Genomic DNA, 41,079 nt, shown 5'->3' with positions numbered 1-41,079 from the left:
TTGAGTTCTCACTCATTTCTGTCACTGACAGATTTATTGTTTCTTCTTAATGTTTGACGGACTGTCTTCTTAAACAGTCGCCTGCACATTGGTTCGTCTTGTTCAGTTTTCAAAGGTCTTTGTCGCCACTCAAGCGACAACTATCTTAGTATATCATCTCCTTCTCTTCTTGTCAATACCTTTTTTCATCTTTTTTTATTTTCTTAAACTTTTTCTTTCAATTTGATAGTTCTAAAATGAAGTTGGCCACTTCGAGTGTATGAAAAAATATCTCAAAGAGATATACTTGTAGTTCACCACAAACACAAGAAGATTCTTTAAGATGCCTACTCATTATACCCAAAAAGGCAAGCACTTAACAATAGCTAAGCGCCGTTTCATTGAAAAATGGAAGGACGAGGGAAAATCAAATCGTCAAATCGCTCTCTTGCTTGGAAAAGCACCTCAAACTATTCATAATGACATCAAGCGTGAGCTGGTTCGCCAACAAGTACTCAAGGGAAAGTTTGAACTGCTCTATTCTGCAGATACTGCTCAAAGTCGTTACGAATCAGCTAGAGAGAAGTTGTCCGAAAGTGTCGACTTGATAAGGCTACCAAGGAGAAAATCTTGCACTATATCAAGCAGAAATACTCTCCCGAAATGATGATCAATGCAAAGAAAGTCAATGTCCCCATATCTACCATCTACTACTGGATTCATCATGGACAGCTAGGACTGACCTACAAGGACTTGATTTACCCCAGAAAGCCAAAAACTGAAAAGAAGAGAGCTAGTCCACGGTTTAAACCTGCTGGGAAGTCGATTGAGGAACGACCTGAATTCATCAACCAACGTCTTGAAAATGGGCATTATGAGATGGATACCGTCATTCTGACCAAGCAGAAAAATCAGTGCCTTCTCACCCTCACTGACCGCAGAAGTCGGCACCAGATTATCCGACTAATCCCTGACAAAACCGCTCAGTTGGTCAACCAAGCTGTTACTGCACTTATGGAAACGGATACCATCAAATCCATCACGGCTGATAATGGAACGGAGTTTAATAGACTAGCTGAGGTATTTCCACAGGACAACATCTATTACGCGCATCCTTACTCCTCATGGGAAAGAGAAACAAACGAGAATCATAACAGACTTATCAGACGATGGCTTCCTAAGGGAGTTAAGAAAACGACCCACAAACTGGTCGCTTTCATCGAAAATTGGATTAATAACTATCCTAAGAAAGTTTTAAACTACAAGTCATCTCAGATTTTTTTGTTGACTCGCTAACTTCTACTTGAAATTGAGCTTTTTATGACCTTTTAAAAGGGAAAGTCCTGACTTGTCTTAATCGCTATAGTCTTTTAAGTAGGATCTTAATTCTCGAATCATGGCTTGGCGGCCTTTGAACCGTTCGTCAGCTAGTAAGCGCTCGTACTGCTCCTGTTTCTCTGGGCTCAGTTGAGCTTGATAGCTCTTTAGCTGGTCTCGGAGAATCACCAATTCATCCAGATATAGTTCTTTTAGGCTGAGCTTGTGACCAATCTCGCTCACTTCTTCATAAGCTTGACGATCAAGTTTGCGTTTTTGACTTTCCTGTTTACGGAGGATGTCCAGGATATGATTCCGGAACTTGGTCTTATAGTAAACATGGAGCTGACTTTCTTCTTCTACCAGCTGCGGATACTGGCTTACCAACTGATAGAGCACCAACATGCCCTCTTGGTCCCAATCACTTAACTCCCACAGGTGGACATAATATTCCCTCCGACACTTCAGTACAATTCCTCTCACCTTGGCATATAACTCCTTGAACTCCATTTCCTTCTCCTTCCTTTTACTTACCTTTTAAGGATAACAAACTTGAAGCTTTTAGGAGGGCTGGGTAGCTGTTCTACTCTTTTCGCTTTCTATTTCGCACTTCTTAATACACCTATCTATCTCTTCAGGTACTTTTACATTCTTTTCAGCGGATAAAGTTAAAACCCTCTGATTCTAAATCAAAGAGTTTTATCGTTTTAATTTATTCTGGTTTTTGTTCTTCCATTTGAGATTTCACTTCATCATAGCTCAAAGCATGCGAAGAACTTACACTTGGTTCATCAGGCATTTCGCCAGTTTCATACAATGATTTAATTTGATGACTATCAAGTGTTTCGTATTTAAGAAGAGCTTCTGCAATCAATTTATGCTTTTCACGATTGGATTGGATAATTTCTGCTGCTTTGTTACGCGCTTCATTAAGCAAATTACGTACTTCCTCATCAATTTCATATGCAGTTTGCTCTGAAATTGATTTTTGTGGGCTCGCAGCGCCAAACATCGCATGGTTTCCTTCATATTGAACTGGACCGAGTTTTTCACTCATACCATACTCTGTTACCATCGCACGTGCCATTTGTGTGGCTTGTTCAAAGTCATTGGAAGCGCCTGTAGTTTGGACGTTGAAAATAATTTCTTCAGCAACACGTCCCCCCATAAGTCCTGCCAATTGCTCTTTCATATCTTCTTTAGATAAAAGAGTCTGATCTTCTTTCGGGAGAGCAATCATATATCCACCTGCACGACCACGAGGTACAATGGTTACCTTGTGAACGACACGTGCATTTGATAAAACAAGACCAACAATCGTATGTCCTGCTTCATGATAAGCGACAATTTGCCGATCACGTTGTGAAACTGTCTTATCTTTTTTAGACGGTCCTGCAATAACACGATCTTCTGCTTCATCTATATCGGAAGCATCAATAACTTTTTTATTTCGACGCGCTGCGACAAGAGCCGCTTCATTTAAGACATTTTCCAAATCAGCACCAACAAAACCAGGCGTTTGTTGAGCAACTAGTTTTAAGTCAACATCTTCAGCAAGAGGTTTATTTCTAGCATGAACACGAAGGATTGCTTCGCGACCTTTTACATCTGGCTGACCAACAAGAACTTTACGGTCAAAACGACCAGGACGCAAAAGAGCGGGATCTAAAACATCACTTCGGTTAGTAGCAGCAATGACGATAACCCCTTCATTGCCTTCAAAACCATCCATCTCAATCAGAAGTTGATTAAGGGTTTGCTCGCGCTCATCATTTCCTCCACCGAGACCAACACCACGTTGACGACCAACAGCATCAATTTCATCAATAAAGATAATCGCTGGAGCTGCCTTTTTTGCATCTTCAAAAAGAGAGCGAACACGGCTAGCACCGACACCGACAAACATTTCAACGAAATCTGAACCTGAAATACTAAAGAATGGAACTCCTGCTTCACCAGCGACGGCTTTTGCAAGAAGAGTTTTACCAGTTCCTGGAGGGCCTTCAAGAAGAACACCAGCTGGTATGCGAGCCCCTAGTTTTGTATAACGTTTAGGATCTTTTAGAAATTCAACAACTTCAACTAGTTCTTGTTTTTCTTCTTCCGCACCTGCTACATCAGAAAAGCGTACTTTTATATCTTCTTTGTTTGTCGCACGCGCTTTATTACGTCCAAAACTCATAGCTCCACGCGCTCCACCGCCTCCACCTTGATTCATCATAGAGAACAGGAAGAAAGCAAAGATGGCAAATGGCACCAGAGTTGTCAGCACCTGAATCCAAACACCACTTGAACTTTCGCGTTTAATGGTGATTTCAGTTCCCTTATCTGAAGCTAATTTTTGTAATTCAGCTACCGTTAAATCTGAAGGTAGAATAACACTAGTAAAGCGGCTTACAGAGGTAGAAGAAGGAGTAAAAAACTGAATACCACTATTATCCTTTACCTTCTTTTCTTTCTTATAAGTACCTGCAACTTCAATAACACTACCATTTGGCTGATAGCTAATATCCTTTACATTTCCATTTCTAATTTCTTTAACTAACTCAGTATAGTTAATTTGCTGACTGCGACCTACAGAACTTCCAGCTGAAAAATACTGAAAACCTGTAATAACAACAACAATAATTAAAATATATAAGAAAGGATTTTTTATAAAACCATTATTTTGTTTATTTTTCATCTATCTATCAATATACCTTTTTATTTTGTATAAACTTCTTCTTTTAAAACCCCTACATATGGAAGATTCCGATAATTTTCATCAAAATCTAGACCATAACCAACTACAAATTCATTTGGAATTGTAAAACATGTGTAATCTGCTTCAATATCAACTTTTCGTCCTTCGGGCTTGTCCAAAAGTGTAGCAATTTTAACAGACGCAGCTTTTTTCTCCCTAAATAACTCACACAGGCTTTTCAATGTTTTTCCCGTATCAATAATATCTTCGACAAAAAGAATATGACGTCCAGCAATATCTTGATCAATATCTTTAATAATATTGATAACACCACTGCTAGATGTCCCACCATGATAACTTGACACTAACATAAAATCCATTTCAATATGGGTATCAACATGCTTTATCAACTCTGCCATAAAAGGAATGGAACCTTTTAGAATTCCTACAAAAATAGGATTTTTCCCTGCATAATCACTAGTTAATTGAGTTCCTAAATTTTTTGCTGCTGCCACGATCTCATCATGTGAAACCAAAACTTTCTTAATATCTTGTTCTAGCATCTTCTTTACCTATCTAAATTTTGAATATAAAGTTTGTTATACATTATATCATTTTTTTGACTCTTACTCAAATCACATGTTACGATTCCAGCAATTGCTAAGATTTCCCCATTTTGCTCAATAATAATAGCATTTTTTCTTTGATCTATAGGGATTTTTTGATCAATAAAGTAATGACGAAGCTTTTTATGGTGTTGGTTCAAGATAATTTCATCTTGTTCTTTTCTATGTCGAAGTAAAATTTCTGTTTCACGTGAAACAAATACTTCTTGGATGTTTTTTTCATGAAGCTCTTTTCCAAAGGAAAAGCGATAATGACCATATTCCACAATATCGTTATATTTTAACAAAATTGAATCCACTTTTAAATCAGACTGTGGACTGATTTTACGAATCTCAAAGGAATCATAATTTTTATATAACTCATAACCCGCTTTAAGTGGTTGCTGATAATTAGATTGCTTGTTCAAGATTGCTAAAATATCAGAAAACTGTGCTTTACTGAGCTGCAAATCAGGAAATTTCTTTAAATAAGCCTGTAGCAAAAAACTTTGCACAGAGTAAGGTTGAGATTGAAATTCCTGCAGATTCGTCGCTACAATATTTTTAGTTAAATGTGCTAATGCGTCCTGCATTTGAGAAATTTCTGTTCCCAATTCTATTAAATGCTTCCTAAACTGTGGATTTTCTTGTTCTAACAACGGAAAATACTCATTTCGAATTCGATTGCGCAAATAATGGTTCTCTTGGTTTGTCCAATCTTCAAAATGAAAAATAGGAGGGAAATCTGATTTTTGAAAAGAAAGCAACGGTCTTATCAATTCTCCATTTGCAAATTTTTGTTTTTCTTTCATTCCTGAAATATGAACTAAACGACTGCCACGAAGAATTCTCATAAAAATCGTTTCTGCTTGGTCATCAGCATGGTGTGCTGTTACTAATGCTGTGCATTGTTCCTCTTTCATAATTTTTTTGAAAAAAGCATAGCGAAAATCACGCGCTTTTTGTTCTGAGAATGGTCCAGAAAAACTTGATGTAAAAATGCTTACACCAAGTTTCTTTGCTATTTTTTTTAGTTTTTCTTCTTCAAAGTCAGATTCTTCTCTCACTCCATGATTAACATGAGCAAGGTAAATTTCTATTTCTAGTTTTTCGCGATATTTATAAAGCCAATCAAGCAAAGTCATAGAATCTAATCCACCAGAAATAGCAAGTAAAACTTTTCTATGATGTCTGAAATAGCCTTTTTTTTGCACCATTTGAAAAAATTGTTGTTCTATCATTTCAAAACCTCATAAATATCATCTGCAATTTTAGAAATGGTGTCATAATCAGAATGATTTGTAAAAATAGACAGAACAAAAGGAGAATTAGCATAAACAATTGCAACATCATGCTTAAAATCATAAGCATCCCCAATTTTATGAGCCACTTTTACATTTATATTTTTAGAAATACGCTGCTCATCAAAATTTGTTTGTGATAGTGCATTGATAATGTCCCCATTTTGTTCATAGATAGCTTCCATCACATTTCCTGCCATCCTTGCTGAAGCATCGCGTTTTTCCACATCCCATTTTTTCCCAGCGATTTGCTCAATTGTTGCTTGATAAGCGTTGTCTGATTGATTAGTAATATAATATCCTAAAATATTTGTAGCTGCATTATCCGATTCTTTTGCGATATGGTTCATCAATTCCTGAATGCTGTAGGATTTATTATCTGATTTTTTAGAAATGCTTCCACTACCTTCTGTATCATAAGCACCTGAATAGTCATTTACAGCAGGAATATATTTTAAACCAGAAGATGGCTTGTATTTTCCTTCATTTAATTGCTTCTGCGCATAATAAAGAATGGGAAGTTTTGCCACACTAGCAGAATACATTTCCAAATCTGGGTTGATACCAGCAGTTTTCCCAGAATCTAGTTGTTTTACATAGATAGAATAGTCTGCTTTATTGTACTTGCTTGTTAAAATCTCTTGAACTTTATCCATACGATTATCTGTATCAGACAAGTATTTCACATCAATCCAACCTTTGCCCTCAACATAAGCATATTTTCCTGATGTCGTCTCAGCAAGTTGAGTAATTTTCACTGGGTGATAAGGTAATAAATTCGTCTTCACTTCCTTTGTTCCATTTACAAAAGCTTGATTGTAAACTACAAACGACGGTTTGAGCCACATTGTTTGTGAAACATCTTCACTAGATTGGACAATATCATCATAAATCATTCGTTTATCGGCAGGAATGAATTGTCCATTTGCGAGTTTAAAAACTGGGAGTCCTTGTTCATTGACTTGTAAGTCAGAAAGTTTAATTGGTGTATTCGGAGTTAAACTCCCAGCAACTTTTTCTAAATTTAAGGACGTATAAGTTGGAATTTGCTCATAAACATTTGGATTGGTTGGAAGATCCGTGTAGTAGTTACTGTAGGTCGTACTAGTAATTTCATATTGTTGCTTTGCGGTCAATTTTACATCTTGTTCTGTACTTACTACTGTCTTTGCAGTAAAAAATGCTGGCAACAATAATAGAAATAGCAACTTACGCATGCTCTCCCCTTTCCTTTTTAGTCTCTTCTAATTTTAAAGCCTGATTCTTTCTGGATAATTCTTCTAATTTTTCATCAGAAAACTCCAAAAATTGTTCAATCGTTTTTAATAAATTTTCCATTCTTACTGTGGCAACAATCCTGGGATTGTATAGATATATTCCCCTTGTTTAGAATAATAATATTTAGCGCGTGCATATTTAGCAGCATATTCTTCATCTTTTAATTTATTAGCAAAAGCTTTTTGAGATTCTTTTTCGTTGCTTATTTCTTCGTACCTCTTTTGTAAATGCGTCAATTGTGTTCGACGTTCTAATAAATTTCGATAGCTTTGAACCAAATTAAATGTCGGTAAAATGAACAATAAGATGACTAAAATCAATACCCACCCCATAAAGCGATTCTTTTTTCTTCTTTCTTGCTCTAAATAACGGCGATGTTGGTTTTCATCTTGTATATAGCGATTATTTAATTGAACAATATTTCTAGCCATCTACTTCTACCCTTGTTTCTTTTATAATTTCATACATTTTAGTGGCATCTTCTTTTTTAGTACTGTCTTTCATTTCTAGAACACGAACTAATAAAATTTTATTTCCAAAACGAATCTCTATTTCGTCATTGATTTTTAAATCTGTTGAACTTTTAGCTAAAATTCCATTTACTTTAATTCTTCCCTTATCGGCCACCTCTTTAGCGATAGGACGACGTTTTATAATACGGGATACTTTTAAATATTTATCTAACCTCATAAAGTTACCTCAATTTATTATTTTACCATTTTTTAAGAAAATATTATAGACGAAAATGAAACTTTACAAAATTGTAAAGTTAGCAATCTTTCTTTTGATTTTTAATTTCTACTAACTTTTCTGAAAACTGCAGAAGTCCTTCTAAAATTTCATAATCTTTTTTATTTTTTACATCAAATATAACTTCAATCAATCCCTTATTTTCTGAAATTCTTGCTTTTAAATTTGTTACAGAAAGAGCTTCAAAGTAATCTTGAGTTAAGAAAAACTGTTGAGAAACTTTTTCAAATCGGACAATCACAGATTGTTGCTTTTTTTCAACAAGCTGAACAAAAGCTTGATCTAAATAAGACTTTACAAGGCCAATTTCTAATAAAAAGGCAACAACATCTGGATATTCTCCAAAACGATCTATCAATTCATTCTGTAATTCTTCATAATTTACACGACTGTCAATTTCGCGAATACGTTTGTAAATTTCAATTTTCTGCCTTTCATCAGCAATATAATCGCTAGGAAGATAGGCATCAATCTGCAAATTAATTTCAGCATTTCCTTTTTGCCTTCTTTTTTCTGTACCTTGTTTTTTAGCAATAGCCTCTTCTAATAATTGAGAATACATCTCAAATCCAACAGAATCAATAAAGCCAGATTGTGGACTTCCTAAAATATTTCCAGCACCGCGAATAGATAAATCTCGCATAGCAATTTTAAAACCAGAGCCTAATTCTGTAAATCCTTTTATAGTTTCCAAACGTTTTTCAGAAATTTCTGTCAAAGCCTTGTCAGGACGATACATGAGATAGGCATAAGCAATACGATTACTACGACCAACACGCCCTCGTAATTGATATAAAGTTGACAATCCCATATGATCTGCATTTTCAATAAAAAGAGTATTAACATTAGGAATATCAACACCAGTTTCAATAATAGTCGTTGTGACCAAAAGATCATATTCTCCATTGATAAAATCAAGTAAAGTATTTTCAAGAAGAATTTCACTCATTTGACCATGTACATATCCAATAGAAGCTTCTGGAATCAATTCTTTCAATTCTGAAACTTTTTGCTCCATTGTGTCAACTTTATTGTAAAGATAGTAAACCTGCCCTCCTCTATCCATTTCTCTTAAAACTGCATCTCGAATAACTGTTGTATTATTTTCTAAGACATAAGTTTGAACAGGATAGCGATTTGTTGGAGGAGTTTCAATAACTGATAAATCACGTATACCTAACATGGACATATGGAGTGTACGAGGAATAGGGGTCGCCGTCAAGGTTAAAACATCAACTTTCGTTTTCAACTCTTTTAATTTTTCTTTATGTTTAACTCCAAAGCGTTGTTCCTCATCAATAACAATGAGTCCTAAATCAGCAAATACAATATCTTTTGACAGGAGACGATGCGTTCCAATAATAATATCCACCTGCCCTTTTTTTAATTTTTCTAAAATTGTTTTTTGTTCTGATTTACTTTTAAAACGACTTAATACTTCAATGTTGATAGGAAAATCGTTAAAACGTTCCTTAAAGTTCGTATAGTGCTGTTGAGCTAAAACCGTAGTGGGAACTAAAATTGCTACTTGCTTATGATTATTTACTGCTTTAAAAGCAGCTCTCATAGCTACTTCCGTCTTCCCAAAACCAACATCTCCAACTAAAAGACGATCCATAGGATGATCACTTTCCATGTCTTTTTTTACTTCTTTTATAGAGCGCAACTGATCTTCTGTTTCTACATAAGGAAAATCATTATCAAATTCTTGCTGATAAGAATCATCACTAGAAAACGCAAATCCCTTTAATTGACTTCTCTCTGCGTAAAGTTTGATTAAATCCTCAGCAATATCTTCGACTTGATGTTGTACTCTCTGTTTAGTTTTTTGAAAACGTCCATCATTTAATTTATTGATTTTAGGCGCTTTACCATCACTCGCAACATATTTAGAAAGAAGCTGAATCTGATCAACAGGAATAGAAATACGATCTGCATTTTGATATTGAATAGTGAGATAATCACGATGAATTCCTGAAATTTCAATCGTTTCAATTCCTAAATATCGCCCAATTCCATGAACGTTATGAACAACATAATCTCCTTTTTCCAGCTCATTATAATTTTTCAAACGTTCAGCATTAGAAATATTCTGTCTACGAACTTTTCGTTTTACTTTTTTTTGCAGAATTTCATACTCTGTAATCAAAACAATTTTTTCATCTACAAAATTAAACCCTTGAACTAAATGCCCTTCTACTAATTGAACAGCATGTTCATGAATTTTAGTATCATTGACATAATCAAGTGAAATTTCATACTCTTGTAAAGTTTTATGTAAACTTTGTAAAGATAATAAAGAATTTGATTGTAAAATAACTGTATAGTTAGATTTTTTATAGCGACTGATTTCTTCTTTCAAAAGCAGGAATTGACTAAAAAATTCCTGCATAGGATACTGATTAAATTGATAAAGAGAATCAAATTTTAAATTTCCCAGTCCTTTATGAAAATTGGAAAAGAAGGTAGCTGGTTTATACTTTCTAAATATTGAATAAACATCTGCAAAATAAGATTGATTTGCAATAGCTTTACTAGTTTGTAAATCTTCTGTCAATAAATTTGCTGCTTCTAATTGAAACTGAGCATGTCTATTCATAATTTTTTGAAAATCATCAAAGAAAATTGGGCTATGTTTTGGAAGATAATCAAGAATTGTCCATTCATTTTGATAAAAATAAGATAATAATTTTCTAATATCAGCATGTTGAGTTTGTTCTTTTGTACTAGCTAAAATCTCCTCTAAATAAGATTTTGAGGTTGAATCTACTGTTTTTTCTATAAGATTTTCTATTTTTTTCTGTGCATTTTTATAATCTGCTTTAGCAAATATGATATCTGTAGCAGGACGAATATGCACATGTTCTACATTTTGAATAGAAATTTGATTTTCAGGATTAAATAGACGAATACCATCAACTTCATCACCAAAAAATTCAACCCGAAAAGGCATTTGACTAGAGCGCTCAAAAATATCTAAAATATCACCACGAAGACTAAACTCCCCTTGTTTCAATACTTGTGACACTTGCTTATAACCTGAATTTAACAATTGAGAAATCAAATCTTTCAACTCATATTCTTGCCCTATTTTTAAATCAATATAAGCTGAATTGAAATTAACAGGATTGGGTAAAAATAGTTGACTAGCTGCCACATTAACTATCAAAAATCCTGATTGTTGAGAATCTAATAAAAAATCTAGAGCTTCCAAACGAGAAAAAATCTTTTCTTGAGAAGAAAAGACAAACTCAGCTAACGGAGTATCATCTGCAAGAAATGTATAGACCCTCTCTTCTCCCACCAAGCCAATCAGATCACTAGAAAGTCTTTCTGCTTCACTATAAGTAGACGTTAAAATCAAAATTTTGTGATTTTCCTCTACACAAGAGGCCATTGTAATAGCCTTAGTTGAAGATGACAAACCCATTAATAACTGCCGAGTTGATTTATTTAGATTTCTTTGCCAATCAACTATTTGTTTATTTTGATTAAATAACTCAATAATATCCATCTTTTTATCCATTGTATTGTTGCATTGTTTGTTCAAAATTATTAGACTGTAAATAATAATTTACAGCACTGTCAACTTTGTCAAGTGTATTTAAAATTATAGCATAGTCTCCTTTTGAAAATTTTCCTAACACATGGTGAATAATGGTTATATTATTTTCGGGACGACCAATACCAATTTTAATTCGTTTAAATTCTTGGGTTCCTATATGTTTGATAATTGATTTGATGCCATTGTGACCACCAGCAGAGCCTTTTGCTCTAAGTCGTATTTTTCCTACTTCCATATCTAAGTCATCATAGATAACCACTAAATCTTCAATATCTAGACCATAATAAGATAAAAGAGCATAAACAGCTTTTCCACTCTCATTCATAAAGGTTGTTGGTTTTACAAAATACACTTTCTCACTATTTAAAAATGTAGAAGCTATCTCTGCTTGAAAAATTTTATCAGTTGTAAACTTTAAATTTTGTTCTTTACACATTTTGTCGATTAGCATAAATCCGACATTATGTCTTGTTTCAAAATATTTTTCTCCAGGATTTCCTAATCCTACAATCATCTTTACCATTTTTTACCTCTAAAAAGACCAAAAGGGCTGGAAAAGTTTTTCCAACCTTGTTTATATTTAATTTACAATGCTTTACACATTAAATCTAAATTCCATAATATCGCCATCTTGAACGATATATTCTTTTCCTTCTTCACGCAGTCGTCCTGCTTCTTTGACTGCTTTTTCACTTCCATATTTCACTAAATCATCATAAGACATGGTTACAGCACGGATGAAGCCTTTTTCAAAGTCTGAGTGAATAATTCCAGCTGCTTGTGGTGCTTTCATGCCACGTCTAAATGTCCAAGCTCGAACTTCCTTTTCTCCTGCTGTAAAATAAGTTCCAAGTCCTAATAAATGATAAGCTGCTCTGGTTAATTTGTCAACCCCAGATTCATTCAAGCCCATTGCTTCAAGAAATTCAACTTTATCTTCATCATCTAGCTCAGAAATTTCTTCTTCAGCACGCGCAGATATAACAACTACCTCTGCATTTTCAGTTGCTGCAAACTCGCGAATTTGTTGAACATACTCAATATTATCCGGATCTGCTACCTCGTCTTCACCAACATTCGCAACATAAAGCACTGGTTTTGTAGTCAATAAAAATAATTTTTTGACAATTTTTTGTTCTTCTTCATCAAATTCAATGGTACGTGCTGATAAACCATTTTCTAAAACTGGTTTAATTTTTTGCAAAACATGAAACTCAGCTACTGAATCTTTATCTTTTTGGGTTCGAGCAACTTTTTCCACACGTGCATAGCGTTTGTTGATACTTTCCAAATCTGCTAAAATCAACTCAAGATTAATTGTTTCAATATCAGCCATTGGATCAACAAAATTTGACTCACGTCCTTGTTCCCGCATAACATTTTCATCATCAAAAGCCCGAACCACATGAACGATAGCATCTACTTCACGAATATTAGCTAAAAATTTATTTCCTAGACCCTCTCCTTTTGAAGCACCTTTTACAATCCCTGCAATATCTGTAAACTCAAAAGTCGTTGGAACTTTTTTCTGTGGTTTGATAAATTCTGTTAATTTATCCAAACGAGCATCGGGAACTTCTACCCGTCCAACATTAGGGTCAATTGTTGCAAAGGGATAGTTAGCTGCCTCTGCTCCTGCTTTTGTAATTGCATTAAATAAAGTGGATTTTCCAACATTAGGCAATCCCACAATTCCTGCTGTTAAAGCCATTTCGCGCTTCCTTTCATCTTTTCAATTCAATAAATCATTATACCATATTTACAGCTATTTGACTTACAACTTAATCATTTTAATAAAATATTGCATTTACCTCATAAAAATATTATAATTTTATTAAGCTATAGGAGGTAAATACCATGAAAAAAAGTTATTTTAAACAATTGTTACTTGGCTTTGTTACAATTGTTTCACTAATTATCCTTGGAGCATGTGGAGCCCAAGAAAAAACAATGTCATTCCAAAGAATTGATCAAAATTTACAATATGACTTACGATTAACTTATTATTATAAACGAGATACTGTCACAAAACAAACTACTAATTCATTTTTGTCTTATAAAACCTTAGGAGCTACTAAAAAAGAAGATGTTAAAGACAGAATTGATAAAGCTTCTCAAATGTATCAAAATATTAAGGGAATTAAAGAAAAAGTCACTTATGAAGAAAAGGGAGTTAAGGAAACTGTAGAAATTAACTTTAATAAAGTAGACTTTGATAAATTAGTAACCTTGCCTGGAATGTATACAGATAAGAATACAAGAAAATCTAAAAAAATTAGTATGAAAGCTAGTAAAGAACTCTTAACAAGTAAAGGTTTTAAAGAAATTACGGACGGTAAATTTGAAAAATTAAAATAAGATCATGAAAAAGTGCTAAGAAATCAATTTCCTAGCACTTTTTTTAGTTTTCGTTCAAAATCATATCGGCTCATCATCACGATATGTTGGCAATTTGTACAGCGAATTTTAATATCCGCACCCACTCGAATAATTTCCCAACGATTTGCTTTTTTGCCTGTAGATTTAATCGTACAAGCATGTGGTTTTTTCATTTCAACAAAATTTCCTACATCATACATTAGTTTGTTCTCACTGGCGTAATCAATTGAATAAAGTTTTCTGTGTCATCGCTTGGTATCAAAGTAAATGGACGAACAGCTGAAATAAAGCTGATTGTAACTTTTTCACTATTAATAGCTTTCAATGAATCAATTAAATAAGTTGGATTAAAACTGATGGTTAAATCTTGACCTGAAATATTTTCAGTATCAATTTCTTCATTCACACGTCCAACTTCAGGAGAGTTCACATGTGCACTAACTACACCATTTATAATTTCTAATTTAACTGTTCCATTTTGAGTCGCATTTGAAAGAAGACGTGCACGTTCCATCGCATAACGAAGATTATTTTTATCAAATGTTACGATACTAGTAAATTCTGTTGGAATTAAACGGTCGGTATCAGGATAATTTCCCTCTAACAGCCGAGTGTAGAAGCTAATATTTTCACTTCTAAAGAGCAATTGATTATTTGTGAAGTAAATCTCTACTGTTTCAATATTATCCGTAAAAACGGCTGAAAATTCGCGTAGAGAACGACTAGGAATAACAACATCAAAATTATCCCCATTTTTTTCTAAGACAATCTTCTTTTGGCTCATCCGATGAGAGTCTGTTGCAACCGTCTTTAAATTTTTATTTTCTGTTAAAACAAAATGAACCCCCGTTAAAATCGGACGACTTTCTTGTGTACTAGCTGCAAAAGCTGTCTCGTTAATAATATTTTTAAGAACACTTGTTTCAAGCATCAAAGGATTACTTGCTGAAATTTCTTGAATACGAGGGTATTGATCTGCATCTTTTCCTTTTAAGGTAATTTCTGATTTATCACTAGTTAAAACAATTTGCTTTTGCTCAATTTCTTTAAAATCAAGTGTAACATCAGGAAGACTTGATACAACATTGATGAAAAAAGTTGCTTCAAGCAAAATGGAGCCTGAAGAGGTCACTAAAAGCCCTGCATTTTCGTTTTTAATTGAAATAAAATTTTCAATAGAGATTTGTCCATTTGAACCAATTAATGTAATTCCTTCATTTGTAACATCAATTTTTACTGTAGAAAGAATGGGAATAGCATTTTTAAGACTAATAGCTCGTTTTGTTGTATTTAAAGCTTGTAAAAATAAATTTTTATTGATTGAAAAGTTAATCATAGACACTCCTTTTATTATTTTATGATTATTAAGTTAATAGTAATAGTAGTTTGTGTGAAACTTGTGGAAAAGTTTCCTAATCAGCGATAGAACACAAAAACAGACCTGTTTATAAATTGTGAATAACTTTAACATTTTTTCTGCAATTATCCACAATTATCTGATTTTATTTTTTATGTTTTCTATTTCTAATCGAAGATTATCATCCGTTTCGAGCATTGTTTTAATTTTCCCATGAGCATGTATGACCGTTGTATGATCTTTACCGCCAAATTCTCTTCCAATTTTTGGAAGACTATTATCGGTTAATTCACGGGCTAAATACATAGCTACTTGTCTAGCAAGGACAATATTTTGAACCCGACGACTTCCTTTCATTTCTTTAACGCTAACTCCATAGAAATTTCCAACTTCTGTTTGGATTTTATCAATTGGAATAACTAAAATTTGACTTGCATCTTGTTTTCGAGCTCGAATAGCTTCAGCAGCAGCGTCAATTGTAATTTCTTTCAGATTTTTTACTCTAGCCATAAGAGAAATATCATTTAGAGCACCTTCTAAATCTCGCACATTTGAATCAAATTGACCTGCTAGATATTCTAAGGTATCATTTGGAAAAATGTAATCTAAACCTTCTATCTTATTGCGTAAAATAGCGATTCTTGTTTCAAAATCAGGTGGAGTAATGTTTTGAGTTAATCCCCATTTGAAGCGCGTGACTAAACGTTCTTCAAGATTATCCAGATGATCAGGACTTCGGTCGCTTGTTAAAACAATTTGTTTATTATCTCCGTGCAAAGCATTAAAGGTATTGAAAAATTCTTCTTGAGTAGAAACTTTTTTTCCTCCTAAAGATTGAATGTCATCAATCAATAAGAGATCAAGGCTGCGATAAGTTCTCTTAAAACTTTCCATTTCTCCTAATCGAAGATGTTCTAAAAAGTCGTTGATAAAAGTCTCAGCAGGAATGTATTTCACTCTAGCATCAGGAATATTTTCTAAAATTTGATTTCCAATTGCATTTAGTAAATGGGTTTTTCCTAATCCTGGTCCACCATAGATAAACAATGGATTATAAGTTGTTGCTAAATTTTCAGAAACAGCGAGTGCCGCCGATAGAGCCCAAACATTTCCATCACCTTGAACAAAATTATCAAATGTATATTTTGCTTTTAACCCAGTTTCAACAGGAGGAAGACTTGGTTTACCTACTGAATGATTTGTATTTGTTGATTGAGTAACTTCATCATTTTCCTCTTGAAAGATATAGTGTACGGTAATTTGGTCGTTATAAATTTCAAAACCTGCAGTAATGATGACATCTGCTAAATTTTGATCCCAAAATAATTGTTTGACAGGACTGTCAAGAAGTACAGTAGCTTGAAAATTTTCAACTTTCATTAACCGAGCTCCTGAAACAAAATAATCATATGTATTTTTTTTGATTTGTTTTTGAGCCAATTCTAAAACACGCGCCCAAAAATTAGCTTCTTGTGACATAAAAAACCTCCTTCCTTGCTAATAAATTCTTCGTTATATTTAATTATCCATAGAAGTTATTTTAACATAAAACGCAAAAGTTTTCCACAATCTGTGGAAATGAATTCACATTGTTCTTTAAAATTTTCCACAGATTGTGAATAAAGGAGTTTTTCTGTGATTTATTAAGGTTTTCTTATAAAATAAGAGTGGATAACTCTGTGACTTGAAAGAATAAAAATAACAGCCTTATTTAAAGCTGTCAATAATTCTTTGATATTCTTCTAGGTTTGAAAAATGAATACAAATTTTCCCTGATTGAGATTGTTCAGAAAATTGAAGAGAAATCTCTGTACCAAATATCTTTTTTAATCTTTTTTCTTCCTCTTTGAGGAAGAGATGATGTTTATTTTTTGTTACAGTTTTTGTCTGTTGGGAATGCAATTGTTTTTCTAGCTGTCGAACTGAAAGGCTTTGAGATAAGATTTTATCAAACCACTGATTTTGCTCTTTTTCTGAGAGATTAATGAGCAGACGAGCGTGTCCCTGAGAAATATTTCCTTCTTTTATCGCTTCGATAATATTGAGAGGTAAATTTAATAACCGGACGGAATTTGTAATATAAGGACGTGATTTTCCCATAGTTAGAGCGATTTCTTTATGTGTCAACCCTTTGTCAATCAAATATTGGTAAGATTGTGCTTCTTCTATAGGATTTAAATCTTCTCGTTGTAAATTTTCAATGATGGCTTGCTTCATCATTTCATCATCTGTTACTTCTTTTATAATAGCTGGTATATTTGTTAAGCCTGCTAATTTAGCAGCTCTAAAACGCCTTTCACCAGCTAGCAATTCATAACCAATTATCGGAGATTTTCGTACAATGATGGGCTGAATAATCCCATGTTCTTTTATAGAACTAGCAAGTTCAGCAATTTTTTCTTCTGAAAATTCTTTTCTTGGTTGATAAGGATTTGTTTGGATGTCATTAAGTGTGATATATTGATATTTTTCCATGTTTATATAGAATAACACACCTTTACAATTCTGTAAAGACGTGTTAATAAAGTGTCAATTATTTGAATCTAAATCTTTTGTAGATTTTGTAAGCTTAATGGTAGTAGTAGTTTCTTTTCCATCACGATAGAAAGTGATTTTTATGTTGTCACCAATTGAATGTTTGTATAAAGCGGATTGTAAATCACTTGTTGAAGAAATTTCTTTATCATCTACTTTTGTAATCACATCATATTTTTGAAGTTTTCCTTCAGCTGGCATTCCAGATTGAGCTGAACGTACAACAACTCCACTAGTTATTTTTGATGGAAGTTTTAAGCGTGATAGATCTGAACTAGACAGATTAGTGATGTCAATCATTTGGATTCCTAGAGCTGGTCGTGTAACAGTTCCATTTGCTTCTAACTGGTTAATAATGTTTATAACATCATTAGATGGAATAGCAAATCCTAATCCTTCAACCGAAGTTCCGCCGTTGCTAGCTATTTTACTTGAAGTAATACCAATTACTTGTCCTTGGATATTCACAAGTGGTCCACCAGAGTTCCCTGGGTTAATAGCTGTGTCTGTTTGAATAGCTTGTGTTGAAATCGTTTGTCCGTCTTCAGATTTTAAAGAAACATTACGATTTAAACTAGAAATAATTCCTTGCGTCACAGTGTTAGCGTAATTTGATCCGAGCGGACTTCCAATCGCAATAGCTGTCTCACCAACCGTCAATTTACTAGAATCTCCAAATTCAGCAACTGATTTTACTTTATCAGCACTAATTCGAACAACGGAGATATCAGAATAAGTATCTGACCCTACAATTTCTCCAGGAACTTTATTACCATCTGCTAAACGAATGTCAACTTTTTTAGCACCACTGATAACGTGAGTATTGGTTACTAAGTAAGCGTATTTTCCATCTTTTTTATAAATAACCCCAGATCCTTCGCTAGCTACTTGTTGAGAATTATCATTGTTATTATTTGAATCATCATTTCCAAACACGCTGTTTTGTGAATTATTATTAGCATAGGTAATAACGGATACCACAGCATCTTTCACTTTACTCACAGCTTGTGTTGTGGAATTTGTATTTTTATAAGCAGTAGTAACTTGATTAACTTTAGTCGTTGTAGAGCTATTTGTTGATAATTTAGATGAAGTTAAGTTTCCAAGTAAACCACCGATAAAACCTATAGCTAAGACCATGAAAAGCAATAACAATTTTTTTGTGAAATTTGAAGAGTTTTTCATATCTTCCTCCTAGTTATTTCAATTACTGAAAGTATAAAGAATTTAACTTAATTATAGCTTAAATGTTTTATCTTTTCCACAAATTGTGGATAACTTTTAAAATCTGTGATTTTCTAAGTCATTTATAAGGTAATTTAATTTTTTATACTGTGAATAAGGTGTGAAATAATTGTGGATATGGTAGAATAGAAATATGAAAATAAAACTTGTAACTGTTGGAAAATTAAAAGAAAAATATCTAAAAGATGGAATTGCAGAGTATGTAAAACGTTTAGGGCGCTTTACTAAATTTGAGATGATTGAACTTCCAGATGAAAAAACACCTGATAAGGCAAGTCACTTAGAAAATCAACAAATTCTTGACAAAGAAGGAAATCATATCTTATCGAAAATTAATGATAAAGAATTTGTGATTGTTTTAGCTATTGAAGGTCAACAATTTCCGTCAGAAGAATTCAGTAAGAGATTAAGCGATGTGACTGTTCGTGGATTTTCGGATATTACTTTTGTGATTGGTGGGAGTATTGGTCTGTCTACTGCTGTCAAAAAAAGAGCTAATTTGCTGATGAGTTTTGGAAAATTAACACTTCCTCATCAGTTAATGCGATTAGTTTTAGTAGAACAAATTTATCGATCGTTTATGATTCAACAAGGAAGTCCCTATCATAAGTAATCTTGACGTCATAGGCTTTTTTTGTTAAAATGATAGAGCATTGGTCTCATAGCTCAGCTGGATAGAGCATTCGCCTTCTAAGCGAACGGTCGCAGGTTCGAATCCTGCTGGGATCATATAAGAAAAGGGCACGGGAAAGCGTGCCTTTTTCTATAACTGGATAAAGAAGTCTTTTGAGATGTAAAAATGTATCGTTTAGAGTTTTTTTCAATTTATTTATGAAGATTTTGTATAATTACCTTGTAAGATTTCTTACAAAAAATAAACATTAAGGAGAAATTATGAAAAAGTTGTTTGCTAAAAAAGAGGTAGTAAAAAAGGAAGTTGTAGAATTTAAAGAACTGAATGATGAGCAGTTAGATAAAATCGTTGGTGGGGATAGGAGGGATCCTAGAGGAATGATTGGAATTGGGAAAAAATTATTTGGTTAGGAGATTTTATCATTATGAATCTGGATAAAATATTTATAATCATTTCTTTTATTATCGGAATTTTATCTTTTTCAATTGTTCATAAAAAAATTAGTAAAGTGAAAATTATAGATTTTCGCTTTACTTTATTGTGCTTGTGTTTATTTTTATTTTCATCTTTTATAAATTCGATTAATTCCTTATTAGCCTATTTATGTTTATTATTAGAGCCTATTATAATTTACTTCTATTTTTATCGCTTTAAGAAATATGAGAAGTGTATATCAGTTTTTGCAACCTTTTTAATTTATTCATCTGTAACTACCTCTGAAACCTTCTTTTCAGTCATTATTTCTTCTGTTACAGGTGATAAGTTTGTTGATAGATACTGGGGATTGTTCTATATTTTTATCAATATTATTTCTTTAGTTTTTATTTTAAAAGCAATTGATTATTTTAAGTTTAATTTTAAATATTTTAAAAAGGCGGATTTCAAAGAAAATATTGTGCAATTAAATTTTTATCTATTTTTTATTCACTTTTTATTAAATGTGTCACATTGGCTTAGTAACATGAATAATTTAAATAGTTTTTCCAGTATGATTGCTACAATTTGCTTTTTAATGTTTATGTCAACTTTATTCTACTTACAATCTATTCGTGAAAAACATGAAAAAGAAGAGCAAATTAAACAAAAAGAAAGAGAACAACTACAATTACAAAAATATACAGATGAAATTGTAAGTCTTTATAATGAAATTCGCGGCTTTCGTCATGATTACGGTGGGATGCTGGCAAGTTTCCAATCTGCCATTCATACAGGTGATATAAAAGAAGTAGAACGAATTTATCAGGAAGTACTAGTAAATGCTAATTTACAGCTTCGCTCAGATAAATATACTTATTTTGATTTAAATAACGTTGGAGATTCAGCACTTAGAAGTGTTATGACGCAAACCTTGTTTAAGGCACGTGATTATAATATAGAATTAACATTTGAAGTAAAGGATTTTGTCAAGCCCTTACCGATTAAATTATTAGATTTGGTTAGAATGACAAGCGTTCTTTTAAATAATGCCATAGAAGGAGCAGCAGAAAGCTATCAAAAAACAATGAATGTTTCCTTAGTAGATTTAGATATAGAAACTATCTTGGTCATTCAAAATTCACGGAAGAAAAGACAATTAGACTTAGAAGAGATTTACCAAACTGATTTTTCAACAAAGGGTGAAGGACGCGGCTTAGGTTTAAGCAATATCAAAGAAATTATTAACAACTATGAAGGAATTATTCTTGATACCAAAATTGAGGATGAATATTTTACACAAGTAATGAGAGTAAGGAAGGAAGGTTTATAATGAAAGTATTAGTATTAGAAGATGAAATTACACATCAAGTAAGAATGGAAACAACTTTGGCAGAGATTGCGAAAGAAATGGGAATTACAATAAAAGTTAAAGTAACTGGAAAAGTAAGAGAATTTAAAGAATATATTGAAAACGATGAAGTAAATCAATTATATTTTTTAGATATTGATATCAAAGGAGAGGAAACAAAAGGTTTAGAAATAGCAAAATTTATACGTCATCACAATCCGTATGCCATTATTGTTTTTGTTACAACGAAATCAGAATTTGCCACTATGACCTTCAAATATAAGGTATCTGCACTGGATTTTGTTGATAAAAATTTGAGTGATGTTGCTTTTAAAAACATATAAAAGACAGCATTGAGTATACAAAAGCGACATTGATTGAAAATAAAGATATGGTGGATTATTTTGAATATAGCTTTCGTGGCGGAGAGGTTAGAATGCCTTTTAATGACATTTTATATATTGAAACGACAGGCTCTTCTCATAAATTAAGAATTGTCGGTAAAAACTTTTTTAAAGAATTCTATGGCACTATTGCAGATATTCAAGAAAAAGATAAAGAAACAAGACGTTTCTTTTCACCTCATAAATCCTACCTAGTCAATATTGGAAACATCAAAGGTTATGATAAAAAAATGCGAGAAATAATTTTTTATGAAGATCATCGTTGTCCGATTACTCGAATGAAAATTGGAAAATTAAAAGCTATTTTAGAGGAATTAAAAGGATAAATAGAATAGATAATGAAATAGCAAATATAGTTAAATTTTTAAATAAAAACTATTGACAAAGTTCTCCAAACTGGTATAATAGTATATGTTCTGTGAAAGAACATATATGGTCCGTTGGTCAAGGGGTTAAGACACCGCCTTTTCACGGCGGTAACACGGGTTCGAATCCCGTACGGACTATATCATCCGGCATAGCTCAGTTGGTAGTAGCGCATGACTGTTAATCATGATGTCGTAGGTTCGAGTCCTACTGCCGGAGCTACTAAGCATTCTTTAGGAATGCTTTTTTTACATTGTAAAAATATAATAAAAACCAAACTGTTTTCTTGTGCAGTTTGGTTTTTCAATTATAACGATTTTTTCTTACGTATCTTATTGTAAATTATAAATAACGCGATTCCAGATAAAAATGCTGTACTACCTTCTTTAAGACCATTTGGGATAAATGTCAGTTTTATTTTTCCTGCGCCTTTTTTGACATCAATTTTCATAAAGCCATTTTGTGCTCTTGAAATTTTAATTGATTTTCCGTTTTGTGTGGCAGTCCAACCTTTATCATAAGGAATTGTGAAGAATAAAGAACTATCTCGTTGAGCTTGATAATGTGCTGTTATTGTGTTATGTTTTGTTGTTACAGATACTTTTTGTCGTTGAATCTTGTTTATTGCTTGTTGAAAATGACTGGTGTCAAGCTTATAAAATTCAGGACTATCAAATGAAACTTTTGAATTATCTGGGAAAGATATTTTAACGGTTATGATTTGTTTTTGCTTAAAATAACCAAGATTAAAAAATGGAAAGACATTGTTGGTACCATAATGCATTTTTTGATTGTTATTTACAGTTATGTCAACTGATTTTTGGTTATCATTTGAGAAAGTTAAGTTTGGCAGAGTTAAATAAACTTGACTATTTGCTGGAACTTCTAAAATGTAAGTGATGCTGGCAAAAGAGTCATAACTTTCTTTATCTACTTCTGCAGCTATTCTATTTCCAACTTGCTTAACATTATGATTACTTGTAGGAGGTAATCTGTGATAGTATTTTAAATTTAATCCAGAAAGCTGATTGAGAAAACGAGTTTGATTATCTAATGTTAAGTGATTAAATTTTACATCTTTGTAAATTGAATTTGTTAAAAATACTAGTGAGTTAGCATTCTTATTTTCATAAAGTGCTAAATTATCTTTTGTTTTAATGGAAGTAAAACCATATTTTTGAGGATTGTTTGTTGAAATATTATATTTTACACCCAATAAGCTATCCATAAGGATACTATTGTTTTGATAACGTAAGTTTAAATTAGTTCCAGATGATTTAAAACCTAATTTATCAAGAATAGAACTAGCTGCAATATTGCGAACAGAAGAAAATTGAGAGATACCATTATAATTGTATTTCATACTGTCATTTCCGGTTTGAATAGCTAATTTTTCAGTTCTAAAGAAATTGGAATTTTTCTTTTTACTGTAGTTGACGAGTAAATCAATAGCTGTTAAATCTTGTTCATAAGCATTTCTACTTGCAAAGACCCATTCTTTTGCAATTCCTTCCATTTGATAAAAACTATTTAAACTTAGTTCAAAGCAAACAAATAATAAAGTAGAAACAGTAAATATTTTAACAGAAATATATTTTTTTGCATAAGCCCAAGAAATTAAAAGATAAGCGACTAAAAATTCTAATGTTAAGATGAAATTAACAGAACCTAAAAATTTATAATGCTTCTTAAAAATAAAAGTAGCAATAAAACCAAGTCCTAAGATAGAAAAACTGGCTAGAATGTTTGTGAATTTAATTTCTTTTAGACGCTCCAAGCTTTCAGCCGCTAAGAAAATAATGACAGTAGAAAAAGTCCAAGAGTAACGATGTAGGAACATATTTGGCGCGTGCATACCTTGCCAGAGCAGATCCAAAGGCTGTAAGTAAAAACTAGCTACTAAGAATATAATTAAAATAACATAGGAAAGTTTCACGTGAAACTTAATAGACTTTAAAGTGAAGAAGAGAATCGCTAGTAATAATGGAACAAGCCCAACATAAATCATCGGAATAGAGCCATATTTAGTTGTGTCAAAAGATCCAACAAAGTTTTTGGCAAAAATATCTAAATACCAGCTTTTTTCAGTCAGTAAGGTTGTCACTTTTGTTAATTTTTCACCATGAGTTTTTAAATCTAGAAAGGTTGGCAGAATCATGATGAGGCTAGTTATACCAGCTAAAATTGACACAACTGTAAAGTCTATGAAAGATTTAATCCTAATTTTAAAGTCCCATGAAGTTTGAACAAAGAACCACAATACAAGAAAGACTGCCATCATATACCCAAAATAATAATTTTGAATAAAAAGAATTGACAAAGCTGTAAAGTAAAGAACACGTCTTTTTTGAGTAATCAACTGATGTAAACCAAGTAAAATAAGTGGAATAATAATGAAGACATCTAGCCAAGTTTTTATTTCAAGTTGACTAACTGCAAAACTCATTAGAGCGTAGGAAGTTGACAGTATTAATATAAGATAAGGAGAAATTTTTTTAAAGATACCTTTAATACTGATGAAACAAGTTAATCCCATCAAACCAAACTTTATCAAAGTAAATAAGTATACTTCATCTGGCATATTTTTTAGATTGAAAAAATAAACTAAAGGTGATAAAAAACTCCCTAGATAATAGCTAGATAAGGCATAAAAGTTCAAACCGAGTCCACTTGTAAACGTATAAAAGATGTTATCTGTACCATGCAAAATATTCCTTAAAGTGACATCAAAAATAACATATTGATGAAATCCGTCTCCTAATAGCGGAGAAGTGTCACTTTTCCAATAGATTCCATTTATAAGGTAAGTTATAAACAGAATAAAAAATGGAATAAAAAAGGCTATCAAATAATAATTTTTGAAGAGTTTTTTGATTTTTTTCATAAGCTATCGTAAAATACTAAAATTTAAGGAACTGAATCTTTCATCAGCTCCTATTTTTTGAAAAGTTTAATCTTTCCAAAGACTATTGACTTTTTCTTGTACTTCTTGATTTTCTAAAAATTCATCATAGGTTTCGTCAATACGATCAATGACACCATTTTTAGAAAGAACAATAATATGATTAGCAAGTGTCTGGATAAATTCATGATCGTGGCTAGCAAAAATAATAGATTCTTTAAAGTTTTTTAGACCGTCATTTAGGCTAGAAATAGATTCTAAGTCTAAGTGGTTGGTTGGATCATCTAGTACTAAAACGTTTGATTTGAGAAGCATAAGTTTTGACAGCATGACACGAACCTTTTCACCACCTGACAAGACGTTGACAGACTTGTTAACCTCATCACCAGAGAAAAGCATACGACCTAGAAATCCTCGAAGGAAGGTGTTGTCATCTTCTTCTTTACTTGCAAATTGACGGAGCCAGTCAAGAATAGATTCACTGTTGGAAAAATCTTTGCTATTGTCTTTTGGTAAATAAGATTGACTAGTTGTAATACCCCACTTGACAGTTCCTTCATAGTCAATATCTTCCATAATAGCTCGAATCAAAGCGGTTGTTTGAATGTCATTTTGTCCAATCAAGGCTGTCTTGTCACCCGGACGCAAGATAAAGCTGATGTTGTCAAGGATGACTTCACCGTCAATCTTGACAGAAAGGTTTTCGACTGTCAAGAGGTCATTTCCGATTTCGCGTTCGGCTTTGAAGTTAATAAATGGATATTTACGGCTTGATGGGACAATTTCTTCCAGTTCAATTTTGTCAAGCATTTTTTTACGAGAAGTTGCTTGCTTAGATTTTGAAGCATTAGCAGAGAAGCGAGCAACAAATTCTTGCAGTTGCTTGATTTTTTCTTCTGCTTTAGCATTACGGTCTGCTAAGAGTTTAGCAGCTAATTCACTAGATTCTTTCCAAAAATCATAGTTACCAATATAGAGTTTGATTTTGCCAAAGTCTAAATCAGCCATGTGTGTACACACTTTGTTGAGGAAGTGACGGTCGTGGGATACAACGATAACGGTATTTTCAAAATCAATCAAAAAATCTTCTAACCAAGAGATGGATTGAATGTCAAGACCGTTGGTCGGTTCGTCTAGCAGCAGAACATCTGGTTGACCAAATAGAGCTTTAGCAAGGAGAACTTTTACTTTATCTCCATTGGATAATTCACTCATATTTTGATAGTGAAGATTTTCTGGGATATTCAAGTTCTGGAGGAGTTGAGAGGCTTCACTTTCAGCCTCCCAGCCACCTAATTCAGCAAATTCACCTTCTAACTCAGCTGCTCGGACACCGTCTTCATCAGAAAAATCAGGTTTCATGTAAATGGCATCTTTTTCTTTCATAATGTTATAAAGATGCTCATTTCCCATGATAACTACATCAATCACTCGTTCTTCTTCATAATCAAAGTGATTTTGCCGAAGGACTGAGAGACGTTCGTCTGGTCCGAGTGAGATATTTCCAGTCGTTGGTTCGATATCTCCAGATAGGATTTTTAAAAATGTTGATTTTCCTGCACCATTAGCACCAATTAAACCATAAGTATTTCCTTTTGTAAATTTGATATTCACATCATCAAATAATTTTCGATCACTAAAGCGTAGTGATACATCTGATACTGTAAGCAATATTTTTCTCCTAATTCTGTAATTAGTTTCATTTTACTAGAAAATTTGACTTTTTTCAAATGATTCAGGGATAAAATATGACATTTTAGAATATTGATAAGTAAGAGAAATTTCAAAAATTTATAATGAATTTAGAATATTTTTAGGAGGAGAAAATGAAAATTTTATTGGTAAATGGTTATCAAAAACATGATTTTTGTAAAGGAGAATTAAATTTTAGTTTGTATAATATTATGTTGGATAAATTACGTCACAATCATGATGTGCAATTATCGTCAGTTGAGGACTATAATGTAATAGACGAGAGAAATAAGTTTTTGTGGGCAGATTTGATTATTTTTCAATTTCCTATTTATTGGTTTAATGTACCTGGGAAGTTGAAATTATATATGGATGAAGTCTTTGAATATGGTCAATTTTATTCATTTGCAGATACTTATGGACAAGGTGGTTTAATGAAAAATAAAGAATATATCTTGTCCACAACTTGGAATGCACCAGAAGAAGTTTTTAATAATCCGGCTGCATTTTTTGATGGAAAAAATATAGATGATGTTTTGATTTCATTCCATAAGACCATGGAATTTTGTGGTTTAAAGAAAAGAAAAACACTATCTTTTCATAATGTTGTGAAAAATCCTCAATTTAAATTTTATAAACAGACAATAGAAGATTATTTTTTAAAAGAGTTGTAAATAGTGTAAAGGGGGCGTAAAGTGTTAGTTGTTTTTAATTTTAAAAATCAGATGTCAATCAAGCAACAATTAGAATTGTTAGAGAAGTTCAATCAACCAATGAGCAAACAACATCAATTGATTATTGCTCCTATCATACCGGATTATAATGTATATCATTTTGACATTGCAGTTCAAAATTTGTCAATTAAAGGAAGAAATGTAGGTGATTTATCGCCTCAACATTTAAAACATTACAATATAAATTATGCTTTTGTAGGTCATTTAGAAAGGCAAAAGTATTTAAATGAAACAACAAGAATGATTCGCTCAAAGATTGACAATGCTTTACAGAAAGATATTATTCCTATTATTTGTGTAGGAAATCATGAAAATCCTATTTTTGAATGCGCAACATATTTAGATGATCTAGATCTTCAGGATAAACATATTATTGTAGCTTACGAAATATTGAGTGCAACATTAAAAGGAAAAAAAGATTATTCCTTTACAGATGTTGAAGAAAGTTTTCAAGATTTAAAAGATTATTTGGATAATTTAAGTGTAAAGTTTGGGTTTACATATCAGTTGATTTTTGGTGGTGGTGTAAACCGTGAAGATATTGAACAGATTTTAACTATTGGATTTGATGGGATTCTTATTGGAGATAGAATTGAAAGCTTGGTTGAAACACACCAATACTTACTAAAAGATACTCTTGTATTGATGTAAAAAGATAAGGGGGAGAAAAAATGAAATCAATTTTAGTGACAGGAGGAGCTGGATACATTGGCTCTCATACTGTAAAGGCGCTTTTAGATGCTGGTTATGATGTACATGTTTTGGATAATCTAGCATCAGGTGTTAGGGAAGCGGTGGATGTAAGAGCACGCTTTAAAGAACTGGATGTTTATGATGAGTCTGCATTAAAAGCTTATTTACAATCTTATAAAATTGATGCTGTGCTACATTGTGCGGGTGAAATAGTCGTTAGTGAAAGTATTGAAAATCCCAGTAAATATTTTTCGGCAAATGTAGCAGGTATGAATCAGGTGTTAAAAGTATTATCTGCAGTAGGAATTGATAAAATTATATTTTCTTCTACAGCTTCAGTTTATGGCAATAATTGTATGGATAAACCTGCAAATGAAGATACGCTATTAAATCCAGTAAATCCTTATGCAGAGACAAAACTGATGGGAGAACGCATGATTTATTGGATGGCCAACCGCTATAGTTGGAAATATGTCATTTTTCGGTATTTTAATGTTGCTGGCGCTGCTATGGATGCTTCAAATGGTTTGAGAGTTAAAAAACCGACACATATCATCCCTAATATTAATAAAACGGCTCTTGGACAAAATGATGCTTTAAAAATTTATGGCGATGATTATGAAACGCGAGATGGCTCATGCATTCGTGATTATATTCATGTTTTAGATTTAGCGCAGGCACATGTAAAGGGATTTGATTATTTGTTTACAGATTCGTCAACTTCACAGATTTTCAATTTAGGAACAGAACAAGGTTATACTGTCAAGGAAATTTACAATACTGTAGAGCAAATTTTACAGCAAAAAATTCCTCATGAAATTGTGGCACGTCGTTCTGGTGATCCAGCAAGTGTGTTAGCAAATGCCTCTAAAGCAAAAGAATTTTTAAATTGGCAAGCAACTTATTCTTTGAAAGATATTATATTATCTGATTATAAATGGCGTGTGAAAGCTGGTAATTCAATTGTCAAATAATTTTAAGAAGTATAGAAATAGTTTCTACACATTTTTCTTGAAAATGGTATAATATTATCAAGAAAATTCAAGGAGAATGTGATGTCAAAACCTATTATTTTAACAGGAGATCGTCCAACAGGAAAATTACATATTGGTCATTATGTAGGAAGTTTGCGAAATCGTGTTTTATTACAAGATGAAGGAAAATATGAATTATTTGTATTTTTAGCTGATCAGCAAGCCTTGACAGATCATGCTAAGGATCCTAAGACAATTGTAGAGTCAATTGGAAATGTAGCATTAGACTATTTAGCTGCTGGATTAGATCCTGAAAAGACAACCATTTTTATTCAAAGTCAAATTCCTGAGTTGTCAGAATTGTCAATGTATTATATGAATTTGGTGTCATTAGCGCGTTTGGAACGTAACCCAACTGTCAAGTCAGAAATTGCTCAAAAGGGATTCGGTGAAAGCATTCCAACTGGTTTTTTAGTTTATCCAATTGCACAAGCAGCAGATATTACTGCCTTTAAAGCGAATTATATTCCAGTAGGAAATGATCAAAAACCAATGATTGAACAAACTCGTGAAATTGTACGTTCTTTTAACTATACTTATAATTGTGATGTCTTAGTAGAACCTGAGGGCATTTATCCTCAAAATGAAGCAGCAGGACGTTTGCCGGGGCTTGACGGAAATGCAAAAATGTCTAAATCTTTAAATAATGGTATTTATTTATCTGATGATATGGATACTCTACAAAAGAAAGTGATGAGCATGTATACTGATCCTGACCATATCAAGATTGAAGATCCTGGTAAAATAGAAGGCAATATGGTTTTCCATTATTTAGATGTGTTTGGTCGTCCAGAAGATGCGCGAGAAATTACAGCCATGAAGGAACACTATCAACGAGGCGGACTGGGAGATGTGAAAACAAAACGCTATTTATTAGAAATTTTAGAGCGCGAGTTAGGACCGATTCGTGAACGTCGTGTTGAATTTTCGAAAGATATGGGAGCAGTCTACACTATGCTACAAAAAGGTAGCGAAAAAGCACGTCAAGTAGCTAGTCAGACTCTTTCTGATGTAAAATCTGCTATGGGAATTAATTATTTCAAATAAATTAAGAAAGACTGTCACTAAAAGTGATGGTTTTTTAGATAATAGTGATTGACAAATACAGATAGAATGGTATCATATTAACAATAAATACGAGCTGTGCTCAATCAATAAAGAAAAGAGGAATTGTGGATGTCTAACTGGGACACTAAATTTTTGAAAAAAGGTTTTACTTTTGATGATGTATTACTCATTCCTGCAGAGAGTCATGTTTTGCCAAATGATGCGAATTTACAAACAAAATTGGCTAAAAATTTGACACTCAATATTCCAATTATCACCGCAGCAATGGATACTGTTACAGAAAGTAAAATGGCCATTGCTATTGCTCGTGCTGGAGGTCTTGGTGTTATTCACAAAAATATGTCTATTGAGCAACAAGCAGATGAAGTTCGGAAAGTTAAACGATCAGAAAATGGGGTTATCATTGATCCATTCTTCTTGACTCCGACTCATACGGTATCAGATGCAGAAGAATTGATGGAACGTTATCGTATCAGTGGTGTTCCTGTTGTTGAAACGCTTGAAAATCGCAAATTAGTTGGGATTATTACAAATCGTGATATGCGATTTATTACGGATTATAATCAACCTATCTCAGCGCATATGACGAGTAAAAATCTAGTAACTGCTCCTGTTGGGACAGACCTTGAAACGGCAGAGCGGATACTTCATGAGCATCGTATTGAAAAATTGCCATTGGTTGATGACTACGGTCGTTTATCTGGTCTGATTACAATTAAAGATATTGAAAAAGTAATTGAATTTCCAAATGCAGCTAAAGATGAATATGGTCGTCTTTTGGTTGCTGGTGCAGTAGGAGTTACTTCTGATACATTTGAGCGTGCAGAAGCTTTATTTGAAGCAGGTGCAGATGCTATTGTCATTGATACAGCACATGGACATTCAGCGGGAGTACTTCGGAAGATTGCTGAGATTCGTGAACATTTTCCAGAACGAACGTTGATTGCAGGAAATATTGCTACTGCAGAAGGTGCACGTGCGTTATACGATGCTGGAGTTGATGTTGTGAAAGTCGGAATCGGTCCAGGGTCAATTTGTACCACTCGTGTCATTGCTGGAGTTGGTGTACCTCAAGTGACGGCAATTTATGATGCTGCACAAGTTGCGCGTGAATACGGGAAAACAATTATTGCAGACGGAGGTATTCAGTATTCAGGAGATATTGTGAAGGCACTGGCTGCGGGAGGAAATGCGGTCATGCTCGGTTCAATGTTTGCTGGTACAGATGAGGCGCCAGGTGAAACGGAAATTTTCCAGGGTCGTAAGTTTAAAACTTATCGCGGAATGGGTTCGATTGCAGCTATGAAGAAAGGGTCAAGCGATCGTTATTTCCAAGGTTCTGTTAATGAAGCAAATAAATTGGTACCGGAAGGAATTGAAGGTCGTGTAGCTTATAAAGGTGCAGCAGCAGATATCGTTTTCCAAATGATTGGGGGAGTTCGTTCTGGTATGGGATATTGTGGAGCAGCCAATCTCCAAGAGCTACATGACAAAGCTCAATTTATTGAAATGAGTGGAGCTGGTTTGAAAGAAAGCCACCCTCATGATGTTCAAATTACGAATGAAGCTCCAAACTATTCTGTACAATAAGATCTATTATAAAAGCTCTGCATTATCTACTGCAGAGCTTTTATAATTAACATACTTTACAAACGTGTAAAGCGTGTTAATATCTAGTTTATACCTTATCTTCAGTTAAATGTCCTTCGTGAATTGAGAAAATTTTAATATTAGAAGGCATGTTTTGTAGATGTTCTAGAGTTGTTGTTGTCATAAATGTTTGGATATTTTGAGAAATAGTTTCAAGTAAATTAAGTTGACGACTATTGTCAAGTTCACTCATAACATCGTCAAGTAGAAGAATTGGTTTTTCTTTAGTAACAGTTTCCATGAGCTCAATTTCTGCCAGTTTGAGAGATAAAACCACGCTTCGATGTTGTCCTTGACTACCAAAATTGGCATTCATGTCATTGATATAAAAAGCAATATCATCTCGATGGGGACCAACTCCAGTATTTTTTTTAAATAAATCTCTACTACGGCTTTGCTTTAATGCAATTTGGAAAGATTCTTTTAACTTATTGGAATCTGAAAGTGGAACAGAAGAGCAGTACTTAATGGTTAAGTTTTCTAAATGACTTGAGAGTTCCAAATGTTTTTGTTGACCAAAGTGCTCTAATTTTTTGAGAAATTCTATCCGATGCTGCATAACACGACAACCAAACTCTACTAACTGATCATCCAAGACAGTTAAAAAAGTCTCATCTATCGTTTTGGCTGTTTTTAAATAAGTATTTCTTTGTTTTAAGACATGGTGGTAATGTGATAAATCAGATAAATAGATTGGTTTAATTTGCCCCAATTCTATATCAATAAATTTTCGTCTAAGGGCTGGAGCTCCTTTAATCAACTGTAAATCTTCTGGAGCAAATAAAACAACATTCATATTTCCAACATAATCAGATAGTTTGCTTTGTTTTAGATGATTAACTTTTGTAATTCTTCCTTTAGGTGTCAAGTCAATTTCCAAAGAAATATTTCCAGTTTGCTTGACAAGTTGTCCAGATATTTTCAGGGTATCTTTGGAGAAATAAATTAAATCTTTGTCTGAACGAGTTCGATGACTTCGTGTCAATGCAAGAAAATAGATAGCTTCCAAGATATTTGTTTTTCCTTGAGCATTTTGACCTAGAAAAATATTGAGACCAGAATGAAAATCTATTTCAGTTGCTTCATAATTACGAAAATGTTGAATTTGTAAGTTTTTTAACCACATATTAAATACCTGGGAAGCGGATAGGAGCTTTTTTATTAGATTTATTGGCTTTTTGATTTACTGTTGTTGATTTACTTTTTTTGATATTTTTGTTCATTTCTTTTACAAGGGTGGCAACTCGTCTTTTTTCTAAAAGTTCTTTTTCATGCTCCCCCCTGTCCTTTTCATTTGGTGCAGTCAGCAGTATTTCTAATTTTTGATTTGGAAGAGTAATAGTATCGCCAATGTGAATTTTCTTTCCGCGGCGAGTTTCGAGCTCTCCATTAAAATAAACTTGATTTTCTTGAAGAAAACTTTTAATAGCACCACCACTTTGAATGATTCCGACTTCTTTTAATAAAGCTTGTAGAGTGATGTAGTCATCAAATAATTTATATTTCATAATTCACCTCGATCTTTGCCATTATATCATAATTAGATGAAAAGATGATATTAGAATTATCACAAGCACACCATTAAGAAAACGTTTTAAGTTGAAAGAATAAAGCTTGAAGGAGAAATTAGGAATCGTTTCGTGATATAATAGAAGTCAATATTAAAAGAACATGAGGGACACTATGGAGCTGGTTTCTGGAGTAGATCTCCATTTTATAACATCCAAAAAATTTAAAACGAATCGAATAAGAATGAGGTTTTCAGCTCCGATGTCTACGGATACGATAGCAGGGCGCGTGCTGGTTGCAAGTATGCTTGAAACAGCTAATGAAGCCTATCCAACTTCGCAGATTTTTCGTGAACGATTAGCAACTCTTTATGGTGCCAACTTTTCAACGGGATTATCACGCAGAGGACTAATACATTACGTGGATTTGAATATCTCTTTTGTTAGCGATGCGTTTTTAAGTCGAAAAAATACACTAACAGGAGAGATACTTGATTTTTTAAAAGATAGCTTGTTAAAACCTTTAGCGAATGAAGGAGCTTTTAATCAGGCTGTTTTTGAAATTGAAAAAACGAATGTACTCAATGATTTAAAAGCTGAAAGTGAAGATCATTTTTATCACGCACATCAAGAGCTGAATAAATTATTTTATACAGAAAAGGAAATGCAAACTCCTCGTTTAGCTACGCCAGACTTAGTTGACAAGGAAACACCAGAAAGTAGTTTTGCTATTTTTCAAAAAATGCTTCAAAATGATAAAATTGATATCTTTTTTATGGGTGATTTTAATGAGATTGAAGTCTGTGAATATATGAAAACCTTTGGTTTACATCCTCGTCAACTTAGTTTACAACTGCATTATCATCAAGAATTTTCGAATGTTTTAAAAGAATCATTGGAGCGAAAAGATGCTCATCAATCTATTGTTGAATTAGGATATCATTTTTCTACTCAATATGGTGATAAGACTCATATCCCTCTTATTGTATTAAACGGACTTTTAGGTGGCTTTGCTCATTCAAAATTATTTGTTAATGTTCGAGAAAAAGAGGGTCTAGCTTATACAATTTCAAGTAGTATTGATATTTTTTCGGGTATGATGCGTATTTATGCTGGAATTGATAGGAAAAATCGAACAAAAACAGTGAGTTTAATTTATCGACAAATTGCAGATTTAAAAAACGGACATTTTACTGATGAGGCGTTAAATCAGACCAAAAAAATGCTACGAAATGCGATGCTCCTTTCTTTAGATAGGCAAAATACGTTGATAGAACAAGCTTATATGGCATCTGTTTTGCAGAAAACATTTATGCCAATTGCTGTTTGGTTAAATGCTTTAGAAGCAATCAGCCGAGAAGATATCATTGTTGCTGCAACACAACTCAGGCTACAAGCGATTTATTTTATGGAAGGAAAATAATGCAAACTTTAAAAATGGAGAGGAAGGATTATCCAGCAGTTGGAGAAGCAGTCTATCAGACTACTTTACGAAATGGTCTAAAAGTATTTCTTTTACCCAAACGAGATTTTAATGAAACTTATGGGATTATGACAGCAAATTTTGGCTCAATTGATACTTCTTTTATTCCACGTGGTTCTAATCAAGCTGTTCAATACCCTGCAGGAGTTGCACATTTTTTGGAACATAAATTATTTGAGGATGAAAATGGTCAAGATTTTTTACAACAGTTTGTTGAATTAGGCGCTGAGAGCAATGCCTTTACAAGTTTTACTAAGACCAGTTATCTTTTTTCGGCGACGGACAATGTTTTAGAAAATGTGAGATTGTTGCAAAGTTTACTAGAAAATGCTTATTTCACAGAAAAATCCGTTCAACGTGAACAGGGAATTATCCAGCAAGAAATTGATATGTACAAAGACAATCCAGATTATTGCCTGTTTTTTCACACTTTAGCAAATCTTTATCCAGACACTCCATTGGCAGAAGATATTGCAGGAAGCATTGAATCAGTTACAGAAATAACCGTTGAGGATTTGGATGAAAACTTTGAAACCTTTTATCATCCATCTAATATGAGTTTACTGCTGATTGGTAATTTTGACTTAGAAAAGACCATTGCTGTTATTCAGGAACAACATGAATCTTTGAAGGGAATTGATGAAGAAAGTTTGATTAGACGTTTTCCCCTTGCGTTAAATCCTGTTATTTCTACTGGGAGTGTTCGAATGGAAGTGGCAAGTTCTAAACTTGCAATCGGATTACGTGGGAGTCAATCGTTAGCGGGAACCGATTTATTTCGTTATAAGACTGCTTTAAAACTACTATTTGCAATGATGCTTGGTTGGACATCTAAAAGATTTCAAACGCTTTATGAGGCTGGAAAAATAGACAACTCATTATCGTTAGAAGTTGAAGTAGAAAAAGATTTTCACTTTGTGATGTTAACAATGGATACTAGTGAGCCAGTTGCTCTGTCTCACCAATTTCGTTCTGCGATTCGTGATTTTGAAAAAGACCCTGATGTAACAGAAGAGCATCTTGATATTATAAAAAGTGAAATGTTTGGTGATTTTTTACATGGACTGAATTCATTAGAATATATTGCCACTCAATACGAAACCTTTTCAGAAGGGGATAATCTATTTGATTTACCAAAAATATTACAGACAATCAGTTTAGTTGATGTGATTGAAATAGGACATCATTTTATTGATTCTTGTGAAATGATTGATTTCACTATTTTTCCAAAATGATTTCATATTTTAGTGAAATTTGGTAAAATAGTGTTTAATAGAAAGAAGGCTAGTGTGTATGAGAAAGAAAACAATCGGTGAAGTCCTGAGGTTAGCTCGTATTAATCAAGGAATGAGCTTGGAAGATTTACAAAAGAAAACAGATATTCAGTTAGAGCTACTGGAAGCTATGGAAGCTGATGATTTTGATCGTCTTCCCAGTCCCTTTTATGCTCGTTCTTTTCTAAGAAAATATGCTTGGGCTGTTGATTTAGATGAGCAAATTATTCTTGATGCTTATGAAGAAGGAAGCATGATTACTTATGATGAAGTGGATGTTGATGAGGAAGAGAATTTTAGAAGTCGAAGAACAAAAAAACAACGAACTTCTTTTTTACCATTATTTTATCTGACGATTCTTGCATTAGCTATTTTATCTTTTGTTAGTTATTATGTTTGGACATACGTTCACCATAACTCATTAACAACCACTCCTTCATCAAGTTATAGTGTTGTAAACAAACAGACAACCACTTCTTCTAGTTCGACTAGTGAGGCAACTTCTAGTGAATCTTCTAGCAGTTCAAAGACAAATTTGATTGTATCAGGAAATGGTAACAACTTGACAGCAACCTTGACAGGTGCAACTGGTCCTGTCAATTTAAAACTATCTGTTAGTGATACAACTAGTTGGGTAAGTGTTACAGGTACAGACTTAGAAGGTGGTGCAACATTAAGTCCTGAGAATCAAAGTGTGTCAACTACAATCTCTCCAGGGACCGCTTCAACAATTACTCTTGGTGTGGTTCAAGGTGTGACCATTACAATTGATAATCAACAGATTGATACGTCAGGCTTGACAAGTTTGACAGGTACAATTACACTTATAATAAATAGTTAAGGAAAAGAAAATGAAAAAAGAAAATATTCCCAATGCTTTAACTCTTTTGCGGATTGCTTTAATTCCAATTTTTATTTTAGTACTATCCTTGGGCCACTCTGTTGGAATACATGTCTTTGCAGCGATTATTTTTGCAGTAGCCAGCATTACAGATTATTTGGATGGATATTTGGCTCGTAAATGGAAGGTTGTAACAAATTTTGGGAAATTTGCTGATCCGATGGCAGATAAGTTATTGGTCATGTCAGCTTTTATTATGTTGATTGAAATGAATATGGCACCTGCTTGGGTGGTTGCGGTTATCATTTGTCGAGAGTTAGCTGTGACAGGTTTGCGGCTATTGTTGGTTGAAACTGGAGGAACAGTTTTAGCAGCAGCGATGCCTGGGAAAATAAAAACATTTACGCAGATGTTTTCCATTATTTTTCTGTTATTGCACTGGACACTGCTAGGACAAGTTTTGCTATATATCGCATTGATTTTTACGATTTATTCAGGTTATGATTACTTCAAAGGAAGTGCTTATCTCTTTAAAGACACATTTAGATAATATGAAAAATATCATTGAAGTTCAGCATTTAAAGTATAAATACGATAATCATGTAGATAGTTATATCCTTAAAGATGTGACGTTTCACGTGAAACAAGGAGAGTGGCTGTCTATTGTGGGGCATAATGGCAGTGGCAAGTCTACGACGATTCGTTTAATAGATGGCTTGTTGGAAGCAGAAAGTGGCGAGATTATCATTGATGGAGATAAATTAACTTTTGAAAATATCTGGGAAAAACGGCGGCATATTGGGATGGTTTTTCAAAATCCAGATAATCAATTTGTAGGGGCGACTGTTGAGGATGATGTTGCCTTTGGTTTGGAAAATCAAGGGATGGATTACCAAACGATGTTTGACAGAGTTCAAGAAGCATTAGACATTGTTGGAATGCAAGATTTTAAAGAACGTGAACCTGCAAGGCTTTCTGGTGGACAAAAGCAGCGCGTGGCTATTGCTGGTGTGGTTGCTTTGCGTCCTGACATCATTATTTTAGATGAAGCAACTAGTATGTTGGATCCGGAAGGGCGTTTAGAGTTGATCCAGACAGTTAAAAAGATTAAAGATCGACATGGAATGACTGTTATCTCTATCACGCATGATTTGGATGAGGTAGCTCTTAGTGACCGAGTTTTGGTGATGAAGGAAGGTCAGGTGGAATCAACCAGCACACCAAGTGAGCTTTTCTCACGAGCGGATTTAGAAAATTTAGGTTTAGATGAACCTTTTACAAATCAAGTAAAAGAAACTTTGCTGAATTCAGGCTTTCAATTGCCAGAGCGCTATTTAACAGAAAAAGAATTGCAGGATTATTTATGGGAATCACTTTAGAAAATGTAAGTTATACTTATCAAGCAGGCACTCCTTTTGAGAGTCCTGCCCTTTTTGAAGTCAATTTAGAAATAAAAGATGGCTCATATACTGCTTTGGTTGGTCATACGGGTAGTGGAAAATCAACTATTTTACAATTGCTGAATGGGCTTCTAGTGCCAACTGAAGGAAGTGTCGTGATTGATGATGTCAAAATTACTTCGACATCTATAAACAAGGATATTAAACAAGTACGTAAAAAGGTAGGCCTAGTTTTTCAGTTTGCTGAAAGTCAGATTTTTGATGAGACCGTTTTAAAAGATGTTGCTTTTGGTCCACAAAATTTTGGAGTATCAAAGGAAGACGCTGAACGTGTAGCACGTGAAAAGTTAACTCTTGTTGGAATTTCAGAAGAATTATTTGAACGTAGCCCATTTGAACTGTCTGGTGGACAAATGCGTCGAGTAGCCATAGCTGGTATTCTAGCCATGGAACCAAATATTCTTGTATTGGATGAGCCAACAGCGGGTTTAGATCCTGCTGGACGAAAAGAATTGATGAGTTTATTTAAACGATTACATGAAACAGGAATGACCATTGTTTTGGTAACGCATTTGATGGATGATGTCGCTAATTTTGCAGATACGGTCTATGTGATGGAAAAAGGAAGGTTAGTCAAAAGCGGAGAGCCTCGGCAAGTTTTTCAAGCTGTAGCATTTATGGAAAGTATTCAACTAGGAGTTCCCAAAATTACAAAATTTGCACAAGAATTAAAAAATAGAGGGCTAACTCTTCCGTATTTACCTATCACCATAAAAGAATTTAAGGAGTTACTACATGGATAGTATGATTTTAGGGCGATATGTTTCTGGAAATTCAATCATTCATCGACTAGATCCTCGCAGCAAACTTTTGTCAATGTTTCTCTTTATTTTAATTATCTTTTTGGCAAATAATATTGTAACCAATGGACTATTATTCGTCTTTACAATGTTATTAGTTGGACTTTCCAAAATTCCTTTAGGTTTTTTCCTTAAAGGATTAAGATCTATGGTCTTTTTGATTGCTTTTACCACTTTATTCCAACTATTTTTTACATCTGGTGGCACGACTTTATTTCAATTTGGCTTTATTAGAATTACTGAAGTAGGTCTGGCTCAGGCGGGTATCATTTTTAGTCGTTTTCTTTTGATTATTATTTTTTCTACCCTATTAACTTTAACAACAATGCCACTTAGTTTGGCAGACGCAGTTGAATCATTATTGCAGCCTTTAGCAGCATTAAAAGTGCCCGTTCATGAAATAGGGTTGATGTTATCAATGAGTTTACGTTTCGTTCCTACTTTGATGGATGATACGACACGGATTATGAATGCTCAAAGGGCGCGTGGGGTTGATTTTGGTGAAGGAAATATTGTTCAAAAAGTAAAATCAATTATCCCTATTTTAATTCCGTTATTTGCTTCTAGCTTTAAACGTGCAGATGCTTTGGCGACTGCTATGGAAGCGAGAGGCTATCAAGGTGGTGTAGGAAGAAGTCGTTATCGTCAATTGAGATGGAAAAAAGCAGATACTTTTTCTATTTTTATTATGTTTGCCTTAGGTTTGATGTTATCTTTCTTAAAAAGTTAAAAAACTTATATTATTGTTAGCTAAAAAACGTCTTGAAGGGCGTTTTTTGCGTATAAAATCAATATTTCTGTAATCTTTGTAATACAATTATAAGATTATAGTAATATTTTATGTGTAATATAGTATTATACGAAAAAAGGAGAAATTGATATATACATGAATACAAAATCAATGAAATGGACTTTATCAGGACTTTTTACGGCAGTTGCTTTTTTTGCAACAGGAGCTATTGCAAGTGCTGAATCTTATACTGTTAAATCAGGTGATACTTTATCAGAAATCGCTAAAGAAAAAAATACATCAGTTGAAAAAATTGTTGAGCTCAATAGAATTGAAAATCCTGACTTGATTAAAGTTGGGCAAATTTTAGAACTTGATGAAGAGAAAAATTCAGAAGTTTCAACAGAAACTACAACAGAAGAAGCTGTAACTTATGAAGATGTGACATATAACGCACCTGCTGCTTCTACTACTTATTCGCAACCAGCTACAGCAAGCACTTCTTCAAATGTTGTTCTTCCTAATGGAAATACTGCTGGTGCTACGGGATCTTATGCGGCTGCTCGTATGGCAGAATTGACAGGTGTCCCAGCATCAACTTGGGAGCATATTATTGCTCGCGAATCAAACGGACAAGTAAATGCTTATAACCCATCAGGAGCTAGTGGTCTTTTCCAAACTATGCCAGGTTGGGGTTCAACAGCAACAGTAGATGATCAGATTCAAGCTGCTTACCGTGCTTATAATGCTCAAGGTCTTTCAGCTTGGAACTATTAAGCAAAATTTTATGATAAATGAGTAAACAAAAAGACGAACCATTGAGTAAAAAATGTACTGCCCCCAAAAAGTTAGACAAAAAATATTAGTGAAAGGATTTAGTTCTGTATTGCACAGGACTAAGTCCTTTTAGTTTAGTTTTGATCCGTTTATTGTTGTAATAAACAATATAAGTTGCAATAGCTTTCTCCAGCTCATCAAGCGATTGATAACTCTTCTCATAACCGTAGAACATCTCCGATTTGAGGATGCCAAAGAAGGACTCCATCA

General features: G+C 33.4%; 38 protein-coding genes, 3 tRNA genes and 2 pseudogenes. 22 read left to right on the top strand and 21 right to left on the bottom strand.

What is annotated here, in order from left to right; all coding sequences use genetic code 11:
* The first annotated feature begins 322 nt into the window (after positions 1 to 322).
* Positions 323 to 1,303 (top strand): annotated as a pseudogene (locus IYQ91_RS08970) (IS30 family transposase).
* Positions 1,304 to 1,332: 29 nt separating this feature from the next.
* Here the strand turns inward: IYQ91_RS08970 and IYQ91_RS08965 are convergent.
* The 11 genes from IYQ91_RS08965 to ychF form a co-directional block, all read right to left on the bottom strand.
* Positions 1,333 to 1,806 carry a sigma-70 family RNA polymerase sigma factor gene (locus IYQ91_RS08965; protein ID WP_195673622.1) on the bottom strand — a complete coding sequence of 158 codons (474 nt, stop codon included), beginning with the start codon at positions 1,804 to 1,806 and terminating at the stop codon, positions 1,333 to 1,335.
* Between the two features lie 202 nt (positions 1,807 to 2,008).
* Positions 2,009 to 3,979, bottom strand: coding sequence for an ATP-dependent zinc metalloprotease FtsH (ftsH, locus tag IYQ91_RS08960; protein ID WP_049512744.1), 1,971 nt, complete (start codon positions 3,977 to 3,979; stop codon positions 2,009 to 2,011).
* Positions 3,980 to 3,999: 20 nt separating this feature from the next.
* Positions 4,000 to 4,542 (bottom strand): hypoxanthine phosphoribosyltransferase, encoded by a 543-nt coding sequence (hpt, locus tag IYQ91_RS08955; protein WP_004225026.1) that lies wholly within the window; start codon positions 4,540 to 4,542, stop codon positions 4,000 to 4,002.
* A gap of 5 nt (positions 4,543 to 4,547) precedes the next feature.
* The gene (tilS, locus tag IYQ91_RS08950; RefSeq protein WP_195673621.1) at positions 4,548 to 5,825 is read right to left on the bottom strand and encodes a tRNA lysidine(34) synthetase TilS; all 1,278 of its coding nucleotides are present in this window, start codon (positions 5,823 to 5,825) and stop codon (positions 4,548 to 4,550) included.
* Complete coding sequence (locus IYQ91_RS08945) at positions 5,822 to 7,102, bottom strand: serine hydrolase (RefSeq protein WP_126466339.1); 1,281 nt, start codon at positions 7,100 to 7,102, stop codon at positions 5,822 to 5,824. Before IYQ91_RS08945 ends, tilS begins: the two co-directional genes overlap by 4 nt.
* Positions 7,095 to 7,223 carry an SP_0009 family protein gene (locus tag IYQ91_RS10090; RefSeq protein ID WP_003026834.1) on the bottom strand — a complete coding sequence of 43 codons (129 nt, stop codon included), beginning with the start codon at positions 7,221 to 7,223 and terminating at the stop codon, positions 7,095 to 7,097. Before IYQ91_RS10090 ends, IYQ91_RS08945 begins: the two co-directional genes overlap by 8 nt.
* 2 nt (positions 7,224 to 7,225) lie before the next feature.
* A complete protein-coding gene (locus IYQ91_RS08940) occupies positions 7,226 to 7,594 on the bottom strand; it encodes a septum formation initiator family protein (protein WP_003026832.1) in 369 nt (122 codons plus the stop codon).
* Positions 7,587 to 7,853, bottom strand: a complete 267-nt coding sequence (locus IYQ91_RS08935; protein ID WP_003040545.1) for an RNA-binding S4 domain-containing protein — start codon at positions 7,851 to 7,853, stop codon at positions 7,587 to 7,589. The genes IYQ91_RS08940 and IYQ91_RS08935 overlap by 8 nt, the downstream gene beginning before the upstream one ends.
* Positions 7,854 to 7,932: 79 nt before the next feature.
* On the bottom strand, positions 7,933 to 11,439 hold the full coding sequence (gene mfd, locus IYQ91_RS08930; RefSeq protein WP_195673620.1) for a transcription-repair coupling factor: 3,507 nt from the start codon (positions 11,437 to 11,439) through the stop codon (positions 7,933 to 7,935).
* Positions 11,432 to 12,001: an aminoacyl-tRNA hydrolase gene (gene pth / locus IYQ91_RS08925; RefSeq protein ID WP_126466337.1), complete on the bottom strand. Its 570-nt coding sequence runs from the start codon at positions 11,999 to 12,001 to the stop codon at positions 11,432 to 11,434. Before pth ends, mfd begins: the two co-directional genes overlap by 8 nt.
* Before the next feature lie 72 nt (positions 12,002 to 12,073).
* Positions 12,074 to 13,189 (bottom strand): redox-regulated ATPase YchF, encoded by a 1,116-nt coding sequence (ychF, locus tag IYQ91_RS08920; RefSeq protein ID WP_195673619.1) that lies wholly within the window; start codon positions 13,187 to 13,189, stop codon positions 12,074 to 12,076.
* Between the two features lie 146 nt (positions 13,190 to 13,335).
* Between ychF and IYQ91_RS08915 the strand changes: the two genes are divergently transcribed.
* On the top strand, positions 13,336 to 13,836 hold the full coding sequence (locus IYQ91_RS08915) for a YehR family lipoprotein (RefSeq protein WP_195673618.1): 501 nt from the start codon (positions 13,336 to 13,338) through the stop codon (positions 13,834 to 13,836).
* Positions 13,837 to 13,859: 23 nt separating this feature from the next.
* Here the strand turns inward: IYQ91_RS08915 and IYQ91_RS08910 are convergent, their stop codons facing one another.
* From IYQ91_RS08910 to IYQ91_RS08890, 5 genes are all read right to left on the bottom strand, one after another.
* Complete coding sequence (locus tag IYQ91_RS08910; protein ID WP_022526716.1) at positions 13,860 to 14,057, bottom strand: DUF951 domain-containing protein; 198 nt, start codon at positions 14,055 to 14,057, stop codon at positions 13,860 to 13,862.
* A complete protein-coding gene (dnaN, locus tag IYQ91_RS08905; RefSeq protein WP_195673617.1) occupies positions 14,057 to 15,193 on the bottom strand; it encodes a DNA polymerase III subunit beta in 1,137 nt (378 codons plus the stop codon). The genes IYQ91_RS08910 and dnaN overlap by 1 nt, the downstream gene beginning before the upstream one ends.
* Before the next feature lie 156 nt (positions 15,194 to 15,349).
* A complete protein-coding gene (gene dnaA / locus IYQ91_RS08900; protein WP_003026818.1) occupies positions 15,350 to 16,693 on the bottom strand; it encodes a chromosomal replication initiator protein DnaA in 1,344 nt (447 codons plus the stop codon).
* 228 nt (positions 16,694 to 16,921) lie between these two features.
* Positions 16,922 to 17,689 carry a ParB/RepB/Spo0J family partition protein gene (locus tag IYQ91_RS08895; RefSeq protein WP_003032028.1) on the bottom strand — a complete coding sequence of 256 codons (768 nt, stop codon included), beginning with the start codon at positions 17,687 to 17,689 and terminating at the stop codon, positions 16,922 to 16,924.
* Between the two features lie 54 nt (positions 17,690 to 17,743).
* Entirely contained in the window at positions 17,744 to 18,934 is a 1,191-nt protein-coding gene (locus IYQ91_RS08890; protein ID WP_003032033.1) for a S1C family serine protease, read from the bottom strand.
* Positions 18,935 to 19,127: 193 nt separating this feature from the next.
* On the opposite strand from IYQ91_RS08890, the gene rlmH reads away from it, so the two are divergent.
* The 7 genes and pseudogenes from rlmH to IYQ91_RS08855 all read left to right on the top strand — a co-directional run bounded on the left by rlmH (position 19,128) and on the right by IYQ91_RS08855 (position 22,382).
* Positions 19,128 to 19,607, top strand: coding sequence for a 23S rRNA (pseudouridine(1915)-N(3))-methyltransferase RlmH (gene rlmH, locus IYQ91_RS08885; RefSeq protein ID WP_004225060.1), 480 nt, complete (start codon positions 19,128 to 19,130; stop codon positions 19,605 to 19,607).
* 42 nt (positions 19,608 to 19,649) lie between these two features.
* Positions 19,650 to 19,723, top strand: a tRNA-Arg gene (locus tag IYQ91_RS08880).
* A gap of 165 nt (positions 19,724 to 19,888) precedes the next feature.
* Positions 19,889 to 20,038, top strand: coding sequence for a bacteriocin (locus IYQ91_RS08875; RefSeq protein WP_003038250.1), 150 nt, complete (start codon positions 19,889 to 19,891; stop codon positions 20,036 to 20,038).
* A 14-nt stretch (positions 20,039 to 20,052) separates the two neighbouring features.
* Positions 20,053 to 21,375, top strand: a complete 1,323-nt coding sequence (locus IYQ91_RS08870) for a sensor histidine kinase (protein ID WP_022526720.1) — start codon at positions 20,053 to 20,055, stop codon at positions 21,373 to 21,375.
* Positions 21,375 to 22,123, top strand: a pseudogene (comE, locus tag IYQ91_RS08865) (competence system response regulator transcription factor ComE). Before IYQ91_RS08870 ends, comE begins: the two are co-directional and overlap by 1 nt.
* A gap of 108 nt (positions 22,124 to 22,231) precedes the next feature.
* Positions 22,232 to 22,303, top strand: a tRNA-Glu gene (locus IYQ91_RS08860).
* A gap of 5 nt (positions 22,304 to 22,308) precedes the next feature.
* A tRNA-Asn gene (locus IYQ91_RS08855) sits at positions 22,309 to 22,382 on the top strand.
* 88 nt (positions 22,383 to 22,470) lie between these two features.
* On the opposite strand, the gene IYQ91_RS08850 is transcribed toward IYQ91_RS08855, so the two are convergent.
* Together IYQ91_RS08850 and IYQ91_RS08845 are read right to left on the bottom strand one after the other, a co-directional pair.
* Positions 22,471 to 25,047: a YfhO family protein gene (locus tag IYQ91_RS08850; RefSeq protein ID WP_195673616.1), complete on the bottom strand. Its 2,577-nt coding sequence runs from the start codon at positions 25,045 to 25,047 to the stop codon at positions 22,471 to 22,473.
* A gap of 66 nt (positions 25,048 to 25,113) precedes the next feature.
* The gene (locus IYQ91_RS08845; protein ID WP_195673615.1) at positions 25,114 to 26,736 is read right to left on the bottom strand and encodes an ATP-binding cassette domain-containing protein; all 1,623 of its coding nucleotides are present in this window, start codon (positions 26,734 to 26,736) and stop codon (positions 25,114 to 25,116) included.
* 155 nt (positions 26,737 to 26,891) lie between these two features.
* On the opposite strand from IYQ91_RS08845, the gene IYQ91_RS08840 reads away from it, so the two are divergent.
* The 5 genes from IYQ91_RS08840 to guaB all read left to right on the top strand — a co-directional run bounded on the left by IYQ91_RS08840 (position 26,892) and on the right by guaB (position 31,876).
* Complete coding sequence (locus tag IYQ91_RS08840; RefSeq protein ID WP_195673614.1) at positions 26,892 to 27,431, top strand: NAD(P)H-dependent oxidoreductase; 540 nt, start codon at positions 26,892 to 26,894, stop codon at positions 27,429 to 27,431.
* Positions 27,432 to 27,452: 21 nt separating this feature from the next.
* Positions 27,453 to 28,142, top strand: coding sequence for a triose-phosphate isomerase (locus IYQ91_RS08835; RefSeq protein ID WP_106384232.1), 690 nt, complete (start codon positions 27,453 to 27,455; stop codon positions 28,140 to 28,142).
* Between the two features lie 20 nt (positions 28,143 to 28,162).
* Complete coding sequence (galE, locus tag IYQ91_RS08830; RefSeq protein WP_195673613.1) at positions 28,163 to 29,158, top strand: UDP-glucose 4-epimerase GalE; 996 nt, start codon at positions 28,163 to 28,165, stop codon at positions 29,156 to 29,158.
* Positions 29,159 to 29,239: 81 nt separating this feature from the next.
* The gene (gene trpS / locus IYQ91_RS08825) at positions 29,240 to 30,265 is read left to right on the top strand and encodes a tryptophan--tRNA ligase (RefSeq protein WP_106100826.1); all 1,026 of its coding nucleotides are present in this window, start codon (positions 29,240 to 29,242) and stop codon (positions 30,263 to 30,265) included.
* A gap of 129 nt (positions 30,266 to 30,394) precedes the next feature.
* Positions 30,395 to 31,876, top strand: coding sequence for an IMP dehydrogenase (gene guaB, locus IYQ91_RS08820; RefSeq protein ID WP_049506746.1), 1,482 nt, complete (start codon positions 30,395 to 30,397; stop codon positions 31,874 to 31,876).
* A gap of 88 nt (positions 31,877 to 31,964) precedes the next feature.
* Here the strand turns inward: guaB and recF are convergent, their stop codons facing one another.
* Together recF and yaaA are read right to left on the bottom strand one after the other, a co-directional pair.
* Positions 31,965 to 33,062, bottom strand: a complete 1,098-nt coding sequence (gene recF / locus IYQ91_RS08815; RefSeq protein WP_106384229.1) for a DNA replication/repair protein RecF — start codon at positions 33,060 to 33,062, stop codon at positions 31,965 to 31,967.
* A gap of 1 nt (position 33,063) precedes the next feature.
* Complete coding sequence (gene yaaA / locus IYQ91_RS08810) at positions 33,064 to 33,444, bottom strand: S4 domain-containing protein YaaA (RefSeq protein WP_106100824.1); 381 nt, start codon at positions 33,442 to 33,444, stop codon at positions 33,064 to 33,066.
* Positions 33,445 to 33,619: 175 nt separating this feature from the next.
* On the opposite strand from yaaA, the gene yfmF reads away from it, so the two are divergent.
* The 8 genes from yfmF (at position 33,620) to IYQ91_RS08770 (ending at position 40,809) form a co-directional block, all read left to right on the top strand.
* Positions 33,620 to 34,867: an EF-P 5-aminopentanol modification-associated protein YfmF gene (gene yfmF, locus IYQ91_RS08805; protein ID WP_324252992.1), complete on the top strand. Its 1,248-nt coding sequence runs from the start codon at positions 33,620 to 33,622 to the stop codon at positions 34,865 to 34,867.
* A complete protein-coding gene (gene yfmH / locus IYQ91_RS08800) occupies positions 34,867 to 36,162 on the top strand; it encodes an EF-P 5-aminopentanol modification-associated protein YfmH (RefSeq protein ID WP_106100822.1) in 1,296 nt (431 codons plus the stop codon). Before yfmF ends, yfmH begins: the two co-directional genes overlap by 1 nt.
* Positions 36,163 to 36,220: 58 nt before the next feature.
* Entirely contained in the window at positions 36,221 to 37,042 is an 822-nt protein-coding gene (rodZ, locus tag IYQ91_RS08795; RefSeq protein WP_195673611.1) for a cytoskeleton protein RodZ, read from the top strand.
* A gap of 10 nt (positions 37,043 to 37,052) precedes the next feature.
* Positions 37,053 to 37,592, top strand: coding sequence for a CDP-diacylglycerol--glycerol-3-phosphate 3-phosphatidyltransferase (gene pgsA / locus IYQ91_RS08790; RefSeq protein WP_003026786.1), 540 nt, complete (start codon positions 37,053 to 37,055; stop codon positions 37,590 to 37,592).
* 1 nt (position 37,593) lies between these two features.
* Complete coding sequence (locus IYQ91_RS08785) at positions 37,594 to 38,421, top strand: energy-coupling factor ABC transporter ATP-binding protein (protein WP_195673610.1); 828 nt, start codon at positions 37,594 to 37,596, stop codon at positions 38,419 to 38,421.
* Complete coding sequence (locus IYQ91_RS08780; RefSeq protein ID WP_003026778.1) at positions 38,406 to 39,245, top strand: energy-coupling factor transporter ATPase; 840 nt, start codon at positions 38,406 to 38,408, stop codon at positions 39,243 to 39,245. The genes IYQ91_RS08785 and IYQ91_RS08780 overlap by 16 nt, the downstream gene beginning before the upstream one ends.
* A complete protein-coding gene (locus IYQ91_RS08775; RefSeq protein ID WP_126467985.1) occupies positions 39,238 to 40,032 on the top strand; it encodes an energy-coupling factor transporter transmembrane component T family protein in 795 nt (264 codons plus the stop codon). Before IYQ91_RS08780 ends, IYQ91_RS08775 begins: the two co-directional genes overlap by 8 nt.
* A 156-nt stretch (positions 40,033 to 40,188) precedes the next feature.
* On the top strand, positions 40,189 to 40,809 hold the full coding sequence (locus IYQ91_RS08770) for a LysM peptidoglycan-binding domain-containing protein (RefSeq protein ID WP_003031567.1): 621 nt from the start codon (positions 40,189 to 40,191) through the stop codon (positions 40,807 to 40,809).
* A gap of 85 nt (positions 40,810 to 40,894) precedes the next feature.
* On the opposite strand, the gene IYQ91_RS08765 is transcribed toward IYQ91_RS08770, so the two are convergent.
* Positions 40,895 to 41,079 (bottom strand): IS3 family transposase (locus tag IYQ91_RS08765; RefSeq protein ID WP_195673609.1); only part of this gene is annotated, 185 nt, incomplete at its 5' end.

This window comes from Streptococcus sp. HF-2466, assembly GCF_015594645.1.
In the GTDB taxonomy this organism is placed as follows: Bacteria; Bacillota; Bacilli; order Lactobacillales; family Streptococcaceae; genus Streptococcus; species Streptococcus anginosus.
This window is presented reverse-complemented; position numbering and strand designations above follow the sequence as displayed.

Excerpts from the sequence above, each read along its gene's own strand:
- IYQ91_RS08965 (WP_195673622.1), bottom strand. The coding sequence starts at position 1,806 with ATGGAGTTCAAGGAGTTATATGCCAAGGTGAGAGGAATTGTACTGAAG.
- ftsH (WP_049512744.1), bottom strand. The coding sequence starts at position 3,979 with ATGAAAAATAAACAAAATAATGGTTTTATAAAAAATCCTTTCTTATAT.
- hpt (WP_004225026.1), bottom strand. The coding sequence starts at position 4,542 with ATGCTAGAACAAGATATTAAGAAAGTTTTGGTTTCACATGATGAGATC.
- tilS (WP_195673621.1), bottom strand. The coding sequence starts at position 5,825 with ATGATAGAACAACAATTTTTTCAAATGGTGCAAAAAAAAGGCTATTTC.
- IYQ91_RS08945 (WP_126466339.1), bottom strand. The coding sequence starts at position 7,102 with ATGCGTAAGTTGCTATTTCTATTATTGTTGCCAGCATTTTTTACTGCA.
- IYQ91_RS10090 (WP_003026834.1), bottom strand. The coding sequence starts at position 7,223 with ATGGAAAATTTATTAAAAACGATTGAACAATTTTTGGAGTTTTCTGAT.
- IYQ91_RS08940 (WP_003026832.1), bottom strand. The coding sequence starts at position 7,594 with ATGGCTAGAAATATTGTTCAATTAAATAATCGCTATATACAAGATGAA.
- IYQ91_RS08935 (WP_003040545.1), bottom strand. The coding sequence starts at position 7,853 with ATGAGGTTAGATAAATATTTAAAAGTATCCCGTATTATAAAACGTCGT.
- mfd (WP_195673620.1), bottom strand. The coding sequence starts at position 11,439 with ATGGATAAAAAGATGGATATTATTGAGTTATTTAATCAAAATAAACAA.
- pth (WP_126466337.1), bottom strand. The coding sequence starts at position 12,001 with ATGGTAAAGATGATTGTAGGATTAGGAAATCCTGGAGAAAAATATTTT.
- ychF (WP_195673619.1), bottom strand. The coding sequence starts at position 13,189 with ATGGCTTTAACAGCAGGAATTGTGGGATTGCCTAATGTTGGAAAATCC.
- IYQ91_RS08915 (WP_195673618.1), top strand. The coding sequence starts at position 13,336 with ATGAAAAAAAGTTATTTTAAACAATTGTTACTTGGCTTTGTTACAATT.
- IYQ91_RS08910 (WP_022526716.1), bottom strand. The coding sequence starts at position 14,057 with ATGTATGATGTAGGAAATTTTGTTGAAATGAAAAAACCACATGCTTGT.
- dnaN (WP_195673617.1), bottom strand. The coding sequence starts at position 15,193 with ATGATTAACTTTTCAATCAATAAAAATTTATTTTTACAAGCTTTAAAT.
- dnaA (WP_003026818.1), bottom strand. The coding sequence starts at position 16,693 with ATGTCACAAGAAGCTAATTTTTGGGCGCGTGTTTTAGAATTGGCTCAA.
- IYQ91_RS08895 (WP_003032028.1), bottom strand. The coding sequence starts at position 17,689 with ATGGAAAAATATCAATATATCACACTTAATGACATCCAAACAAATCCT.
- IYQ91_RS08890 (WP_003032033.1), bottom strand. The coding sequence starts at position 18,934 with ATGAAAAACTCTTCAAATTTCACAAAAAAATTGTTATTGCTTTTCATG.
- rlmH (WP_004225060.1), top strand. The coding sequence starts at position 19,128 with ATGAAAATAAAACTTGTAACTGTTGGAAAATTAAAAGAAAAATATCTA.
- IYQ91_RS08875 (WP_003038250.1), top strand. The coding sequence starts at position 19,889 with ATGAAAAAGTTGTTTGCTAAAAAAGAGGTAGTAAAAAAGGAAGTTGTA.
- IYQ91_RS08870 (WP_022526720.1), top strand. The coding sequence starts at position 20,053 with ATGAATCTGGATAAAATATTTATAATCATTTCTTTTATTATCGGAATT.
- IYQ91_RS08850 (WP_195673616.1), bottom strand. The coding sequence starts at position 25,047 with ATGAAAAAAATCAAAAAACTCTTCAAAAATTATTATTTGATAGCCTTT.
- IYQ91_RS08840 (WP_195673614.1), top strand. The coding sequence starts at position 26,892 with ATGAAAATTTTATTGGTAAATGGTTATCAAAAACATGATTTTTGTAAA.
- galE (WP_195673613.1), top strand. The coding sequence starts at position 28,163 with ATGAAATCAATTTTAGTGACAGGAGGAGCTGGATACATTGGCTCTCAT.
- trpS (WP_106100826.1), top strand. The coding sequence starts at position 29,240 with ATGTCAAAACCTATTATTTTAACAGGAGATCGTCCAACAGGAAAATTA.
- guaB (WP_049506746.1), top strand. The coding sequence starts at position 30,395 with ATGTCTAACTGGGACACTAAATTTTTGAAAAAAGGTTTTACTTTTGAT.
- recF (WP_106384229.1), bottom strand. The coding sequence starts at position 33,062 with ATGTGGTTAAAAAACTTACAAATTCAACATTTTCGTAATTATGAAGCA.
- yaaA (WP_106100824.1), bottom strand. The coding sequence starts at position 33,444 with ATGAAATATAAATTATTTGATGACTACATCACTCTACAAGCTTTATTA.
- yfmF (WP_324252992.1), top strand. The coding sequence starts at position 33,620 with ATGGAGCTGGTTTCTGGAGTAGATCTCCATTTTATAACATCCAAAAAA.
- yfmH (WP_106100822.1), top strand. The coding sequence starts at position 34,867 with ATGCAAACTTTAAAAATGGAGAGGAAGGATTATCCAGCAGTTGGAGAA.
- rodZ (WP_195673611.1), top strand. The coding sequence starts at position 36,221 with ATGAGAAAGAAAACAATCGGTGAAGTCCTGAGGTTAGCTCGTATTAAT.
- pgsA (WP_003026786.1), top strand. The coding sequence starts at position 37,053 with ATGAAAAAAGAAAATATTCCCAATGCTTTAACTCTTTTGCGGATTGCT.
- IYQ91_RS08785 (WP_195673610.1), top strand. The coding sequence starts at position 37,594 with ATGAAAAATATCATTGAAGTTCAGCATTTAAAGTATAAATACGATAAT.
- IYQ91_RS08780 (WP_003026778.1), top strand. The coding sequence starts at position 38,406 with ATGGGAATCACTTTAGAAAATGTAAGTTATACTTATCAAGCAGGCACT.
- IYQ91_RS08775 (WP_126467985.1), top strand. The coding sequence starts at position 39,238 with ATGGATAGTATGATTTTAGGGCGATATGTTTCTGGAAATTCAATCATT.
- IYQ91_RS08770 (WP_003031567.1), top strand. The coding sequence starts at position 40,189 with ATGAATACAAAATCAATGAAATGGACTTTATCAGGACTTTTTACGGCA.